Here is a 57,671-nt window from a genome sequence, read left to right as displayed (position 1 = left end):
CCCCGGCACAGGCCGGCTCATAGGCCAATACTGCATCTTCGCCATAGCAGAGGGGGTTAGTATCCGGTGGCAACAGAGCGAGGGCCCCATCGGGCGCATCTTCATTGTACAAACGGATGGTAGCGCTGCATTCCTGATCGCCACAGACACTGGAAATCACAGCCCGGTAGGTGAAATCTACAAAGCAGGCTGTACTGCCAGCGGGCAAACTGATCGGGCCTGGCTGATAGGTAGGCCCGGTCTCGCCCGGTATCGGCCCGTTGTTGTCGTACCATTGGATGGTATACGCACAATCCGTCGGAGGGAGACTGGCCGTCAGGAGGGAAGGCGTTATCGGCGTACCGGTGTAGCAGAATTCATCCCCAGGAAGGGTACACCCTACCCCTTCACAGAGGCTAATGACTACAGGCGCTGTGCGCAAAGTGGTACAGGCTCCCGCTGCGGGCCCCATGTCTACCTCTGCATATACACAGACATCGGTATCGTGATACTGCGGCAGCAAGGTCAGGTCTGAGCAGCTGTTCGTGACCAAGATAGGTGGGGTGCCAAAGGGCACTGCCGGGCAAGGCGCATCCGCTACATACCAACGCACTTGCTGTACGTCGTACAGGCTGCTGCAGCCGCCTAAGGGCACTTGCACAGCCCCTCCTGTTTTGCATACTTCGTCGGGGTCAATAAATATTTGCTTGCAACAGGGCACCGCAGTATTTAGCGGGAAAGTACACTCAGACACTTCGCCGCTATCGCAAACGCAGCTGACCACTACCTGCAGGGATACCACTTGTGGCACAGGCGGCCCGGCTATGTCGACCAATGCCGTGACCGTAAAGTTGGGGTAGGTGCCCGTTATGGTGACGCTGCCGCTGTTGATGATGACAGCAGGGTTGCCGCTTAACAGATCTATGGTACAATTTCCTGCGCCGGCATTGTTCAGCACATTGACCTGGGCCGTAAACAGGTACTGATTGTCTACATCCGTACATTCCAATATTTGTCCTCCTGCCTCTGCACAGCTGCAATCTACTTGTACAGGGAAAGAGCAGGCTGTCTCATTGCCTGCCATATCCGTTGCGGTATAGGTGACCGTAGTGGTGCCACAGGGGAAGAAGCCCCCGCTTTGGTGAGAAGATGAGATGGATGCCATTGGGCAGTTATCGCCAAATACGGGCTGCCCGAAACTGGCCACAGCCCCACCATCGCAAGCAGGCACCGTCACTACAGGCGGAGGCGCAGGGCAGGTAATGGTTGGCGGCTCGTTGTCCTCCACAGTGATGATGTACGTGCAGGTGCCAAGGTTCCCCTTATCGTCCTCTGTTGCACAATTAACGGTGGTCACTCCTTTGTTCAGGGCAGTGACTGGCGCAATGGGCGTTGTAGTAGCCCCGGTCAGGAAGCAGCTGACGGTCAGCTCCTCATCACAGTCATCTGTAGCTGTCAGTGGCGGAAAGGTATAGCTGGCGAAGCACGCTCCGGGGTCCGTAGGCAGGGTGATATCAGCTGGGCAATTGATGACCGGGGGCGTATCGTCGCCAGCTACTGTCACGGTTTGTTGGACGGTGGCCGTACATCCGGAGGCATCCGTAACGGCCAGGCAAAGCACATTGGGCCCTACAGGCAGGTTGGAAAGGGCAACCGTTGCACCGGTGGCGTCTATGGTGCCATCGCAAAGGAAGTCCCACTCATATAGATAGGGGCCAGTACCCGTTGCACTGCCAGCGAGCTGCAGCCCGCAACAGTCGGAAGACCAGGTGAAGTCAGCGGTACAGTTGGAGCATTCCACAGTTTCCGCCTGCTCACAAATGACATTGCCATTCACATCTTTCCACAGGTAGTTGAGCGTGGCCGCACTAGCCCCTGACAGGCAGAACCCTACTGCACCCGCGAGCGCCCCGGCTGGCAGTGCTGTAGTAGCGCTGCTGCGGATATTGATCTCCCGCCCGCTTGAGGCAAGGGAGGCAATAAGGCCCGGAACTGCAGAGACGTTCACAAAGGTAGCAGAAGAACCTCCGCCTATCCTTACACAGAGCTCATATACTGGCGCAGGCGAATTGTTCTGGTACTGTAAGCTATAGCAACAATTGCCAGAGGTATCCGCCAATTGCTGTGCTGTCAGCAGGAGGCTATCACATTCGACATCCCCGCCATTGCCAATAGCACAGGGCATCCTTTCCACAAAATAATCGCCAGATACCTGTGTGCCCGGCACAAAACTGTAGCTTGGCGTGATGGCCGTGGCCAGGAAGTCTTGTGGGAAAGGGGTAGGCGAAACCACTTGTGCGGCTAGCGGTTCTGTGCAGCCAGTATTGTAGATCAGCTCCCCATAACGGCTTGCACGGATAGTCAGCTCATCAAAACGGCGAGAATTGAAAGGGAATGGTGTGCCCCCAAATTCATTGACCCAGCAGGAGCCTGTCACGTTGATCTCGTCCAACAGTTGTGACAGATGCAGGTCAGTAGGCGCTGAGCCTTCGCTAAAAGCGACCTTTTTGCCCCACAGCTGATTGCCGAATTCGTCCAATGCCATAAGGAAGGTCTGTTGTGTCTCAGGGTTACCGCTCACCCCCAATGGGTCGGCAAAATCACAGACACCGGTCAGTATGAGCTCGCCCGAACTATTGAGCTCCATATCCACAACCTGCTCGCCTAGGCCTGGCAAATTGTACAGGTAGGCAGAGGCCTGAGGAATCCCCTGCTGCCCTTGGAAACGGAGCTTTAGCAAAAAAATCCGCTCGTCGGATGATCCGAGTATGCCCGTAAAATCAGCTCCATTCCCCACGATAAATAGGTCATCCCCATTCCGCCTGATCCGGACACCCCCTTCGCTCGTAGAAGGGTTGCTGTCCACATCGTAGGTCAATGCAGAGCCCACGGGGTTGAGGTTGGCACCTAAAAACAACAGGAACACTTCACGGCCAGCTTGCCCTGTTACCACATACTTGGCGTTGGGCTGGCCTGGCAAAGGGGCTATCAGCTCTATGACTGAAGCGGCTTCCGCTTGCTGTACGCCTGCAGCGGTCTGTATTTCGTACTCCCGGTGCTGAAAAGAAGGCCCATTGCAGTTGTCAAACTTAGAGACCATCACCCTGCGCCTTGCGCCACCTGCTTGGGGAGGGGTGATCTTATACCCTGCCCACATCAGCTCGCCAGAGGAAAGGCTGATGAAATCATTGACATGCTCCCGCTCAAAACCCGGAGTGCTCGTAACATCTACATAGGATAGCATGCTGCCATTGGGCGCAAACTCAGCATAAAAAACATCTGAATTGCTGGCATTCCGTACCGTGCCTACCGCTGCGAAACGGGACTGTGGGTTACAGAAAGAAGGTACATTGAGCACGTGCATATTGTCCACAAAATGCCCCCCAGGGTCTACATCAGTAAAATAATTGATCTTCCCTACAGGCTGTAGCGCCCCAGAGCCATTGTCCCAAGATTTGGATACAATCTTATCATTAGGGTTGGGGCCTGCCAAAAGGTTGGTGGTTGAAAAAGTCCGGACCGTATTGCTGCCAAAAAAGCCGCCATCGGTAGTAATGGCCAGCCCGCGCTCATCGTCATCATTATCGGGCTCGGGCTGTATACCGCCGAAGGTGCAGTCTAGCCATACCGTTGGGGTGTAGGGCAGGTTTAGAAAAGTGACGTGCTGTGCATCGTTGGCGCCCAAGTTGATGGTGTACGACTGCGCGAAAGACAGCCATCCCCATTGAACCTGTTCCCGCACGGTATAGTTTCCGGGAGGCAGGTTGCCGAACTCAAATTCGCCAAAAGCATCGCTTTGGGCTGTAGCGATCACCATACCTGTAGCTTGGTCTATCAGGTCGAAGAAAAAACCTGGCCCAGCTTGGTCTGTCCCCGGGTCAAAAACACCATTTGCATTTAGGTCCAGCAGCTTCTGCCCGGTTATGGCCGCTGCGGCACAGCAAGCGCTCTGCTCATCGTTGATCACAAGCCCATTGGCACTCGTCATCAGGCCTTCTACGGCAAACCCAGTGGCCACCCCATTCGTATTCAGCAGTTCAAACTCGAAGTAGTAGCCCCCCGCAGGTAGGAATAGCGCTTGCGCAAAAGATACCCCGGTATTAAAATTACTGGTATTTGGGGCAGGGGCAAGCGCAGCAGAAAACCCCATGGGTACTCCACTGCTGTTGTAGAGGGCCAGCCCGCCGGTGTCATCAGCTTTGATATCGCCTTCCAAGACCACCTCTGCGTCCTGGCATAAACAGAAGTAACGCCGAAAACGCCAGGGCTGGGCGGGGTTAAGGTTGTTGGGCCCAAAGTTGTTTTGATTGGTCATTGACAACACCCTGGAGCCAGACAGTACGTTCCAAAACCCGTTCAACGGTGGTATGGCATAGGCGTCTGGAGGAGTGGGCACTGCAGCACCAGGTGGCACTGCGCCGGATATAGGAGGTACGTTCATCAGCCGCCAATGCGGGTCTATCTGGCCCAGGCCAATGGTAGTGCTGGCTACCGGGTCCCAGCCTGTACTGAAATTCAGTGTTCCAGTGGGGCTACAGCTGGGGTCGCACTGCGCTAATGCGCAATCTGGCCTACTTAGCCAAAAGGCAAAAATGGCCAGGAGAATAAAATTTATATTTTTCATGGTTCCTTTTTTTGGGTTCTGGCAAGCTGAGCTGGCCATATTTAGTTTTGAACACAAGGCACTACCACCTGCTCTGCTATGCCCATACAGCCAGTAGCCGGGTCTGTCACCAACACTTTGTATGCAGTGCCAGTGAGCGCAGGGGTGTGTGTGAAGTCGCAGGCACTGCTTGCAGCTCCTTGGGATACCCCATCCACAAACCACTCAAAGAGCAGCCCCGACGTGCCAGAGCAGGTATTCTCCGAAGCGCAAGCCGTAACCGTGACCGGCTCGCCCGGCGTAGCACAGGCATTTGGCGGTAGCGGGCAGCTCAGGCGGGCAATAGTCTCGCAGACATCCACGCAATGCCGGGCGCTTTCCACTACCTGGCAGCCGTTACTAGCTTCTACCCAATAACAGCCGGCCAAATTGACCGGGAGCGATGTGGGGCCTGTGGCAATGGGCAGGCCATTGTGCAGCCAAGTGTAAATGACACCTGCTTCTATGTTCTGAATGGCCAAGATTGCCGGAAGGCCTTCCACACAGACTTCTGTAGGACCGGCTACTACTGGCAATATAGGGGCAGCTTTCAGCCTCACTTCAATGATATTCCCATAGCAGGGGGCGCAGCCTGATGGGGAGGAAAGCGGCTGGCATTCGATACGGTAAAAAATAGATGTAGCACCGGAAGGCCAGAGGTGGCTGGGCAAAATATTGGTATTCTGTAAGGTATTCGACAGCCCCATGCTCGACCAGGCAGGGGAAGCCACTACCGCCGGGTCATCAAATGTGTACTGCCACTGAGGGATACAGTCGTTAAATGGATTGGCGGGGTCTATGCCAAGTGTAGCATCGTTGCCAGGGCAGATTTCATAGGCTAAATTCGGCAGGGGCGAGGCCAATTCGAGGTTGGCTGGCATGCCAATAGGCCAGCCTTCAATAATACCGCACTCAGGCTCCGGGTCTATTGTAAAGCACTTTTCGTACGTTTCTGCCTTAGCGCCGTTTGCCACCTCCGCTTCAATGCAGACCGTCCGGGGGGACGCTACCTGAGGGGCTGTGTAGGAGAAGGTGAAGGAAGATTGGCCGCTGAACGGCAGCAAAGACCGGCCAGCAACAGGGTCATCGAGATACCAATCTATGCTCACATTAGGCCCTGGAGTGCTTACAAATGGGTCAGGCGAGTTGAGGTTGACCTGAAAACTGACCGCTTCGCCCTCGCAAAAAGGGCCGCCGGGCAAAATAGCTACCGACGCAGGGCTGAGCGGACAGGTAATGCGAAGGTCGTATGCACTGCTTTCGTATGCGCAAGACAAACCGGAAACCGGATCCATCGCAGTACTGACCGCCCGGTATTTCCGGTCGATGAAACCAGCCGTGCTGCTCGCACAGTCCAACGTGAGAATGCCCGGCGGCACAGGAAAACAATAATCTTGGAACACTGGCCCGGCAAGCGGCAGCCAAGTGGCCCCGCCATCATCCGAGTATTGCCAGGCTACTGTTACATTGCTGTATGGGCCAGGCACCGCCCCCTGATCGTCCAGGCAAAATTGGGCGGGGTCTCCGCTGCAGATATCAGATAACAGGCCAGCCTGATAGGGGTAGTCCCGGATTTCAAGGTCAAGCCCATGCAGTGCAGGGTAGGCCAAAGGGGCTGTAGAGCCAACAAAATTGCTGCTATTGCCCGTCAGCGAAATAGGGCTATCGCCACCTATATAAATAATCCCATCATTGCCGTTGGGGCTGCGGTCTGCTACTTGGGCAAGAGCCGTATTATTGCCACCGGGCGCTGTTTCGTTGAAATCCCAATAAGCAATAAGCCCTGCCTCCTGGCCAGATAGCGGGCAGTTGAGGCGGTTACAAAGATCAGCGGCAGATACGGCTGTGCCCCATAGACGCAGTTCATCCAGCTGCCCTTCCCATTCCTGTGGAGGGGTAGTGGCTCCGCCAGTCCAGGCCCCTAATCGGAATTCCTGCAGGTTTGGGTTGCCGGTAACCGGGATGGAACCGACCGAAACACAGTCCAAGAAGACTTCTATCTGCCCTCCACTACGGACAATTGCCAAGTGGTGCCAAGCGTTGGGGACAATGGTGGCCAGGTTGGATAATATACTGCTCTGAGCGGGGATGCCCAGGAAGTAGCGCAGATCCGTACCCCGCGTGCCAAACTCAATGCGGGTGCCTACGCTGCCCAAGCTGAACAACCGGTGGAAGTCATTGTCCGTCACATTGGCCTGAAACCAGGTTTCGACGGTAAACGCAGCGGGGTTGCCAGCCAGCGGCGTACTTCCAAGGGGCAAGCGGACCCAATCGTCGTTGCCATCGCAGTGCAAGGCAACATGCTGGGCTGCAGCGGGCCACGCCAACAGCCATAGCCCTGCCATCAGGGCGATCAATGCTTTCATAATGTTGAGGTTTTGGGGTTAAACAGCCTGGAGATGGCTGCCATTGGTTCAGAAACGGCCGTTGCTCCTGCAACAGCGTGTAGATGGTTCATCGTCTGGGGTGGTTTAACCTGGAAAAATGATATTATCACCTGCATATAGCAGTGAGGGCTGCATCCTTACCCTGAGCCGGGCTTTTTTCTGCCCTGCTCAAGCAGCCCTTTCATTTGGCTTGCTGCACCAGGCCAGTACAGTGGGGCAATGAGCTGTCCTCAGGGGCCTGCCCCTGCCGCAAGGATGTGCCCGCGGGCAGGTGCCGCTATGCTGCGGGGCTCGCTGCCCGCTCGGCCCTACCGGGCTTATACCCCTCCGCAGCGCTAGGCCGATGCCATCATGGAGCTAAAATTTTGATTGCCCACCGTTTAGGCCCTGTCTCATCAAGCTTATTCAACAATTAGCAGCTCTACGCCCCGCTTGCCTTCAGCATCGACCACTACCCAGTAAGCCCCTTTAAGGCCAGCAAGTTCAAAGCGAAGGCTTTCGCCCCCCTTACCATGCGCTTGAAAGACGACCCGGCCGGCCTCATCAGCCAGCGAGGCCACAAACGGCCCTACTGATTCCGGGACATCCACTACCAGCCAATCCGTAGCAGGATTGGGGTAAATGCTACAGTTCAAAAAGGTAGCGTGCTTTACGGCAGACACCGTGCTCCAGTTGAATACCTGAACAGCTTCCTCCTCAACGGCCAAAGCCGCAACGGTGCCATTGGCATCCATAGCTATGGCCTGCCCCGCTCTTGAGTTTATCATGGCCCCTACCACAGCAGTGCCACGGGCTTCCCAGCTGCTGCCGTTCCACTCAAATGCAGCTCCGGCGCCCCGGCTGCTGCTCTGCCGCGGTGCGCCTGCAAAAACAATATTGCCATCCCAGGAGATCTTCACATCGGTGCCAAACTCATCATAGGCGTCCAATCCATATATCGTGCCCCCTTTTTGCGACCAGCCGGCGCCGGGCACATATTCAAATACTTCAACGCCGCCGCGTATGCTATTGCTCTCGTCTCTTAGCTTAGGAGCCCCTACAGCTAAGGCATTGCCCAAGTAATTGAGGTCTACCGCAAGGCCATAATCCCGGTATTTCAGGCTATCCAATACCGGGCTGCCCATAGGGGCCCACGTGCTGCCGTTCCATTCATAAGCATAAACAGAGCCTACCTCTTCTGAAAGCCCCGCTTTATTTGGAGAGCCAAAGGCTATACGGTTGCCATCATCGCTGAGGGCAGTAGAATAAGGGTTGAAATCGCCTTGAGGGCTAAAGCCTGGCCCCAGCAATTGCCAATTTGTGCCATCCCACTCATACACCACATCTGTGCCAGACAAGCAGGTGGCTGATACCCGGCTGCCCGTAGCATTTAGCGCAATATCCCAGCCAAACTCAAAGCCGCCAAGTGTTTCAATGTCGGCCCCTCTTTGCTGCCAGGCACCGCCCTGCCATTCGAAAACCCGGATTTTGCCCCATTCCCCTGTGGGGTTATCGAAAAAAGGAAGGCTCGCCGCGATGACGCTTCCGTCATTGTTTACTGCCACAGCATAGCCCATTCGGTCGCTATCTACAGATCCAGACAGCTCTGCCCCAAACTGCTGCCACGCTTCTTCCCCCGGAGGCTTTCTGTACACAAAGACCGCTCCAGGGCGGTCGGTGCCCACTTGATGGAAAGGCGCGCCAACAACAAGGGTTTCTCCATCTGCGCTGAGCGCCAGATCGTAGCCAAAGCCATTACCGGGCTGCCCTGATTGGATCAGGGCGGTAAAGGGCTGCCAATCGGCTTGGGCCCAAAGCCCTGCGAAAGGCAATAAAAGTAAAAAAACAGCTAGTTTAATACGGTTCATCATTCTTGGTTTTGGTTTTCTAAAAAGCCGGGCACCTTACGGCCCTGCACTCCCGAAGCACCTGCCTGGAGCTCTTCTACTTTGAAAATCAATGTTTTATACCCACCTACTGTGCCAGCGGGGCCCTGCCGAAGCCGCCAAACTTGGGCCTAGCAGGCTAAAGGGAAATTTAGCGAGCAAGCCCTGTTCATAAAGCATTGATCTGCAATAGGAGCGAACTCCAAACATGCGCTCAGCCTGCTGTGGCAATAGCCCTGTTAAACAGTAGGCCTGCCACCAATCAGGATATTCGTAAGCGCAAAGCTTGGCATAAGGCGCGCCAATCTTATCTGTATTGCAGCCCGATAGGATTTCTTACCACTCCTACCTACGTTTTCTGTTCAGAACGATTATCTTTATACTACGATGAACCAACACCCCGACCACCAATACCTGCTCGCGTTCCGCGCTGGCGACTACTCCAAACTAGAGGAGCTATACGGCAGTCAAGCCCGTACTGTAGCCAGCTGGGTGGTGCAGAACAGTGGGAGCATAGCGGATGCAGAAGATGTTTTCCAAGAGGGGGTGATAGCGCTCTGCCAAAAAGCACAGGACGAAAGTTTTGTCCTGACCTGCCCTATCGGGGCACTGCTGTTCAGTATTTGCAGGAACAAATGGCTGAACCGCCTACGGAAAAATAACCGGGAGGCAGAGGTAAGAAAAGCGCAGGCCGTGCAATTGCCACATGAGAACATCGTTCAAAACGATTTGGAAGCTGTGGAAGAAGAAGCCATCCGGCAACAAAAGCTGGATAAGGCCTTCCAACAGCTCAGCCCATTATGCCAAAAGCTCCTCCGCTTGCTGAGCGCCGGAGCCACTTCTCAGGAAGTAGCCGAGGCCCTTGAGATGACTAACGCCAACACCGTGTACCGGAGGAAAAACGCCTGCATTGAACGATGGCGACATTTGTTCCAATCAGCAAAGATTTAGCCTATGCAAGCGGATGACTACCTACTTATCGAACAATACTTGGACGGCACCCTGGCAGAAAGGGAAAAAACAGCCTTCGCCGAACGGCTTGCTACAGAACCGGACCTTGCTGCAGCACTTAGGGAAAGGGAAGCCATGCAGCGCTACCTGAAATTTGAAAGCCAAAAGGATGCACTTGCCGCTCAAATGGGCCTGCTGGGAAAGCAATATTTCGGCGGTGATAGCCTAGAGCACGGCAATGCCCCCTCTGAGGCTAAAGTCCGCCCAATAGGGCAGCGGTGGTGGGTAGCCGCCCTTGCTGCAGCCGCCGTTATTGCATTGGTTTTGCTCGTTTTCAACCCATTCGCCCCCAAGTCCGGGCAGCAGCTTTACGCTGAATACGCCACGCACGAGCCCATTTCCTTAACCGAGCGCAGCAATGAAGCCCCTGCTCTGGCAGCAGCAGAAACGGCATTCAACCAGGGAGATTACGAACGGGCCTACGCTTTGTTGAAGGAGGTGCCCGGCTCGCCTCAGTCCCAATTTGCACAAGCCATTTGCGCGATGGAGACCGAGCGGACTGCAGAAGCCCGCAGCCTCTTCCAAGAGCTGGCCAACGGCTCTTCTGTTTACAAAAACTATGGGCATTGGTACTTGGCGCTCAGCTACCTGAAAACAGAGGGATATGAACAAGCGCGCGCTGCCCTTGCCGAAATCCCCAAAGAAGACGATTACCTCTTTACCCGTGCACAAGAGCTGCTGAAAGCGCTGCCTTAGCGCCAGTCAGCTGCTGCGCCTTCACCTTTTTTCTATACCCCTACGAGCGAACGGTTCGCTGCCCTAGTGCCTTAAGTCATAAATCTCTGATACTTAAGTTGAAGTTATTTTCCGGCTAATCAAGGCTAAGGTTCGCGACTTTAGCCCGAGCTAAAGGAGCGGTTCTTTAACGAAGAGTAGACGGAAAATAACGAAACTTGGGGTGTCAAGGATTTATGGCTTAAGGCACTAGGTGCTGCAACAAGCAGCCTGGACAGCCCCTTTCGTTCAAAAAACCAAAAACACCATGAAGCATCGCCTGATGTTATTCTTTGCCTTTTGCTGGGCAGCCACTGCCTGGGGGCAAGCCCCTTTGGCATCGTTTACCTTTGACAGCCAGTCTCAAGCCGACACCTGGCTGGATATCCCCAACAACAGCTGGTTCTTCACAGCAGACGGCACGGCCGAATCGCTAGACCCTACCCTCTGGAACGGCCGCCCCCCTATCGGTTCCGATTCTGGGGGCGGGGCCTTGGCTATAGGCCAAGGCTTTGACCGGGCGGCCTCCCCTGCCATCAACCTGTCGGGGCACAATACGGTCTACCTTAAGTTCAATCAGTACTACCGGCACCTCCAAGCCATTCTATTCGTGACTGTGACCAACCTCTCTACCGGGAGTGCTCAGTCTTTCAATATCAACCAAGGGCTACAGCCTCAGGTGGAGACCAGCCCGAACGATGTACAGGTCATCGATATCACAACTATAGCAGCCAATAGCAACATTCAGCTTGAATTTGTCTACGAGGGCAATGGCTACTTTTGGATTATTGATGATGTAGAGCTGCACGCATCTTTCCCCTATCCAGAAACCAACCCGATCCACTACGGGGATACGCTCGCTGCCTTGGGCTACCCTTTTCAGACGGATTCTCTGGACTGGCCCTATTTTACCCGGGAAGTCGTGGCACAATTCGTTCCTGGCACGCCCGATACCACTAAAATACGCCTGCGCAACCAATACGGAGCAGTGCTAAAGGACTCTTGCGTCTGCAACCAGCTAGAGCTCTGGACATTGGGCGACAGCCTTGCTTTTGACGCCAATGGCAACCCTGTGCCGAACGGGCCTAGCATCGGGATTCTTGAGCGGGTGAAAGGGGCTACGGCCGAAGTCCCGCTGCAAGGAGTTGACCCCAACTATGTCACCATCTCGCAGCTGCTCGATCAGGCCCCTGCCGAAAATATGCCCCTGACCGATCAAGACCTGAATGGCATCCCCCCTGCCCCCGCCGATGCCGTGCGTATCGCCGTTATCGATACCGGGGTAGACTATCAGCACGAAGGCCTGGGCGGTTACATCTTCCGCAAACCGGATGAGCTGAATGAAGGGGACGACGACGACAACTGCTACCCTGATGACCCTATTGGAGTGGACTTCTCTACTACCCTGCTCCCACGCAACAACCCCATGGACAACCACGGGCACGGCACCCATGTGGCCGGGATCATTGCCCGTACTTTGGATACCGCCTCCTGTGCCGGTTGCAACTTCCATATCCTGCCCTATAAATCTCACGATAGCCGTGGGGTATCTTCTCTTTTCCAAGTAGCCTGCGCCACCTATCAGGCACTGGAAGACGGCGCACAGGTCATCAACGACAGTTGGGGCTTCTACGGTAGCTCAAGCACAATCTTGCGCAATGCCGTAGACGACGCAGCAGCCCAACAAACGCTTATCGTATCTGCGGCAGGGAACGACAGCCTCAACCTCGACACTCTTGCCCTTTACCCTGCCTGTTTCGATGCGCCCAACCAAATCGCTGTAGGCGCTTGGGAATGGATGCCCGAAGGGGAGACAGACTCTGTTTGCACCCGCTCCATATTTTCTAACTTCAGCCCTGGATTGGTCGATATTGCTGCGCCAGGAAGGGATATCGACAGCTATCTGCCTATGGGCATGACCGGGCTGAAATCGGGCACCTCTATGAGCACCCCCCAAGTGGCTGCTGCGGCCGCGCTCATCTACTGCGCTATGGGCCCTGCCGCAGACGCCCAGGCTGTACGGGGTATTATCTTGGACAACGCTATGCCCGTCTCTGCCTTAGCCCCTTTTGCCGCCAACGGCCGAAAACTGGACATGCCCCAAATCTGCCTGGTCGGCCAGCAAGAAACGGACGTGCCGGAGCTTCAGCTCCGCGCTTATCCCAACCCGGCACAGGCCATGGTATACCTCGAGGCTGGGCCTGCAAAAGAAGCAGGAGAAATCTTCCTTTTTGACGCTTTCGGCCGGGTGGTGGCCCGCAGCCTGCTGCTGCCTGGCAATGCCACTACCACCGAGCAGTTTGACTTATCGGGCTTGCCCGCAGGGCTTTACGTGCTCAGCGTGCAGCTGCCCGGCCAGCGCTGGTCTGCCCGGATCATCAAAACACAATAAGCTTGATGCGCTGGGCCCGTGCCGTAGGGAAAAGGAGCTGTTCTCAATCACGCGCCGGCCCGGCGCATCAAGTCTATTGTCCACCACGCAGTAGACACGCAGAGAAATCTTGGTTTGCCAAGGTATAATTTAGCTATTTCCGGAGCTTCTGCTGTGCTCAGTGCGAGAAGCCCCGGCCCATGATTTGGCAAACCCATGGATTCGGAGTATTTTGATCAGGCACCTATTGGACGCTGTGGGCGTAAACCCAAATGCCGATTGCGTCTATTTATAGCCTAGCGTTGGCCTAGCGCTGCGGAGGGGTGGCTGAAGGCCAGACCCGACGCCTGCAGGGCGAGGGGCCGAGCGGGCAGCGAGCCCCGTAGCATAGCGGCACCTGCCCTCACGGCAGGGGCAGGCCCCATCACATTGTGCGGGGGCAGGAAAAAAACGACAATCTGGTTTGCGCCCGACGCTGTAGCGTTAGCCCCCTGTGCTGCTGCTCCGTTTTAGATAGCACCTAAGCCCAAAAAACGAGTACAGCATGGCCGCCCAGCTTTATGCCCGGCCCGTTGTCAACCAAAAGAAGCGTGCATGAAACGTCACCTAATCTGGGCTTTAGCCTGCCTGCCTGCCTTGGCACTTCCCGGCCCTGCATGGGCACAGCTTTGCCCCCGGTTAACCATTGCGCAGGCACTGGAGCGCCTCCCTATGGAAGCCCAGCTAAGCTATGCAGACTCTGTGGAGCAGTGCCCGAGTTTCAGCCCCGAAGAAAAAGGGCTGCTCATGCACGAGATGGGGAAAAAAGCTTATGGGGCAGGGGAAGCCGGCCAAGCGATCGAGTGGACCAAGCGGGCGATCGAATACCGCCGGGAAGCCAGCAAAGGCCAGGCTGATGAAGACCTGGGCAGCTCCCTTTTCAACTTGGGCTTCTTTTATGATAAAGCCGAAAACTATCCTGCCGCCATGGAAGCTTTAGAGGCTTCCGCCCAAATACAGGGCAAGCTGGGCAAGCGCAACAAGTACCGCAACACCCTGATCAAGCTCGCTGGGGTCTGCATCGATGCCGGCGACTATCAGCGGGCGGCTCGGCAATTGGAGTTTGTGATAGAAGATACACAGCCTGGGGAAGAAGGGTCCCAAGCAGCGGCAGCCATCAATTTGGGGCTTGCCTACAGTGAGCTGCAGTCGTATGAACAAGCCATCCCACCTTTGCAGATGGCGCGGGCCTATTATCAGGGCAGCGGAGGCATCAACGAAGCCAGCTCCCTGCTCAATCTCGGAAAGGCCTACTATGAGCAGGGCGGCTACAGCCAAGCTGCACAGGAAGCACGGCAGGCCCTGCAAAAGCTGGAAGCGCTTGAAGACTGGCCTGCAGCGGCCAAAGCAGGCAACTTGTGCGGGCTTGCCACAATACGGCAGGGCTCCGGCAAAGAAGCACTGCAGTACCTGAAACAGGCACTTGGCCATGCCACTCGCTCGGGCAAACCGGTAAGCATAGCACAGGCCTACAACACCCTTGGGGTCTGGGAAAAAAACTACGGTACGCCGCTTGGGGCCAATCAAGCCTTTGAAGCGGCAGTGGCCACCCTCGCCCCGCTTCTGCTGCACCATGCACAGCTTACGCCTGAGGTACAACAGCAGCTTGCTGCATCTGGAGCTCCCGTCGATCTGGCAGTCTATCTCTATGATTATGCGGAAGCCCTGAGCCAAGATCGGCAGCAACTGGAACGGGCCCTGTCTTTCTTGCTTGCCGCCGACTATCTTGCCGATGAAATGCGCTTCCGGGTATCTGATGAAACTACAAAACTCTTTTGGCGAAAGGAAGCCCTCAGGCTGTATGAGCTTGGCCTCAAAGTCTGCTTTGAACTGAATGACCCCGAGACGGGCTTCTACTTTATGGAGAAGAGCAAAGCGGCTGTCCTGCAAGATGCCTTGGCACGCTCGCGAGAAGCCCAAAGGCTCCCTGCAGGCCTGCTCAAACGGGAGCTGAAGCTAGAGCAAGGGATTGCCCAAAAACAGAAAGAGGCCAAATCCCTTTCCGGGCAGCAAAAGGCCGCCCTTCTACAGTCCGCATTACAACAAGAAACCGCCTTGCAACAGCTCAAGGACACCATCAGCCAACAGTACCCACAGTATGAACAATGGACAGACAGCCAACGGCCGCCCTCTTTGAGCGAGCTACAACAACAGTATCTCCGCCCGGAAGATGGTATCTTGGTCCACTTCCTATATGGCACAAAACGCCTTTATGCCCTTGCGGCCAGCCCCACTTCAGCGTCTATACACGACTTGGGCGAGCTCGGCACTATCCAACCGGCAATAGCTAACTTTTCCCGCTATTTTGCGCAAAGCAGCCAAATTGCCAATGACCCCGAAGGGTATCAGGAGGCTGCCTACCGCCTATTCCAAAAGCTGCTTGGCCCAGTACCCCTAAACGGGGAGCCCCTGATCACCATTATACCCTCTGGGCCACTCTCCTACCTGCCATTCGACGCACTGATCACAGCCCCCGGCAGCAGAGCGCTGCCCAATGCCCCCTACCTGGCCAAGACTCATATCATCAGGTACGGCTTTTCCGGCGCGCTATTGATGCGGAAGCCTACAATAATGCCCGAGGGCAAGTTTTATGTAGGCACCCCTTTTAGCCGAAAAGCAAAAGGGGAATGGGCAGCACTTCCTCATACCGCCGCCGAAGCAGAAGCCATTGCACGCCAATACCCCGCTCTGCGGGCAGACGGGCAGCAGGCCTGCTATCTATGGCTGAAGGAGGCCCTGCCGGATGCACAAATCCTCCATCTTGCGACGCATACAGCCTCTAGCCCTACCGGCGGAGAGCCCTACTTTGCCCTAGCAGACACCCTCGTCACCCTAAGCCAGCTTTACCAGCTGCGCACTTCCTCCAAGCTGGTTGTCCTGAGCGCCTGCCAAAGCCAGGTAGGCGCCCTTGCACAGGGAGAGGGCGTGCTCGGGCTAGGGCGCGGTTTCGTGTACGCAGGCGCTCACAGTGTCCTGGCCAGCCTTTGGAACCTGAACGACCAAAGCACTAGCCTCATTATCGCCCGCTTTTATAAGGAGCTGGCTCGGGGCCAGGATCTTGCCCGGGCGCTATCCTCTGCCAAGCGGGGCTACCTGGAAGACAACAGCATTCCTGGCTTCAAGAAATCGCCCTACTACTGGGCTGGCCTTACCCCTTACGGAAAAGCTGTAGCCCCGCCACCTGCAGGTTTGCCATGGCTGCCTATTGCGGGTGCAGGTGCGGCTTTATTCGGAGTGCTGGCTTTGAGCAGAAAACGATGGCTAAACACTAAAGATGAAGCAGAATAGGCCCGAGAGGTCAACCAATCTATGGCACATGGGTTTTAAGAAAGTGCAAAACGGCTGTGGAATGGCTTGAGCTTCCCGCTCAACCCCCTCCCCTACAGGCATTTCCTGCATGAAAAAATCTGGCTGCGCCCAAACCTTTCCGGAAGCGGTTTAATTTTGTGAAAGGATATTTTTCCTGAACCTGACTGAAGCGACCCACACGTGAAGCAACTCGCCTATCTGAATAAGTTCTTTTTCCGGTACAAGGGGCACCTTTTACTCGGGATCCTCTTTGTGTCCCTGTCCAACTACTTCCGGGTGCTGCAGCCCCAAATGATCCGGGAAGCCCTTGACCTTGTCGTTGAGAACATCGGTTTGTACGGTATGCTGAACGGATTTGACCTTCAGCCAGAGCTTTACAGCATCTTGGGGCAATCGCTGCTTTTCTTTGGGGTTTTGGTGCTGATCTTAGCACTGCTGATGGGCATTTTCATGTACTTTATGAGGCAGACGATCATCGTCATGTCCCGCTTGATCGAGTATGATATGCGCAAGGAGATTTTTGCGCAGTACGAAGCCCTCAGCCTTTCTTTCTACAAGCGGAACAATACCGGGGATATGATGTCCCGTATTACAGAAGATGTTTCCAAAGTGAGGATGTACCTCGGCCCGGCAGTGCTTTATGGCATCAACCTCGTGTCTCTTTTCATCCTGGTCATTTACTCTATGGTCAGTGTGAGCTTAGAGCTCACGCTGTACTCTCTGGCCCCTTTGCCCATACTGTCTGTGTCCATCTATTATGTCAGCAACCTCATCAACCGCAAAAGCGAGGTCATTCAGCGGCAGCTGGCCCGGCTCAACACCAATGCCCAGGAAATTTATTCTGGCATCCGGGTGGTCAAATCTTATGTACAGGAGAAGCCTATGCTCCGCTTTTTCAAAAAAGAGAGCGACATTTACCGGGACAAAGCCCTGGGCCTGGCCAGGGTAGATGCTTTTTTCTACCCCCTCATGATCCTGCTGATCGGGGCCAGCACGGTCATCACGGTATATGTGGGCGGGCTCAAGGTGGTCAGTGGAGCGATTACCCCAGGCAATATCGCAGAGTTCGTCATCTATGTGAATATGCTTACCTGGCCCGTAACGGCTATCGGATGGATCGCTTCGATCATCCAACAGGCAGCAGCTTCTCAGAAACGGATCAACGAATTCTTGCAACTCGAACCCGAAATCGCCAATCTGGGCACACCGGGCGAGCCTATCCGTGGCAGCATTGAGTTCGATCAGGTCTCCTTCACCTATCCGGATACCGGTACGCAAGCGCTCAAGGACGTTTCCTTCGCGCTGAAGCCAGGGCAGAAAATGGCCATTATTGGGAAAACAGGCTCCGGCAAGACCACTATCGCCGACCTCTTGGTGCGCATGTACGATGCAAGCTCGGGCAAAGTCCGAGTAGACGGCAAGGATATACGAGACCACGACCTGTATCAGCTGCGCCGGGCGGTGGGCTACGTACCTCAGGACGTTTTCCTCTTTTCTGATACCATCGCCAGCAATATCGCTTTTGGGCGGCGGGATGCTGAAGAGGAGGAAGTCAGGCAGTATGCCAGGTATGCTGCTGTATATGACGACATCATGGACTTGCCCAATGGGTTTGAGACTATGGTGGGCGAAAGAGGGGTCACGCTTTCCGGCGGACAAAAACAACGGGTCTCTATTGCTCGGGCTTTCCTCAAACAGCCAGATATTGTACTTCTGGACGACTGCCTCTCAGCTGTAGATACCAAAACAGAACAGCAGATTCTGGGCTATTTGTCTGGCGCTCTTGCGGATAAGACCGCCATCATCATTACACACCGGATCTATTCGCTATTGGAGTTTGACCAGATCCTGGTATTGGAAGATGGGCAGATTGCAGAAATGGGCACGCACGAAGAGCTCTTACAGAAAGGAGGATATTATGCAGATTTGGTTGAAAAGCAGCGCTTGGAAGAGGTCACTACTGAAGAATAAGCTGACCTACTTTCATTTGCCCCCTGCCAAGCCTGCTGTTTTTTAATTACTGTTTTGCGCAGCTTTTTGAAATAAGCTGTAAATCTTTACATTTGCAGGGTGAATTTTCTTTTGCAGAGCACCTGTCGCCATAGGATATGAGCTTTCACAGGCCAGCTTAGTCGGACATTGACCATAAAACCTTGTTTAGCGTGGAAAAAGGGCATAACCCAAGGAAGTTTGAAAGTGAGTACTCCCTGAAAATGAAAGCTGGAAAACGCCGGACTTATTTCTTTGATGTCAGGCGTACCAAGGGAGACGATTTCTACCTCACCCTTACGGAGAGCACCCGGAAATTCAACGGGGAAGGCCAAGAACGGCACAAGATTTTTATCTACAAAGAAGACTTCAATCGTTTCCTCGAACACTTGGAAGAAGCCATCAACCATGTGAAGGAGAACCTTATGCCCGACTACGATTACGACGAATATACCCGCAGGCACGAAGAGTACGAAGCCAACAGCTTCGCAGAGCCTGAAGAAGAGGAAGAAGAGTACAATTACAACCGCCCTGACACGCCTTCTGTCAACCCCCGTGCTTATGGCAAGGGGCCCAGGTCTGCCGATGATATGACTTGGTAGCTGCCTGTCATACTGACAATGCGTTGCAACGGCTCCCCTATCCCCTCTTTGCGGCCTCCCGGCAGGCAGATTGGTGCATCTATCTGCGTTTGGGGAGCTTGCCGATACGCATGCTCGCGCCCATAGTGAGCACAGATGCACCGAGCCCAAGCTCTAAATAGCCGCCAACCCTGGGATTGAAGTCATAACGCGCGCCTAAAAAGGCGGTATAAAGCGGGTTCACAGCCTGCTGATCTATACCGCGCTCTTCCCTCAGCTTTTCTACCTCCCCCTCTATCATGGCTATCCGTGTCATCGTCAGCCCAGCCAACATGCCGCCATAAACCTGCCAGCGCTCAGCTAGCATCCGGCTCTGCCCGCTGAACCGGAGCGCAACCACAGTGAAGTGGTTGTCCCATTGAGCCTGAAAGCCAGGACGGAACTGCTGCAGCCCCGACTCAGTCACAGAATGTGCTGCACTCAGCCCGAGGCTGAAGTGACGGGAAAGGTGGCAATCCACCCCTGCAGTGAGCGGGATGAATTTCATTTTGCTATGATCTTTGAGATAGGTGGGGAAAAGCCCCATGCCAGCATAGGCACGAACGTGCGGCTTGAAGGGCTGTGCGGAAACCGACGTAAAAACTGCCAGGCTTATCCAAAGCAAAAGGATATAAGTTTTCATACTAATGGGTTTTAGGTGGGGCATCCCTGTTAAGGGGCCTCGGGATTAGGTGTTGGGGCTGTTTGATTTCGCAGGCACCATACTTTTTGTCCGATGTGCTAGCAGTAAAACGATGATGACTTCCTGCTAACCCTTGGCTTTTGACAAAACTTCAACCAACACTGCAATTTTATAAGAATAGACGAACAAAATCCAGTACACGTTGGGCTCTTAAACAAAAAATAACATTTGGGCAATCTATATGACGAATAGCACGTGCACCATAGACTTGAGGCACCGGGCCAGTATCGTTGGGAAAATGTACCCTTTTCAACCACGCGCCGGCTTTTTCCAAGAGCTTATCCTAAGCGAAGTAGCTCGAAAAAGGCATAGCATGGGAAAGAGAGCGGCCTTTAACCCTACAATGCCCCACGCGCATGAAGTCTAATGTAAAAACAAACGCCCCTCCAGTCAAACCCAGAGTGGCGCATAAATCAGCTTCCTAATGTTGCAGCCCACTGTTTTTGGGCGCAAACCGAATTATTGCTCTTTTTGGCCTGCCCCCTCCGTAAGGATAGGGGCCTGCCCCTGCCAGCGGGCAGGTGCCGCTATGCTACGGGGCTCGCTCTTCGCTCGGCCCTACCGGGCTTCCCACCCCTTCGCAGCGCTAGGCCGATGCCTGTGCAAAGGCAAGAAGGCCCAAACGCCCCACTTTGGCGGGCAGCGCGCATCCCTTTCCTAGTAAGCCCCCTTGTAGCGGCGGATGGCCCATTCAGCCCCGAGCAGCAGCAGAATGAGCCCGAACAGCCACTTAAAGTTTAGGGCAGGATGGGTAAGAGCTGTCTCGTAAATCACCGGCTTTACGGTTTCCCGGGAACGGATTTTTTCAGGCAGCCCTGCTATCCCATCCGGGTACAAGAGCTCCCCTCCATACTTCTCGCTCAACAGAGCCAATGCGCCGTGGTCAGCAGTGGTCTCAAAGCTCTCCAGTTGTACCGGCTGAATACTGAAGCGGCCTTGGTATTCGAACCGCTCCCCGCCAAAGGAAGTTGTAGCCAGGAAATTATAATTGCCCACAGGGAGCACCCCCGCATTCAAGCGGTAAGTGCTGCCAGAGCGGTTGAAGGTGAAATCATAGGACTTCCCCCCTTCCTCTTCAACTGTCAGCGCTGCCTCCGGCTCGTTGATCAACTCGAAGCTGCGGTTGTACAACTCTGCATCAAAGGCTACCGGCTCGTTCTCATCAAAGATATTCTCCGGCAGGTTCACTCTGAACCGGCGCTTGTCATCTTTTACGCTCAGGTACTGCACCATTTTGCCGATCAGCTCGTCAAACAAATCATGGTTCTGGTGCTGCAGGTAGTCAAAAAGCCGCCATTTCCATACACCCTCTGCACAGAGCACCCCCTTTTTGACCCCATTTTCCTCCCCCATTGCCAGAAGCGGGTAGTCGGTATCGATTTTGCCGATGCGCTGCAGCAAGAGCGGGGCCCCCGCAGCACCTGGGGTAAACTCCCCGAAAACTGCTGTAAGGGGCGAAAACCCAGGGAGCGCACTGCGCAGCTCATCGCTGATCTTGAACAAGCCGAAGCCATCTGCCCAATAGCCCTGAACCTGATTGACCGATCCCCCCCGGTTGTTTATAGACACCAGGCCCTGCCGTTCGTTGAAGCGGCTGAAGTTGACTTGTGAGCCAGCCACGAACAAGTGGGGGATGCTCTTTTCCTGCAAACTTTGAAATATAGGCCCCAAGTCAAACCGGGCACTGGGCAGATTGTGCAAAACCACAAAATCAAAAGCTTCTATGCGTTCTGAAAAATCATTGGCATAAGCCGTCGTCACTTCGTAGTTTTTATTGCCCACCAAAGCCTGTTTAAAAGCGGTGACATCTGGGTGGGGCGCATTCGCCAGCACTAATATCTTCTGCCGGGCATCCAGCACGTCTATGAAAATCTCCTGCCGGTTGTTCACAGGGTTGGACTCCCCCTCTATCCGTGCCAGCTCAACCCGGTAGCGCTGCACCCCGGCGGCAGGGGCATCCAAAATAAACTCCCGGGTTTCAAAAAAGCGGTTGCTGTTTACAACCACAGCCTCTTCCTTAAGCAGGCGCTGCCCGCCCTCGCTCACCTGATAGACACGAAGCGTAGACCGTGCGCCATTAGCGTTTTCTGCAAGTACATCCACTTGTATGCTGAAGCGGTCGCCCAGATAAACAATGCGATTGTGAAAAACCCGCTTTACCAGCAAATCCCGTTGAGGGGTAGTATCTCCAAGGGCCACACTGTAGAGCGGAGCATTAAGCCCAGAAACCGCATACAATGGGTTGCTGCCTTTGTTGTAGATGCCATCGGAAGCCAAAACGACCGCGCCCAGGTTCTGCCCACTGTACAAGCTGTAAATGCCTGCGAGGGCCTCAGCTATGTCTGTCTCTTTATCGGAGAAAGCCGTATCCAAACCGGGCCTGACGCCCTCCCCAAAAGAATAAGGCTTGACCTCAAAGTCTTCCGACAAGCCTTCAGCAAGGCGCTCCCAACGCTCCAGAAAGCTGGATTTTTCATCGCCCAGTGCATTCCCTACCGATTCAGAAGCATCCCGGGCCAGCACGATGACCGGCTTTTGCACCTCAGTGGCTATACGCCGGAGCAAGGGCTCGAGCAAAAGCACCGCAATGAGGCTGACCGCCAAAAAGCGGAGTACGGCCAACCCCAGCCGCAGGCGCGCCGGCTGATCCTTCAACGCCCCCGGGCGGAGGTACAATAAGGCAGCATATAGGGCTCCGCACGCCAGGCACAGGAGCAAGTACCAAGCTGGATATTGAAAACTGATATTGTCCATTCAGGTATTTGATTTTGCAGGCCTGCCGGGCAGCAAAGGCCGCCCCCGGCAAAACACACAATAATAACGGATTTTTGCCCAAGCCTCCCCCTGCCTGTGTTAGTATTTTGTTAAAGCCATAGGCTTGCATCACAATCTGCAGGCATTTGGATTTAATTATAGGGCTTGGCGAAAGGCTGACGGGGCAGCTGTCTGCATTCCATACGGGTTTATACATCCAAAGGCCCTGAATTGTTGTTGTCCAACTATAGCAGGCTCCATTCCTGCCCAAAATTGAAACTGCAGAATATGATGAAGAAAGTCCTCCCTGTTTTAATCCTAATGGCCTGTGCCTTGCACTTGCAGGCTTCCTACATACTGCTCCCCATGGACCCCGAAGGCCAAAAAGACCACCTCAAGGCTTATGGGATCACCTACTGGGTGCTCAACAATGAAGTGGAAGCTTGGTGGCTGCTCAACTACCGGGGCGGCAGCTTTGCCTTCCCCTACTCCAGGGTTTTTGAAAAAGAGTGCCTCACCCGTGGAGTCTCATACGAAGTGCTGGCAGACGGCCAGTTCAACGCTATCCTCGATGAAATCGCCGACCCGGAAGTCAACATGGAAGCCATGAAATTGGAAAAGGCGCCCAAAATTGCCGTCTATACGCCTGACCAGAACGCCCGGGGCGAGAAAATACAGCCTTGGGACGATGCCGTCACCATGGTGCTCACTTATGCAGAAATACCTTACGAAACGGTGTACGATACAGAGGTGATCGGGGACGAGCTGGTGAAATACGATTGGCTGCACCTCCACCACGAGGATTTTACCGGGCAGTACGGCCGCTTTTACCGCAACTACCACAACCAGCCCTGGTACCGGGAAAACCAGCGGAAAATGGAAGAGCTTGCAGCTACCCTTGGGTTTGCCAAAGTGTCACAGCTCAAGCTATCCGTCGTCAAAAAAATTAAAGAATATGTGGTCGGGGGCGGTTTTATGTTCGCAATGTGCTCAGCTACTGACACTTATGATATTGCGCTGGCGGCAGAGGGCGTAGACATTTGTGCCGAAATGTACGATGGCGACCCCGTTGACCCCAATGCCCAGGAAAAGCTGGATTATTCAAAGACCTTTGCCTTTGAGGATTTTCAGCTGGAGCGCAACCCTCTGGAATACGAATATTCCAATATCGACCATTTCAGGGGCAGAGATGCTATGGTAAAGTCAGACCAAGACTATTTCACCCTCTTTGACTTTTCAGCCAAGTGGGACCCTGTGCCCACCATGCTGACCCAAAACCATACCCGTACCGTTAAAGGCTTTATGGGGCAGACCACCGCATTCCGCAACCCCGTCATCAAATCTAACGTCCTCATACTTGGAGAAACCAAGCCGGCCCGGGAAGCCCGCTACATCCACAGCGAATATGGGCAAGGGTTCTTTACTTTTTACGGTGGGCACGACCCCGAAGATTACCGCCACTATGTTCAAGACCCGGAGACCGACCTCAGCCTGCACCCCAATTCGCCTGGCTACCGCTTGATTTTGAACAACATCCTGTTCCCTGCTGCTAAAAAGAAAAAGCGCAAAACTTAGCGCTTACCTGGGGTGGCTTCGCCATGAAAATCAAGAATTTATGCCTACCTGCCGCGCCAGTATGGCCGGCAAGGCGCCTTGGCGAAGCCCCTAAATTTGATTTTAGCGGGCTAAATGACAAGACAGTGAGGAAGCTAAGTTCATAAAATATTGATTTGCAACAGGATCAAATTCCAAAAATGACCTTAAAACTGCATAAATATGCTAAACCTCCCATAATCATTCGACTCAATGAACCGGGCCGGTATAGTAGGAAAATGAGCCGTTTTCAACCACGCGCCGGCTTTTTTAGGAGCTTAGCCTAAGTTCAGTGGCTGGAAAAAGCATAGCGCAGGAAAAGAAAGAGCCATTTTAACCCTACAATGCCCCCAACGCATCGAGTCAATTCATCAGCTGCAAAACTGAATACCGAATATGGCGAACCAATTCCGAATCTTCCTATGGCTGGCCCTCTTGGGGGCTGGTTTTCTCGCGGGCGCTGCCTGGACCAACCGGGCGATGCCTTCACCAACAGCTGAACCCTCAATCCCTGAGCAACCTGCCCCTCAACCGGTAAGCCAACCGGGCAGCAGCCGGGAGCCTGAAGCGGGCGCTGGGCTAACCCCTCAGGAGCGTTCTAACATCCGGCTCTTTGAGGAAGCAGCACCTTCCGTCTGCTATATCACCACGACCAATGTCAGGCGCGACTACTTCAGCCGCAACATTACCGAAATCCCCCGGGGCAGTGGCTCCGGCTTCGTCTGGGATGCAAAAGGGCACATCATCACCAACTACCACGTGATACAAGGAGCAGACCGGGCCACTGTCACCCTTGCTGACCGCAGCACCTGGCAGGCTGTGCCCGTGGGCGTCGCCCCGGAGAAGGACTTGGCCGTGCTCAAGATCGAAGCCCCTGCTTCCGTCCTACAGCCCATACCTGTAGGCACTTCTGACGACCTCAGGGTCGGGCAGTCTGTTTATGCTATTGGCAACCCTTTTGGGCTCGACCAAACACTGACCACGGGTATTGTCAGTGCGCTGGGGCGCGAAATAGAATCGGTAGCCGGCATCCCTATCCGGGACGCTATACAAACTGATGCAGCCATCAACCCCGGCAATTCCGGCGGCCCCCTTCTCGATAGCTCCGGCCGGCTGATCGGCGTCAATACGGCCATCTACAGCCCTTCCGGGGCCTCCGCAGGCATTGGCTTCTCCATTCCTGTAGACGTGGTCCGGTGGGTCGTGCCTGAGCTGATCGACTATGGCGAGATCAAGCGCCCTTCCTTGGGGGTAGAACTGGCGCGCCCTCAGATTGTAGAACGCCTTGGCCTAAAAGGGGCGCTCGTCATTGACGTCATTGAAAATGGGGCTGCAGAACGGGCAGGCATACGCCCGACCTTGCGCGACCGCTCGGGCTCTATCATCTTGGGAGATATCATCACCCAACTAGGAGGCGAAGCCATTGAATCCAACAGTGACCTCATCCTGGCTTTAGAAAAATTCCAGCCCGGAGAGGAGGTTGAAGTCCGTGTACTTCGGGACGATCAAGAGCTGACCGCAAAAATCAGGCTGGACCAGCCCAGATAAAAAAGCATATCGCCCTTTGAGGGCTGTAAAACAGGCACCTCAGTACTTGGGGTGCCTGTTTTTTGTTGAGCTAAGGCAGCGGAGGGCCTGTATCAGGGTGCGGCCCAAATAGCCCTCAGCTCTTCTCCCTCATAAGAGAACACGGCCCGCTGATGCCCCTCAGGGTGAAGGTGCAGCAGGTCCCCCTTTTCAATCTGGCACTGCACCACCATAAAGTTTGCGAAAGCAGGCTCTGTCATTTCCAGGCTCATGCCCGCCGTCCAATATTCTGGAAGAGTGCTGCCTTGATGCAGCAACGGAGTGCCGGGCGGCTGCAGGCCAGCATAACTGCTCCGGCCTTGCACCGGCAACTTTTCCCAATATGCCCGGGCGTGCTCGTTTTGGAGGTTTAGTGCTACGGCTCCTGACATCCGCATCTGTATCTTTTTCCGGCTGTCCCAAAAAAGCCAGGAAAGCGCTCCTTGTTCTTGCAGCGCTTCCACTTTCGCAGAGCGGGCGTCTGTGAAAAAAGTAAGCCGCCTTTGCGCAATCGATACTTCTCTGAGCACGACCACACGCTGTTCAGCTGTGTGCGCGCCCAGTGTTGCGGCGACAGGAGTCTGGTACGGGCCCTTCCGGGTGGCTGCTGCCTTAAAAAGCAGGTGCCACGCTGCATGTACCATTTTTTGAGGGCTGCTAAATTTTTCCATCAGTGTTTAACCATTTTTTGTGGGGCCCAACTGAAAATTGTGATAAAAATCACAGGTTTTCTCCCAGCTAAATTATACTTTTGTACTACCGTTCAATGGAATGGTTGTGTTATTATGACAATTTGATTTGCAAGGCTGCCCATCCGTTTCAAAAAAAACTAACCGGGCATGTGACCACAGCAACTGTTCGCCGTCATAAAGACGAACATACGGGAAACCAAAAGCGGTTCAATTTCCGTATTATCTTACAAGGGGAATGGTAGTTGTGGCTAATCAGTTCAACATTTATTTGGCGTACTGATTGGCCCAACCTTTGTAAATCGTAACTTATCAACTGCGCGGCTTCAATTCCGCGTCAAGAATATGGGTTTTAGGTGTTTTTCTCGGGGAGCAATGATTTTGCTCCCCTTTTTTGTGCCCCGGTTTCAGCTTCGGCTGATTTATGTCGAAAAAATGCAAGCCTGAGGAACCTTTGAACAGCTGGCGATGTATTCTCCTTTTTATAGAGACAGAATCTTATTCTAAAACAGGCAAAAACAAACCCTGCTGACAGAATAATCAATTACCGAAAGTCAATTCCTCTAAAAGGCAAATACCATGTTCGAACTATCTCTGGCTGTATTGGCTTCCTTGTTCTCCTTGGTCAACCCGCTTGGCGCCGTACCAGTTTTTTTGGCGATGACGCCGCACTACACCAAAGGGGAGCGGCAGCAGACTGCCCTGCACACTAGCTTGTACTTCACTTTGATCCTGCTGGCCTTCTTTTTTGCGGGGTCCCTGATACTGACATTTTTTGGCATCAGCCTTAATGCCATGCGCATTGCGGGCGGGCTCGTCATCCTGACCTCAGGCTTTTCTCTGCTCAGCGGTAAATTTGCAGAAGGCCGAGCGGTAGATAAAAAAGTAAAGCAGGAAGCCCTGACCAAAGATGATATTTCTTTTTCCCCTCTGGCCATGCCGCTCCTCTCCGGCCCCGGTTCCATCTCTTACCTCATCAGCATACAGGCTGAGCAAGAAAGCTGGGAGCCTAAGCTGGCCATTGCAGGCGTTATAACCATCATGGGGCTGATCGTCTTCCTGATCCTCCGCTCGTCCCCTTATCTCCAAAAAGTACTCGGTGTAGCGGGGCTGCAAGCGCTAAGCCGCATCATGGGCTTTTTGGTTATGGCTATTGGCATCCAAAACATCATCACTGGAGTAGTCGCCTTGGTGAAAAACCTGGCATAAGCGGCTATGCCCAAACACACAAAGGGGACAGCACCTGCACCGTGCTGCCCCCTTTCTTTGTGCGATCAGCGCAGTAGTGTAATGCTGCCTGAATAAGGTAGCACCTCCCCACTCTTCAGGCGGATCTCAGCCTGCCAGACATATACGGCAGCATCCATTTCCTGGCCGTTAAAAGTACCATCCCACCCCATAGCGGGGTCATTGGCTTGGCCACCTGCAGCTTCATGCAGAAGATTTCCCCAACGATCATACACCCGGAACACTAGCACCTCTTCTACGAGCAGGCTGCCATATGGGAAGAACAAATCATTCTGCCCGTCTCCGTTTGGGGAAAAGACATTGGGGAAATAAACGCCATCCGCTTCTTGAATGCGCACCCAGACCTCATCAAAGGCTGTACAACCGCCCTCATCGGTGACTGTCACCCGGTAAAGCGTGCTAAGCGCAGGCGCTACCAGGTAAGACAAGCTGTCGCTACCGCCGTTTTCTTCAGGCCACCATGCTACCGCCACAATAGGCAGCCCGCTGCTAGCCGCAGCCTCAAGGGTTACCTCCTCCCCTTTTTCTATCGTCAGGTCATCACCGGCATCCACTTGCACTACATCGGGCATGGGCAACACCAAGGTCTGCTCAGAACGGCAGCCATTCGCATCTTCAAGCACCACCTCAAAGGTGCCCGAGGACAGCCCCTCATACACCGTGGCCAGGCGGAATGCCCCTCCATTCAAGGCTGAGAGGAAAGGTGGCGTACCCCCAAATACCGTATCCAATGCTATCCGCCCGCCCTCTGTACAGCCCGGCAGGCTAAAAGACCAAGCCACAGAATCGAGCAGCACCTCCGAAGCACTGACAAAAACACTGTCCACGTTAATGCAACCATTAGCAGTGTTGGCTACCGTCAGATAGTACCAGGCAGAAGCTCCTGCCTCCGCCTGAAGGCTTGCTGCCCCACTGATGACCTCCCCACCTTCACCGGCGGCCCAGTTGTAAGTGATGCCCGGCCCGATAGCAGACCCCGTTGCATCCATCAAAACCGTGGGCCGCCCACAAGTAAGGCTATCCGGCGGGAGAAGGTTGATTGCTGGAAGCTCACGGTTGTCAATAACCAGCACCTCCGCTTGCACATCACAGCCGTTCTGCAGGCTTGTCACTTCAAGCTGATATACCCCTGGCTGTTCAGCCGCCAAAAACAAAGGGGCCCCGGCAATGACGCCCCCCTCGGGGGCCGTCCACCTGTAGGTAAAGCTATCCGCTGGCAACCCCACTAGAGGCTGTAGGATTACCGAATCTTCCTGGCAGTTGATGGACAACGGGCCCGGCAAATCTACTGATGGCGGAGCAAAGTCACTGCCGACCGCCACCTGTGCAGTATCCCTGCAGCCTGATGCCACATCTGTGACCAACAATCGATATCCGCCCGGAGCAGCAATCAATTGAGCTGCGTTGTTCCCGACAACATCGAAAGCCCCCCTCCGCCATTCGAACAATAAGCCCTCGGGGCCTTCCGTAGTGGAAGCCTGGCCATCCGCAAGCAGTGTATCCGCAAAGCAGTTGAGCGTAAGCGATGGCAGGCTGATAGTTGCCTGAGGGAAAAACCGGCCATCGGCTACTGCTACGGTGTCTTCAGCAACACAGCCGCTCAACGGGTCCGTTACCCTGAAAATGTAAGTGCCCGGCCCATCAGCCAAGGGCGTTGCTGTGTTGCCGCCTTCCAAAATACTGCCCGGCATCGCTTCCCAGCTCAACGCTACCTGCCCACTTTCTGCCGACCAGCTACCAGACAGGCGGACGTTTGGGGAAGCGCAAGTGGATACGGTATCTGCCCCGGCATCCACGACAGGGACTCTGTCGTCTGCTGCAACATTAATAGTGTCTACTGAAGTGCAACCATTGTCCAAAGCGGTTGCGGATACCTGAAAGCCGCCCGGCCCAAAGACAACCGCTGCAGCACCTTGTGGAATAATATTGCCCCCCTCCAAGCTAGCCCAAACGAAGGAAGCAGGCACATCTGCCCCTGCCTCCAACAGCAAACTATCTGCTGAACAGGGGAACAAGGCTGCATCCGGAAGATGCACGTCGGGGGGGAGCAAATCCTCGCCTACTGTGAAGTTGACGCCATTGGTGCAGTCGGATGCAGTATCGGTCACTTCAAACCTGTATACACCTGGCAGCCCAACATCAATAAAAGGTGTGCCTACGCAAGGGCCAGTCGGCTGGCCACTGCTGTTGAGCCGGAACCAACAGGATACCTGGCCGGGCAGCAGCTCTACAGGCGCCTCAACCAGCAATACCGTATTGGCACAAGTGAGCACTGTATCAGAGATGAAGCCGGCCTCCGGCAAATCATCAGATACTTCTACCTGCACACTGTCTATGGCAAAACAGCCATTGTCTATATCTGTAACCCGGATAGTATACCAGCCCGGCGTATTGACGGAAGGATTGAAAGTTGTTGGCCCGACCACATTTGCGCCAGCAGGCCCAGCCCATTCGTATTGTATGTTGTTGCCAAATGCAGAACCACTGCCATCCAGGGCTACCGTTGAAGCGGCACAAGTAATGGTGGCCATGCTGCCCGCGCTGGCCACAGGCCTTAGGGTATCGGCCCGCACCAAAACCTCGTCTACCGAAGCGCAGCCAGTTAATGTATCCATTACTGTAAGGCGGAAGGTATCCGCAATGCTCACGGCCAACTCTGGGCTTACCCCTCCACCTTGTACAGCCCCGCTCAGCCGTTCCCACTGATACACCAAGTTGACACTGCCCTGGCCCTGGCCCGACAGGGTAACCTCAACCGTTTCGCAGGTCAGCACCTGATCAGGCCCTGCATTGGCCAAGGGCGGGTTATTATCTGCAATGACCTCCAAACTGGCGGTGGCCGAAAAACCCAACGTATCGGTAGCGGTTAGGGCGTACGTGCCAGGAGCCCCAATCCAAGCCTCAAGCTCATCCTCACCTGACAATATGACGCCATCTGGAGTCGACCAGCTAAGCGTACAGCCTTCGCAGGGCTCACAAAACTGCCCCCGCAGCACAATGCTATCTGCTATGCAAGTCAGGTTATCTGCGCCAAGCACTTCAATGCAGGGGCCACACTCTTGCTGCACAACGGCCAGATCGCGGTAACTAGAACAGTCCGTGTCTGTATTCGTCACAGTCAACCGGACCATACCTGCCGTGTCCAAAAGCACCGAGGCGCCGTCCGTACTGCCAATGATTTCATCACCTGCCCAGCTGAAGTCATAAGGCTGCCCTTGCGGGAGGACAAAAGCCGTAAGCTCAAAAGTGTCCACTAGGCATGGGATGATTGGCGAGCTGAAAGTAATGTCAGGCAAATCATCGCCGCGCTGTACGCTGACCAAGTCTTCAGCGAAACAGCCATTAGCGCTGTCGCGGACCGTGAGGAAATAGGTCGCTGCATCATTCACTAGTATACTGAAACTGTCGCGGACAAAGCTCTCGTCGTCTAGCTTGGTCCAGGTATAACCAATGCCAGCCCCCTGTTCCGAGCCACTAGCATCCAAAACAGCGACAGGGTTGTCACAAGTAAGCAGAACACCAGGGCCAGCCTCCGCTAAAGGGGCTAAAGAATCGACAGCTACAACCACAGAGGCCGTATCCGATAAGCCAAAAAGCGGGTTTTCTACGATTACCTGATACTCTCCAGGGCAGCGCACTTCCACATTGGCAGACCCTTGCCCAGATAAAAAACAGACCTCAGGGTTGGGCCCCGACCAAGCAAATGTATACATGGGCGCACTGTCTAAGGGGATAGCCTGCAAACTGACAGACAACACCTCACAGGTTATGGTATCCGCCGTGGCTATCACAACGTCAGGAATACAATCAATGACGACTTCGGCAATAGCCGTATCCGGGCAAGCCCCATTGCTGTCGTCTGCAATCAGCATATAGGGGCCAGGGGCACTGACTTCCCTTATCAGCTCGTTACCAGGCTGCAACGCCCCGCCAAAGAACCAGGCGAACTGCTCGCCCGCTGAGGTGCTCCCGTCTAATGTAGCCAGCCCGGTTGAGCAGGAAAGGGATACCGTATCCGGCAAAACAGCATTTGGGACTAGCGAATCGCGCGTTACCTGCACCGAATCTATCGCCTGACAGCCGCTTAGCGTATCGGTCACAGTCAAAATGTAAACACCTTCACAACCTGCAATGACCTGGCTCGCTGCCCCGACACCTGAAAGGCAAGGCCCAGTCCATTGAAAGGTATAGCCCTCCTGTGGCACACCTAGCGCCACTTCCGAAACCGAACAGGTGAGTTCTTGATCCGGGCCGGCCTCAACAGGGGGCGGGGCTGTACGATCGGCAATTTGGACTGAGTCTATAGCCTCGCAGCCGTTTGCGATATTGTAAACACGCAGTATGTACTGCCCTGCCGTCCCGACTTCTAAATTCAGCTGCCCGCCAAAGGCAAGCGTATCACCAGCACTGTTAGCCCAAAAGAACGAGAAGCCATCCCCCATTGAAGAAGCACCGCCCCCTAGGCTGAGCAATGGCTCATTACAGGTCAGGGTATCTGCTGGCCCGGCATCAGCTATCGGCGCGAGGGTATCCTGCAAAACATGGGCCTGAAGCTCTTGGGCACAGCCATTGATGGTGTCCGTGACCAAGACGCTGTACATCCCCGGCACCTCTACCTCGTATCCTGGCGTGCCGCTGCCCCCGCTCCCTTCCCAATCATAAATATACTGTGGCTGCCCACCCTGCAGCTCAAGAGCAACCGAGCGCGCTGTACAGGAAAGGGTATCCGGAAGAGGGAGCGTAGTTGCCGGGGATATCGTATCCTGGCCAACAGCTACAAAAGAAGTATCCTGACAGCCATTAGCCACATTAGTCACTAAAAGCAAATATTCCCCCGGGCTGTTGACCATAGCCTCCGGGCCAGCGGTAGAGACCAAGCCCGTACCTATTACTTCTATCCAATCGTAGTCCAATCCAGGCCCAATGGACGTGCCCGGGCCGGAAAGCGTGACCGAACTGACGGTGCAGGTCAACAATCGATCAGGCCCGGCGTCGGCTACCGGGGAAAGGGTGTCTTGAAAAACTTCCACAGCGGCAATAGCAAAACAGCCGTTGGTGGTATCGACGCCCATCAACTGATAGGCACCGGGCCGTGCTGCTTCTGCTTCCAGCATTGCAGCATCCCCAACAAGCCCTCCTGCAGGGCCTGTCCACGCATAAACAATATCGGTACTAGCGGTGGAGGCCGTACCTTGCAGCAACACCATTGCCCGGCTGCAAGTCAGGGTATCCGGGGGGGCTATGGACAGGTCCAGCACGGTAGTATCCTGAATAATATCGATGAGGGCGGTATCCCGGCAGCCATTGGCCGAATCTTCCAGTATAGCCTGGTAGCTCCCAGGAGCGGCAACCTCAATGAAAGAAAGCGTGTCCGCCCCAGAAATCGCACCGCCATTGAAGGCTTCCCAACTAAAAGCTGCAGGGCCGCCACTGCTGAGCACATTACCCTCCAACACTAGGGTGTCCTGCAAACAGGTCAATACTGTATCAGCATTGATGAGCAAGCGCGGGCTCAAGGTATCCAGCCCTACGGTCACTTCAGTGGAGTCGGCACATTGGGAAGCCGTATCCAATACCCGTAACTGATAAGTGCCAGGAAATGCCACCACTGGCATAAGGGATGCCGGCTGCTCAATAGGGTGCCCATCGGCAGAGGTCCAACTGTAAACGATATCGGCACCAGTTGTGCTCCCTGTCCCGTTCAAGGAAAGTACAGGGTCATCACAGGTTATAAAACCGCCAGGGCCTGCCACTGCCATTGGTATGCTTTGGTCTGCAGTTATGACAACGGTATCTGCTGCTTCACATCTGCTGTCTACATCAATGACACTCAACACATAAGTGCCCGCTTGGCTTACGGTAACCTGAGGCTCAAAAGGTGGGGTCTCGAATGCCCCGTCTGCACTGCCCCAAAGGTAAGCATAATCATTGCCCATACTTGTCCCTGTACCGCCCAGAAGCAGGCTGCCAGCAGCGCAAGTCAATATGCCGGACGGCCCCGCATCTGCCGATGGCTTTAGGGTATCCAATGGCACCTGTACGGTGTCGGCGAACAGGCAGGCCCGATCGCCCTCACTCACGGTGGCCGTCAAAACATACAAGCCGGCTGTATTGGCTTCCTGTTGGGGCGCACTCCCTAAGATGCCCTCTGGCCCAACCCATTGCAGCGCTACGGTACCTTCAGGTGCCAAAACTGTGCTATTCAGGGTGGCCACAGGAAAACCGCAAGTGAGCGTATCCGGAGCATCTACCTCAACCAAAGCGCCCAGCACGGTAAGGTTTACATGAATGATGCTATCACAGCCACTTGCCGCTATTAATGTATCGGTATAGGTGCCTGAAGCCGTCAGCAGGCTATCGCCTAAAAGGAAGCCCTCGCCGGCACAAAGGGCCAGGGCTGTGTCCATTTGGATGGGCTGCCTTACAACCAGGTTGAGCGACACTATGCTGTCGCAGCCTGAGGCCGCAGTCAGGGTATCGGTATAAAAACCTGTTTCAGTATAAAGGCTGTCCCCTACAGCAAAAGCGTCGCCAAAACAGATCACCGGGGCAAGCGCCCGCTCTATGGGCTCGAGCACAGCCAAGTCCAGTGCGACTAAGCTATCGCAACCTCCATAGCCCGTTAGCCTAACTTCATAGAACCCTGTTTCTGAAAAGAGGCTGTCCCCTACCGCATATTGCGCTCCACGGCAAATGGTGTCGGCAAGCGCAACCAGAGCAGGCGGCTCTGCTATTTCCACCTGACGGCACTGTGGGGTAATGGCCCCACAAAACGAAGGCGTCAGCCCTTCTGTATCGTTCCGGATGCTGTCTAAGGTAAGCGTGCCATCGGGCACCGGCAGCAAAAGGGAATCTGCAAGCAGATAGCTCAGCCCACAGACCTCATAGCGCCCCGGCGGATACGCGCTCATGTCCGGTAGAGCATCGACGGCCTGCAGCACCCCGTCCTGCCCGATAAGGAAGGTATAGCCATATTCGATTGTATCGGCAGGGGCGCCAGCAAACACGACCTCGGGCGCTCCGGATAGGATGCTGTCCCCTTCGCAAGCTAGGATATCCGGGCCTGACAGCTCTCCCGGAACGGCAAAACAGCAATCCAGGCCCCGCGGGTCGCAAAAGGCCAGCTGAAACCCAATAATGGCCCCTGCATAGGCTGAAGGGAGATTGCCCACTTGAATCGTCCACGTACCATTGACTGGGCCCGTATCAAAATCCTCCAAGCAGCCCTGATAGGGGTAGTAACTGCCATTGTACAGCCCTAAAGATGCGAAATTGCCGGTCTGCTCATTATCCCACTGCTGAAGGGAGCCTGCGTCGGGCGCTGCCAGCTCTCCACAAGGCACAAAACGGATGCGCCAAATGCTCCCGAAAGTAAATTCAAACTGCTGATCTGTGTTCGGCCCGATCAACTGAACACTCTGCCCTGAGGGGCTTACCAAAGTAAGCTCAAGGTTATCCACGTACTGATGGGCAAAGGCGATATCCACCCCACAAAGCCCCTGCCCTGCACCGGACAGATCGTCGTTGAAAATATCGTAAACCTCAAATGGAAAAGAAGGGCTTTGATTTTGCCCGATAAGAAGCGTATCCGTGAGCCCACATGGCTGGGCCCACATGGCCGGCAGGCTCAATAGCCCAACGCTGCAGATCCAAAAAATGCGCCTGATTAAGTTCATGTCCTTGGGATTATCGCCCGGCTTGTACCGCAATGCTGCGATCACTCACAATGGGCGAGCTTCCCAAAGATACAATAATCCACTGCAAAGCCTATCCTGGCCACAGCCCCTTTAACACACACTGACCGCATCCCCCTCCCTGAGCAGCCCTCCTCTCACAACCTGAGCAGTAAGCCCGCCGAGGCCTCTCATAGCACTATACCCGCCATCCCCAAGGTTCTCTTCCATCCTCGAGCAGGGGTGGCAGTCTCCTGTAATCTGCAGCTCCACCTCCTCTCCAATGCGGATCGCCCGCCCTTTGAGGGCCAGCAGGTTAATGCCGGAAACAACCAGGTTGCGCCGCGTAAGGGCCGGGTCTACAGGGCCTTGCCCCAACAGCTTCCCGATCGTGCTCAGATGCTCTGCCTGAATCAAGGTCACTTGGCGCTTGCCTCCCTTACGGCTGTAGTGATCCTCCTCCAGCCCGCCCTCTGCCGTTACTCGGACGGCCCCACGGGCTTCTACCTGTGCCCTTTTCCCCGGCCGTATGCCTATCCAGTCTACACGGCCAAGCTGAGGGATGCGCGACCGCAGCCCTTTCAAATCGTCCTTCACTTTTATTGAATTGTTTTCTTCACAATACCTTGCCAATAGCTTCCCGACAGGGCACCTCTGCCAATATGTCCAACAGGCATCCCCTCAACCGGTGCATCTCTGCACGCCCTAGCCTTTCCCCTGCCTTCGCAGAAAAAAACAACAGCAGCGCCAGAACGCCCGCTACCGGCAAAACCCATAGTACCGGCGCAGCTATGCCCAAACTCAGCTGAGAAAAACCTGTGATACTGACGAACAGGCTGATAGCGCCCAAGGTCGAGTATAAAAACACAAACATTAGCCAAACCGATGAGCGAGGGCCATAAAGGCCACGGATCAATGTTTGCTCCTCCTGCTGCTCAAAAGTCAGGCTCAGCTGTGGCGACCAATAGTGCTGCTCCCCAACAGGGATGCGAAGGACCACGTGATCTCCGAGCACCACCCCATCTACCCCCTCCGGAGGGGACTTTAGGTAGGTCCGAAAACGTTCGATCAGCTGCTCCGCAGAGCAGAGCACTTCCTGTTGGAAGCGGGGGCGGATAATATCTAGTGCAGACATATTTCAAAGGAGCAATTTCAATAAAGTTTATCAAGATAAGTTCTGTATGGGATATGGATGAGTATTTTTTGCCAGATCTAAAGAACGCCCGGAACCTCGACTTCAGAAAAGACCCCTTTAATTCCCTTTCTTCGTCTAGCTACGAAGGTGAGGACGAGATGCAGAGCTAGTGAAAAAGGCCATTCAGAAACATACAAAATTTACATTAATTAACCCTAACATTACAGCAAAATACAAAATAATACACACCTTAATCAGCATAAACCAAAATAAAAACCGCCCGCTTCAGCATATAGCATACCCTGCTCGTAAAAGCAAAAAACTCCCGCGACTTGCCAGTCCGGGAGTTCAACAAAAAACAGCAGGATATTAAAATTCTTATCAAAAGAAGGGGCAGGCAGTTATAACTTGCTCACCTGACTAAACCATCAAACAAAAGCTTGATGAACGTGAACCAAAATATCGTAGGCGTTTATCCTTTTCGAGCTTTAGGCTCGAACTGGCCTAGCGCTGCGGAAGGGTGCAAGCCCGTTAGGGCTGAGCGGATAGCGAGCTCCGCAGCATAGCGGCACCTGCCCAATGGCAGGGACAGACCCCATCTTTACGGAAGGAGCAGGCCCTCATCTTTGCAGCAGGGGCAGGCCCCAAAAAAAAACGATAATTTGGTTTGCGCCCTGCTTGACAGGCATAACCCAACGCTGCAAGACACCAACCGGCTCCATCAATATGTTTCAACAAAAAAACAAGCCCATTTACTCTAAGAAAGGCGCTGCCACAGCCTTTTAGCTGTACTGCTTACGCTTATTCAAGTGACAACTTAGGATTTCGCTCCGCGTCTACTGCGTGGTGTGAAAACCATGACGCTGCTATCCCTCCGGCTACCGAGCCGAAACCACAAAGCAGGACACACAACAAAATCTTGGGTCGCCAGACTATAAATCGCTTATGCGGCGGACCACCTCATACAGCCGGGTATATTCGCCCACCTCTTCTACAAAAGGATCATGCTCCAAGTGGTTAGCTGATATCAGTTTCAACTGATTGACCCGCCCCCGGCTATCGGCCACGCGCTGTACATACTTCACCCAAAGCTGCCCATTGTTTTTGACTGCATATATTTTATTGTCCCTGATCTCATGCACACCACTGATTTCCCGGCAAATGACCATATCCCCATCTAAGATCACCGGCTCCATACTGTTGCCGTTGATCGGGAAAGCCACTAAGCTAGCGCCATTCAGCCCAGGTATGCTAAAAAAAGTATTCTGCTCACTTGCGAAGCTGCTTGTGCCAAGCGTAGTCCCCGCAAAAGCCTCCGTTGTCGTAAAAAGGATATTGCCTTTCAAGGCAGGGGCATCTTCCATGACCTGATCATACTTAGGTATCTCCAGGCCAAAAGGCTCACCCTCCCCATCTAACATATAAGATTCGTTCACGCCATACTCATGACAAAGCGCACGAGCATGCCGGTAGTCGATGCAGCGTTTATCATCAGCATTGAGGAAGGCGCGGATAATGTGGCCATAGGCGCGGTTGCCCAAGATGCGCTCGGCAAAATCGCCCATCCCTTTGCCGTTGCGGTCATTCTTTACAATCTCTCCGCGGTCTTCCAAGATTTTAAAAACCTTGATAAACCGCTCATTCAACTCCCACCTGTCTTCTCGGATCATAATTCTCAGGGTTAAATTGGGCTACACAACCGCAGCCAATGCAAACAAAAACATGAATAACAGGTGCAATTTAAAACAAATTTTTGTTGCAAACAAAATCATTTAGGCTTTTTTCAAAAAAAATAATCCGATGTGGCAGCCCTACCCTTTTTCAATAAGCCCCTTCAATACCTCCAAAGCCCGATATAACTCTGCTTCCGTATTGTAATAATGAGGGGACAGGCGCAATGCCCACTCCACCCCTTTCCGTTCAAAATCGATGACCGCGCCTGAGCGGTAAGAGACAGAAGCATTGACGCCCTGCTGGTTCAGGCCCGGGATGATCTGCCCGGGCGCTACATTTGGCAGCGCCACCGTAACGATCGCGCAAGGTGAAGGCCCCTCGTCCAGGACCTTCACCCCCGGCCATGACGACAGCTCATGCCTTAAGCGGGAAGCCAGCTCCCCACAGCGCTGCTGAATAGCCTCCAGCCCCACCGCAAGCGCATACTCAGCTGCACAGGCAGCGGCGAGCACCAAGGCATGCGGCCGCTCCCACGTTTCAAACCTGGCCGCAGAAGAACGGGCCGCATACTCGTCAGCAGCTTCCCAGGACGCGCTGTGCAAATCCATGAACAGCGGCTCAAGCCCAGCCTCCAGTGCCCGGCCAGAAACACAAAGGAAGCCAGCTCCTCTCGGCCCACGGAGGAACTTCCGGAATGTAGCCGACAGAAAATCGCAGCCTATCTCCTCCGCATCAACCGGCATTTGCCCTACCGACTGGCAGGCATCTACCAAATACCAAACGCCCAACGCCCTGCACACCTGCCCCACCGCAACGACATCCTGCACCAGCCCGGAATTCGTAGGCACATGCGTCACTGCCACTGCCTTAGCCTTATGCTTACTTGCCAGTTCCTCCACCTGCGCGGGGTCTACCCCTCCCCCTGGCAACCGCCCCGCCCGCAACACCTTTACCCCATAACGGCGGCCTAGCTGTAGAAAGGCGATCTGATTGGACACATAATCATCCGCTGTGGTCACCAGCACATCCCCTTTTTCCCAAGGTAGGGCAGAGAGCGCCGTATTGTAGGCTTGGGTAGCACTGCCCGACCAGGCCACCCGCTGCGCGGGCACGTTCAGCAATTGGCCGACTGCGCCATAAAACCGCCTGGCTTCCGCTCGCTGTTGCGCTGCCGCTTCATACCCCCCTATCTCCGCTTCCAGCTGCAGATGGGCCTGCGCAGCAGCCAGCACAGGGGCCGGCATCAAAGCCGCGCCAGCATTGTTCAAGTGGATGCGGTGCCCAACACCGGGCGTCTCCGCCCGGTAACGTTCAATGTCTTCTGTTTTCATAACAATAGTTTTGAAAGGAAAAGCGCCAGGAACAACAGCAAAGCCGACAACAGCCCAAGGTTGGCTGCCCAGCCATTGCACAAAGGGCCCAGCCAGTCCTTCCGGTTGTTCATATACAGCAGCAGCGCCGCAAGGAATGGCATAAAAAAAGCACCTGTAACCGCATACACTACCCCGATCCATGCGGGTTTGCCGAACAGCAACAGCAGCAATGGCGGCAGTGCAAGGTAGAGCAAGGCCATTTTGTACTCCGGGGACCGCCGCAAGGCTACTGCTCTACGGGCTGGCCGCATCGCAGCCAGGAAATCTGCAAAAAGGTAGGGCACTCCATCCCACACCCCCAACATAGAGCTAAAAACCGCCCCCCAAAAGCCTAGCAGGAAAGCCCAGTACCCCCATTGGCCAGCCGCCTGCTCCAGCTGCCCAGCCAAGCTCACAATCATGCCATAGCCCTCCACTTCTGCCGCCTTCGCGCCAGCAGCGATGACGATAAGCGCTGCACCGAACACGCTCGTCAATAGATAGGCCGTGCCCAAATCTACCCGTGCCGTGCCCAAAGCCCCACTGCCCGACCAGCCCTTCTCCTTTAACCAGTAGGCATAGCTCAGCAAGGTCACGCTGCCCCCTACCCCGCCTATAAGCCCCAAAACCAGCCAGACGGCACCATCCCCTTCTGGCATGCGTGGCCAAAATATCCCTTCTGCCACAGCCCGCCAGCCCGGAGCCAGGACAACCGCACTGCCCACGACCACCACAAACATGAAAGCTATCAGCCCTTTCATGACCTGCTCGATCAGGGCATACCGCCCTGCCCAAACCAGCCCAGCCGCTGCAAACGATTGAATAGCGCCCCAAAACAATACCCCTAGCCGCTCGTCCTCCAACAAAGGGAGCACCGTATGCGCAGCCAGCCCGCAAGCAGCCATAAGGGCCCCAGCCACCACAAACGCCCAAAGCAATAGATACCCCCCAAAGTAATAAGCCACCCCTCGCGGCAAACGCCGGCACCAGCCCTCGAGCACCGTCTCCCCAGTAGCCAGCTGCCACCTTGCGACCCCTTCGTTCAGCGCAAGCTTGAGCAAGCCGCCCACTACCGCAGCCCACAGCACTATCGTGCCATAACGTGCGCCGGCTACAGAAGCCGCAATAAGATCTCCGGCCCCCACGCCTGTGGCAGCCACAACAATACCCGGCCCCAAATTGGCGCCCCAAGACTTGATTTTCCGGATGCTCATCCCACCAAGATACAGAAGAGGTTGCGCTTTTGGGCGTGCCCCCGCCTCATTATTGCCCGGCAGAGGGGGCCGCTATGCTACGGGGTTGACAGCCTGACGGCCAAGCCCCTCCGCAGCGCTCACGCAGCCAGGCAGTGCCCTAAGGCATAGGCTGTGCCCCCCCGTTCACTTGCAGCACTTTCATCGCAAGCACCGCAGTGTGCTCCTCTATGAATACCTCCCTGATCGCTCCCTGTATTGCAGGCATGACCTGGTCAAAAGCCCCAAAAACTTGCGTGCTCATCGTATTGACCTCCACCCTCAGCCCTTCCACGGCTTTCAGCCGGCCGATGAATTTCAAGATAGGGCCTTCGTAATCAGGCCGGAACGGGTACAACGAAACTTCGACTGCAATCTGCATACACACGTTTTTTGCTGAATAAACATGGGCGTGAACCAAAATATCGCAGGCGTTTGTGCTTTTCGGGCTTAAGGCACTAGCCTGGCATTGGCCTAGCGCTGCGCAGGGGTGTAAGCCCGACAGGGCCGAGCGAAGAGCGAGCCCCGGAGCATAGCGGCACCTGCCTTTTGGCAGGGGCAGGCCCCAATCCTTGCGAAGGGGGCAGGCCGAAAAATGACAATCTGGTTTGCGGCCATAAACATCAAGGCGTGGAGACCGACACCGGCAGCACTTTGCCATTAAAAAACTGATGCCCATGCAAAGTGAAATAGGACAAGAACCCGCCCATGTCCTCACTGCTCACCGGAGCCTGCATGCCAGGGAAAGCAGCCGCCAGCATCTCCGTCTGTACTGCGCCCAATGCTAAGCAGTTTACCGCCACCCCTTCCTGTTTCCACTCCTCTGCCAGGCACTCCGTCAAGACTGCCAGGGCCCCTTTGCTCACACTGTAAGCCAGCAGCCCCGGGAACTTCGAGCTGCCCTGATAACCGCCCATGCTGCCTATATTGACCACGTGCGCACGAGGCGCTGCCTGAAGGTACGGGCGCAGCATTTGCAACAGCCGGGCCGGGCCATAAAAATTGACCCCCATTATTTTTTCCCAGTCCGCACCGGTAGTCTCGTGAAACGGCTTATTGAGCAGGTAGCCCGCGTTGTTGACCACAGCATCTACATGCCCCCAGCTATCAGCCGCCGCCACCACTGCCCGGCAATCCGTGCTCGTCAGATCAAAAGGCAGGGCCTGCAGTTGCCCCCCGGCTTCTGCTTCCAAAGCACGCAGCGCCCCCTCATTCCTTGAGATGGCCAGCACCCGGTGCCCCTCCTTTGCCAGTTGCAGGGCGGTATCCCTGCCTATGCCACGGCTCGCACCTGTGATAATGATGTTTTTCATCGTTCTTATTTTAACACGGCAGGGCTGCCCGCCCTGCCGCTTCACAAATCGCCCAGTTGGGGGCGTATGACAATTTCTTCGATTACGGCATTGGGCGGCATCGCCCAAGCCTGCCAAATAGAGGCTGCCACCTCGCTCGCCTGCAGCAGCCGCTGCGCCGGCAGGTCTGCGCCCTCCCAAGAAGCCGACCAGGTAGGGCCGGGGAGCACAGCTGTCACCCTTACGCCCGCTTCTCGCAGCTCATGCCTGAGGGTGTTGGTCAATGACAACAGGGCCGCTTTGGATACCCCATAAGAACCTTTTCCAACATAACCCTCCCGGCCCGCTACGGAAGCGACGTTGAAGAGATGACTGCCCCGGCGCATCCGCGGCAGCAGCCCCCGCGAAAGATAATACGGCGCCAGCAAGTTGACCGCCAGCATCTGCTCCATAGCTTCCTCTGCCTCCCCGAGCACTTGGCCTGGCCGGAAAAGCCCGGCGTTGTTGACCAGCACATCAAGGTGGGGGAAGGCCGCGCTCACGGCTGCAGCGAGGGCAACAGCCTCTGCCTTTTGGCTGAGGTCTGCAGGGAAAAGGTGAACCTCCCCGGTTGCACCGCCCTTTAAAAGGCCCGCTTTCAAGGCTTCCAAGTCTTTGGGGGTGCGTGCGCTGAGCGCAAGGTGAGCCCCTTCAAGCGCAAAGCGCTGCGCCAAGGCCCGCCCGATCCCTTTCGTCGCCCCTGTAATGAATACGTAAGGTCTGTTTTTCATATCAGAGAAACGAATAGCCTAGGGGTTGAGTTTAGACAGCCCTAGAATGCCTATCGCCCATAGGCTTCAGCCCGCTATAAAATAATAAACCCGTTCTCCGGGCAGTTTGGCAGGGCTTGGCTACCTTTGCGGGGCACAGCCTGCCCGGAGAGGCGGGCGCGCAAGGTATTGCCGGCACATGCAAGGCCCGGCCACTGGCCTGCAAATCAGACTGAAGGAACAGAAACGCGTATGTTATTCAAGAACTTATTCCACCATTTTGGGCGCTACGTCATCATGCTCGGGTCCGCATTCTCCAAGCCAGAGCGGGCATCCATGTATTATAAGGAGACGATGCGGCAGATGAACGACATCGGGATCGGATCCCTATTTATCGTTTGCCTCATTGCGATTTTCATCGGGGCCGTGACCGCGGTACAATTCTCCTATCAACTAGACGGCACCCTGGTGCCGGTGTATTACATCGGCTACGTAGTGCGGGATATGACCATCATTGAGCTCGCCCCCACCTTCACCTGTTTGGTCCTGGCAGGCAAGGTCGGGTCAAATATTGCGGCCGAAATTGGCGGGATGCGCCAAAAGGAGCACATCGATGCGATGGAGATCATGGGCGTCAATACAGCCGCCTACCTCATCATGCCCAAAGTCATTGCGGCCCTGATTGTCATCCCTATGCTTGTAGCCGTAGGCGCCTTCATCAGCATCATTGGCGGCTATCTGGCCAGTGTGCCAACAGGGGTAATGGCCGACGCAGATTACATAAAGGGGCTGCGCTCTTTTTTCGACCCCTTCAATGTGACCATGATGTTTATCAAAGCCCTTGTCTTTTCCTTTATCCTGACTACAGTGCCCGCTTACCAAGGGTACCACGTGCGGGGGGGCAGCATTGAGCTCGGGCAGGCCAGCACCAATGCTGTCGTATTTAGTGACATCCTAATTTTGGTGGCCGATTACCTCCTGGCCGTCGTACTGACTAGCTAGCAATGATATGATCCGTACAGAAGACATTTTCAAATCATTTGATGAGACGGAAGTCCTAAAGGGGATTACCACTGAATTTTACAAAGGCAAGACCAACCTCATCATTGGGCGCAGTGGGGCCGGCAAGACGGTGCTGCTTAAGCTTTTGGTCGGCCTGCTAGAGCCTACTAGCGGCAAAGTGTGGTACGACGATACCGACTTCTTCGCGCTAGACCGCAAGCAAATGCGGAACATCCGGATGGAAGTGGGCATGCTCTTTCAGGCTTCTGCGCTTTTCGACTCCATGACGGTAGAAGAGAACATCCGTTTCCCTTTGGATATGTTCTCCACGTTGACCCTTAAAGAAAAACGGCAGCAAGTAGACAAATGCCTAGAGCGGGTCAACCTTGAAGGGGCAAACGCCAATTTCCCTTCCGAGATCAGCGGGGGCATGCAGAAGCGGGTAGGCATTGCCCGGGCCATAGTCTTGGACCCCAAATACCTGTTCTGCGATGAGCCCAACTCCGGGCTCGACCCCAAAACCTCTATTGTCATTGACGAGCTGATCCGCGATATCACTATAGAAAAGAACATCACAACCATTATCAATACCCACGATATGAACTCAGTGATGGAGATCGGAGACAATATTGTGCTCCTTTATCAGGGCAAGCTCGCCTGGCGGGGCACCAATGAAGATGTGCTGGAGAGCGACAACGCAACGCTACAGGATTTCATCTTCGCTTCCCCATTCCTTCAGCGCCTCCGGGATGCCGCTTTGAAACGAGGCTAGGATTTTTTCATCTTTTTGCTTGCTAAAGTCCTGGCAAATACCGTATCTTTGCCACGCTTTTGAAAGAAAGGCATAGGGCTTCGGCCTATTCTTACCTTGCCCAGATGGCGAAATTGGTAGACGCGCTACCTTGAGGGGGTAGTGTCCTTATGGATGTGCAGGTTCGAATCCTGTTCTGGGCACGAAAGCCCCACCGGAATACCAGTGGGGCTTTTTTCATGCTCCAAATCCACGCAGCAGCATTGAGGCATAAGAGCCTGACGAACACTGCTGGCCATAAGGCTGCCGGGCTGGCCAAGTTCCGCCCTGCCCGGCAAGCACACAATACAATTTGAAAACCACTGCCACCATTGCTGGAAAAAACCTATATTTGTGGAACTGAGGAGGGATATGCCGTTTTCCCCTTACGCCCCTCCTTGCTTACAAACGTACCCAGGCCAATTAAGCCAGCCTTTCAAACATAGCGCTCTGACGGCCCACAGCCCCTTGCCCGAAACAGGAACTGTGGGGCCCAAACTAGCGGATGCAGGGCTGGCAAGCTTGCCAGCCAGAACGTTTGAAGCTCCTAAGTATGGTGCTTTGCCTGCACTCCTAAGCTACTCAAACCTACAAATCGGGCACCCTCAAGTGCTCCAAACAAACATTAAAGCGCACCGGAATGATGCCCTCCCGCACAATAGGACATCCCAAAGTGCCTTTAGCTCCGTTTATCCATGACAGCTCATCATCATGCGCTGTTAATGCGTACTGTACTGGGAAAAACGTAGCACAGCCCAATTGCACAAATACAAAAAGTAGACAACTACACACACATACGCATGAAAAAAGTTCCGGAAACAAAGATTGGTACTTTGTCCATTCTGACAGAGGGTTCTGCCCCTAAGGCTATCCTCCACTGTTTTTGCGCCGAGGCAGCCCTGCTGAGCATTGACCTTCTGGACGAAAAAGGCCGCTCCTATCTTCACCAAAAGGCCCAGCTCACCCCGGGCCCTCATAAAGAATCGCTCAATATTTCACGCTTGAAGCCTGGGCGCTACAATGCATGGATCAGCCTTGGCCAGACGAGCGCCATCCGGCAATTGCACATCCCTGAGCCCACCGGGCTGTCGAGCCGTTTCAAAAAGTTCCTGAAAGGCAAAAAGTAAGCTAGGAAAAGTGTTATTTCCCTACTTACCCTGTAGAAAAATCAATTTTCCTACAACCTCTTGCGTTTTTTTACGTTTCCATGAACATATAATCATACTTTGCAAGTTATGGAAGCCAAAAGCGGAACCCTCTCCCAAGCCGATGCTGAAAAGCTAGAACGGATTGCCTTTATCTTAAAAACAGTGGCCCACCCCCTACGCCTGGGCATTGTCCACCTCTTGGAACAGTACCCAGAACTCTCGGTCTCTGACATTTGCGAAAAGCTGGGGAGCGAGCAGTCACTGACCTCCCACCACCTACAGAATATGCGCCTTAAAGGCATTCTTGCCGTAAAACGGGACGGCCGCAGCATGCTCTATTCCCTTAAGGAAAGGGATGTTTCTCTAATTATCGAATGCTTGGAGAACTGCCAGTGCAATATGTGACCCAGGCTGACGCCCCCCTAGCCCAGATAGCAATGGGCTATATTTTGGCTTGTACATATGAATAATTGACCCTATTTTTGATTTTCTTTAAAAATATTGTCCATGCTCCCCTACCGGGCCCTATCAGCAGATCTTTTCCTCGTGGAGCTGGCGCTCACGCAAGATGCGGTGCTGCTTGATGTGCGCACAGCCAAGGAGCTATCGGACGCCCCTCCCTTAGAAGGGGCTGAGCATCTGGATTATCTGGATGATGATTTTGATGTGGCCTTGGACAGCATGGACGTTATGCGCCCCTACTTCATCTATGACGATGGGGGCAGGAGGGCGCTACTCGCGGTTCAGAAAATGGCCCGCGCCGGTTTTCTTCAGCTCGCTTACCTCGTTGGGGGGCAAGCTGCATTAAAAAGGGAAGGGCTTATGGATTGAGCCTCAAGGCTTCGGCCTTTAGCAGACAGCTTCGCCAACAGGGGTTGCGGCTGTAAGAGCGTGTTGGGATTTTAGTAATCGGTGGTCTATCCCGCTAGACAACGGGACACTTTTTCGCTTATACTTCGCCCCGAAACCCCTTCCCGCTTTTGTGCATAAAAAGCGGGACTTGGCTAAACTCCGGTTTTCGGGCCTCGGCTAATCAAAAATTTGCTAGCTCTCGACTAGAAGGCCAAAATCCCAACACGCTCTAAAAAAGGAGGCCGGTATAGCCTTTGCAATGGCATCGGACTAGCGCTGTGGAGGGGTTGCAAGCCCGTTAGGGCCGAGCGGATAGCGAGCCCCGGAACATAGCGCCCCCTGCCTGCCGGCAGGGGGAGGCCCCATACCGAAAAACAGGCTGGGCAGGCCAAAAAACTGGCAGCCTGGATTGCGCCTGGCTTTTCAAAGGCAAAAAACAGGGTAACTGACCCAACTAAGACAATAATCTCCCAAGGCAGCTTAAAGGCCTTGGGGCGCAAAAGCTACCAATTCATGAAACAATTTTGGGACGAAAGGTACCAGGAGCCTGAGTACATATACGGCAAAGCGCCAAATGCTTTTTTGGCAGAACAACTGCCACAACTGGGCGCCGGGAAAGCCCTATTCCCCGCCGAAGGCGAGGGCCGCAACTCTGCCTATGCAGCTTCCTTGGGGTGGCGGGTCAGGGCATTTGACTATAGCAGAGCGGCGAAAGCCAAAGCCGAGCAGCTCTACGGAGAGCTGGGCGTCAACGTAGATTATGAGGTGAGCGCTGCCGAAGCTTTTGACTTCGGCGAAAACCAGTACGACCTGATCGGGCTGCTTTACGTCCACCTCCCACCTGAGGTCCGGGCCACCTTCCATCAAACCTGTATGCAGGCACTGAAGCCGGGCGGCTACATCCTGCTCGAAGCCTTCGACCTCAAACAACTGCCTTTATCTTCAGGGGGGCCAAAAAAACTGGATATGCTGTACTCCCTCCAAACTATTGAACAGGACTTTGCGGGCCTTGTGCCCCACGTCTTGGCACAAGAAAAGACCTTGCTGAGCGAAGGAGCCTATCACAAGGGCGAGGCAGAGGTCGTGCGCCTCCTTGCGCAAAAACCAGCTTAGGGGGCATGTTTGGAGCTCTGGATCAAACTGCCCTCGCCATCACATCACATCAAAAAACGATACCACATGGAAAGCCTGAAAGTCGAAAAAGCCACCTTTGATGCCATCGCTAAAGAGATACATAGCGACAGCAGCCCAGTGGGGATTGACGCCAAGAAGACCCATATCATCATACTAGAAAAGCTGCTCCAACTGGAAGAACGCTTAAAGCGGATAGAGGGGCAGCTATCGCCAAACAGCCAATAAACCTGGACTATGATTACGGACAATGCCAAAAGTGAAGTACTGGCGCTCATCAGGCAGCACTACCCTCAGATAGCGGAGCGCAAGCTACAGGAAGAGATTGCAGAGGTAGGCAATATCATGCAGTTCAACGCAGGCGAGCTGATCATGGACTTCGGCTCCTACGTCAAGATTGTGCCGTTGATCATCAGCGGCAGCATCAAGGTGTCCCGGGAAGACGATGAGGGCAATGAGCTCTTCCTCTATTACCTTCAGCCTGGGGAGACCTGCTCGATGTCCTTTACCTGCTGTATGATGGACAAGCGGAGCGAAATCCGCACGGTGGCAGAAGAAGATACGACCCTTATCGGCATCCCTACCCGTTATATGGACGAGTGGATGGGGCGCTACCCGAGTTGGAAAAACTTCGTCATGACCTCCTACGATAAAAGGATGCTGGAGCTGGTGCGCACCATTGACAGCATCGCCTTTAAGAAAATGGATGAGCGCCTGATGGACTACCTGGAGAAAAAGGCAGAGGCCAACAACAGCCGGACCCTTCACGCCACCCACCAGGAAATTGCATACGACCTCAATGCCTCCCGGGAAGCGATCTCCCGCCTGCTCAAGAAGCTGGAAAACGATGGGGAGCTGGAGCTGGGCCGCAACCGGATAGAATTGTTCTAGGGGCACTGCGCTCATATTGTGATGTTCGTCACTGCCGGGGCATACAAATAGCCCCACCTTTGTAGCGTTGATTGAAAGCCCGGAAATGCCGATATTCCACCTGCCGGCGTTTCCGGGCCCAGCAACCCCCAAACCTTCATCACTACAAAGATTCGAACCATGCAAATAAAGAACTACCTGCCTGTCTTGGAGTGGCTCCCTAACTACAAACGGTCAAACCTTCAGGGAGATTTGTCTGCAGGGCTGACCGTAGGCGTCATGCTGATCCCACAGGGCATGGCCTATGCAATGATCGCCGGGCTCCCTCCTATCTATGGGCTTTACGCATCGACCATCCCCCTATTGATTTATGCCTTGCTGGGCACTTCCCGTCAGCTGGCAGTTGGGCCGGTGGCCATGGTCTCCCTGCTGACGGCAGCAGGCATCGGCACCTTGGCAGAAGGAGGTACAGAGACTTACATCATGCTGGCCATAACGCTAGCGCTCTTTGTTGGCGCCATACAATTTTTGCTTGGCGCTTTCCGGCTCGGCTTCCTCGTCAACTTCCTCTCCCACCCTGTCATTAGCGGCTTCACTTCAGCAGCGGCGCTGATCATCGGGCTTTCACAGCTCAAACACCTTTTGGGGGTAGACATAGCCCGCAGCCACCATGTGCACGAGATTCTGCTGCAGGCCATCGAAAAAGCCTCGGATATCAACTGGGCGACTTTTGCTGTAGGCATAGGCGGCATTTTGCTCATCAAGGGGGTAAAGAAAATCAACAAAGCGATCCCTGGGCCGCTGCTTGCGGTTGTTTTCGGCATCTTGGCCGTGTATGGCCTTGGCCTCACAGAGCAGGGCGTGAAAATTGTAGGCACGGTGCCCGACGGGCTGCCTTCTTTTGTCATCCCTTCTTTTAGCGGAGCAGATTTCTCTGCCTTGCTGCCTATTGCGCTGACCATCGCACTGGTCAGTTTTATGGAGAGCATTGCTGTGGCGAAAGCCATTCAGGCCAAGCACAAAGACTACAAAGTTTCGGCCAATCAAGAGCTCATCGGGCTGGGGGCGGCCAATATCGTAGGCTCATTTTTCCAATCCTACCCTACTACCGGTGGGTTCAGCCGTACAGCGGTCAATGATCAGGCCGGCGCTAAAACAGGGCTGGCAGCTATCATCAGTGCGCTACTGATCGGGCTCACCCTGCTCTTCCTCACGCCACTGTTCTACTACCTTCCTAAGGCGATCCTGGCCTCTGTGATCATGGTTGCCGTTTTTGGCCTGATCGACATCAAGGAAGCCCGCCACCTTTGGGCAACAGACCGGGCAGACTTTTGGATGCTGATCGCTACTTTCATCGGCACACTGTCGCTTGGTATCGAGCAGGGCATCCTTATCGGCGTAGCCCTTTCCCTTGGCGTGGTCATTTTCCGTACCACATTGCCCCACTTTGCAGTGCTCGGGAAAATCCCTGGGGAAGCCCATTTCAAGAACATCAACCGCTTCGACAATTTGGAACAGCGGGACGATGTCCTGATCATGCGGTTCGACGCCCGCCTTTACTTCGCCAACGTCAACTTCTTCAAGGAGGCCATCGAAGCAGAAGTAGAAAAGCGCAAAGACAGCCTCAAACTGTTCATACTCGATGCCAACAGCATCAACAGCATTGACAGCAGCGGAGTACATGCCCTTGAGGAGCTTGCCGATGAGCTGAAAGCGCAAGGCATTGAATTTTACATGACCAGCGTTAAAGGCCCGCTGCGCGATACCCTCCGCAAAGCACACTTCAGTGAAAAACTGGGAGAAGGCAACTTCTTCATGCACATACAGACGGCGATCGATAAATTTGACCAAAAAGACCCGCAGCGGTTTGAGAAGTACGTACTACAGACCAACCACGCTTAAGCTTCGCCTAAACCTTTGAGCTCATCGAGGCGGCTAAGGTCGAGCACAGTATAGCCCTCTTCGGGCCAGTACATGCGCTCGAATTGTTGCCCCCATACGACATCACGGCTCAGGTAGCTACTGTTGGCGTGGACATCTTGGGCGAAAGTTTCATCAAAACCCTGCAAGAGGGCCAGGAATTCCGGCTCCATCTCTTGCAGGGTTTCTTTGTCTTTGCCCCAAAGCGGGCTCTCCTCATCAATGATATGCACAATGACCCAATTGAGCGGGAAAAGGAAGACCTCGTCCCGCTCAAGGGGCAGGAAGGCAAAACGCCGGGCCTTGTGCCCTTCAGGCCCCTTTTCCACCCAGGACATCGTCACTTTGGCGGAAAGGTTGATCACTTTGTTGTTGCGCTCATTGACAATCTGGAATTGGAAGCTTTGGTAGCCCGTATCCTTGTAAGGGCGGATGGTCGCCTTTTCGCTGAAGCGGATATTGGCTTTGGGCTTGGCAAAGCGGGAGAAGAACAGCCCGGTAGCCAAGGCAAACCCCATCAGCCCGACCAACGCCCCTGCTGCCGCCAAAATATTAGCTGCTGTGCCGGCAGGGCTCACTGCACCATAGCCGACCGTGGTGAAGGTCTGCACGCTAAAGAAAAAGGCTGCAGCAAAATCACCGGCCCAAGTGCCATCGGTCTGTGCGCCATTGAGGTGCTCAAGCCCGATGAGCATGAACAAGCCTGCGAAAACCGCATTTACCAGAATGTAAAAGCTGATGATAACCGCAAAGAAACGGGGCCAGCTCATCTCCACCAATGCCTGATAAGGCCGGAAAGAAGATGCCCCCTTGCGCAAGATATTGTAAGAGCCATCTGGGTTGATCAGCCGGCTTTGGCCGGAAGTCAGTTCAGAACCGAAACCAAGGTCATTTTCTGATGGGCCCCGGCCTCGGCGCAAAGAAGAGGCAAAGTCTCGAAGGTTCATATCATTTGATTCATAGCACAGGGCTTTCAAAAACGAAAAAACACCACCTATGGCATTCCGGGATATAGACCACCTGCTGAAGTCGCTGGAAGCGGACGCTGCTGACGAGCTCTCCGAATTGGAAGCTGTAGGCCCTGAGCTTTATTCCACGGCACAACTGCTTCGCCTGCGCGGGCAATGGGAAGTTAAAAATACGCTTTTTCACCAGGTGCAGCGCTTTTTCGTCCGCCTCATCGCCTTATCCCCTTTGTGGCTGCTAGCTTGGCTTGGGCTGCGGCTTTTGGGGCTGCCCTATCTCAGCCTTATCGCGCTGGCATTTTTCCCGTTCTCTTTTCTGGCATTTTTTGGAGGGCTATACTTTGTGCACCGGTTTTTCAAAGGGCAGGGCCACCTCGACCGAGTTGGGGAAGCTATTGCAGCAGAACTGCAGCAGCGCAGCCAAGCGCCTCCTGCCCCCTAAAGGCAACCCACATGTAAAAAGTACCATAATCCATGCAAAAAGCCCTAACGCTCAGCAGCCTGCTTCTGGTACCTTTGTAAGGCAAAAGCAATAGGACAAAATTGTCCAGGGCTGCAAGCCCGAGCAATAGCCAATTTCCTGTACCAGGGGGAGCCACGAGCCGCGGCTCCCCCTGTACGGGGCAACACATGCCTTATATGCAAAGCCTGCGAACTTTAAATATCGAAGAGCTCCGTTGCAACGCTTTTGCGCAAGACGGGCAGCAGTTCGATATGTGCAGGCTTGAAGATTTTTTGCAAGAAAGCGCAATGGGCAGCCATGTGCACCGGCACAACTATTACATGCTTATGTACGTGTGCCGGGGGCAAGGGCAGCAGCTGATCGATTTTGCGCATCACGATGTACTGCCGGGCCGCTTTTTCCTGATGTACCCTGGGCAGGTGCACGCTTGGGGTTCGCATGATGGGCTGGAAGGGCACCTGATTTTCTTCACTCCTGCCTTCTTCACCGAGCGGTACAATAACAACAACCTCCGGGAATTCCCTTTTTTCAATACCAGCCACTTCCTGCCTTATATTGACCTCTCTGCTCCGCAAGCAGCTTCCTTTGGCTATTTGCTGGAAGCTATGCTGAAAGAATACCATGCCAAAGAGGAGGATTACCTGAAGACACTCCGTTCTTTTTTAAATATCTTGCTCTACCAGTGCAAGCGGTTTTATTTTGAGCGTGCACAAGCCAGCCTACCAGCTAACGACCGGACGGCGGTGCTGATCGTAAGGCGCTTTGAGCAGCTGATAGAGGAGCAGTTCCGGGAGAAACGACTGGTGCGCGATTATGCGCAGCTGCTGCTGCTGACCCCCAACTACCTCAACGCGATCTGCAGCAGGGTCGTGGGCAAATCAGCTGGCGAGCTCATCCGCGAGCGGGTCATGCTGGAAGCCAAGCGCCTGCTGTTGCACGATGGGCGGACAGTAGCGGAGATTGGCGCCTCCCTCAATTTTGACGACAACTCCTACTTCGGCCGGTTCTTCAAAAAGTACGAAGGGCTCAGCCCAGAACAATTTCGCAAAAGCATTCATCAAAACCACAGCGGCTAAACAACTATAGCTGCATAAAATCTGACATCATGGACGTCGAAATCCTAGCCAGAATACAATTTGCCTTCACGGTCGCTTTCCACTACATCTACCCGCCCCTGAGCATTGGGCTGGGCTTGATCATGGTCATTTTGGAGGGCCTTTACCTGCGTACCAAAAATGAATCCTACCACCGCCTTGCCCGGTTTTGGACGAAGATATTCGCGCTCACATTCGGGATTGGCGTGGCGACAGGCATTGTCATGGAGTTTGAATTTGGCACCAACTGGGCGACGTACTCCCGCTATGTCGGCGACGTGTTCGGCAGTGCGCTTGCCGCTGAGGGCATTTTTGCTTTTGCACTGGAGAGCGGCTTCTTGGGCGTACTGTTGTTTGGGTGGAACCGCGTGAGCCCACGCGTACACTTTATCGCTACGCTAGGCGTATGGCTGGGCTCTATGTTTAGTGCCGTATGGATTGTAGTGGCCAACTCCTGGCAACAGACCCCGGCTGGCTACCACATCGTGGGGGAAGGCATGGATGCACGTGCCGAGATTATAGATTTCTGGGCCATGGTATTCAACCCCTCAAGCATTGACCGGCTCACGCACGTCTGGCTAGGGGCTTTTCTGGCAGGGGCTTTTCTGGTCTTGAGCGTACACGCCTATTACCTGTTGCGCAACCGCCACGTAGAGGTCTCCAAACAAGCTTTTAAAATTGCGCTGGTGGTCGCTGCGGTCTTCTCCCTTGGCCAGCTTTTCACGGGGCACCACTCTGCAGAAGGGGTAGCTGAAAATCAGCCTGCAAAACTGGCAGCCCTGGAGGGCCACTTCGACTCCCTCGCTGTAGCCGACATGTACCTCATGGGCTGGGTAGACAAAAACACTCAGGAAGTAACGGGCATTGGCATTCCTGGCGGGCTCACCTTCCTGCTGAACTACGACTTTGAAACACCGGTCAGAGGGCTGAATTCCTTTCCTGAAGACGAACGCCCGACAGCACTGAACGCAATCTTCCAGTTTTACCATTTCATGGTGGCTTTTGGCATGGCCATGATCGGGCTCAGCCTGCTCGGGTTGTACTTTTGGTGGAAAGGCACCTTATTCGAACAGCGATGGCTGCTATGGATTTTCGTCTTCGCAGTGCTCATGCCCAACCTCGCCAATCAGTTCGGCTGGTTTGCAGCAGAAATGGGGCGGCAGCCATGGGTCGTTTATGGCCTGCTGCGCACGAGCGATGCGCTGTCCAAGGCGGTGACCGCCAACCAAGTCTTGTTTTCTTTGATCTTGTTCTTTGCCATCTACGCCTTGCTATTTGCCCTCTTTGTCTACCTGCTGAACAAGAAGATCAAGCATGGGCCAGACGACAGCCCTATGGAAGACCACCGTTCGCGTCAGGAAGGGATGGCCGCCGCCGCCGGGCAGTGGACGTAGGCCGTCAGAACGGGTTGGACAGGATGGGGCAATGCCAGCCTGCTGAGCGCCCATTCAATTTGAAAACGAAAAAAGCAAAATCAATATGGCCACTTTTTTAGGTATAGACTACCCTACCCTTTGGTTCCTCGTGATCGGGGCGCTGTTCAGCGGCTACGCCATACTAGATGGGTTTGACCTGGGCGCAGGAGCGCTTCACTTATTTTTCAAAAAAGAGCAAAGCCGGCGTATCGCACTCAATGCCATCGGCCCGGTATGGGACGGCAACGAGGTCTGGCTCGTCATTGCCGGGGGCGCGCTTTTTGCTGGCTTCCCTAATGTATACGCGACCCTCTTTTCCGCTATGTATATCCCATTTATGCTGTTCCTGGCCTTCCTCATTTTCCGGGCTGTCTCCATTGAGTTCCGGAGCAAAGAGAAAATGAAATGGTGGCGGCAGATGTGGGATGTCAACTACTCGATCGCCAGTACCATGCTGGCATTCCTCTTGGGCGTTGTCCTGGGCAATGTGCTCTTGGGGATCGAGCTCGGCCCGAGCGGTGAGTTCGAGGGCAGCTGGCTGACTTTCCTCAACCCCTATGCTTTGCTCGTTGGCCTTACCACGCTTGCGCTTTTCACTATGCACGGGGCGCTCTACCTGCTCATGAAAACGGAAGGGCGGCTGTACGCCAAGCTCTCCATACTCGCCAAGCGGAGCATGATCTTCTTCATTGTCACTTTCGCGCTGGCCACGCTTTACACCCTTATTTACATCCCCCACCTCACAGACCGGTTCAAGGAGCTGCCCTGGCTTTTTGTCATCCCTGTCCTGGCTTTTTTGAGCATTGCCAATATCCCAAGGCTGATCTCCAAGCGCAGCTACAGGGGGGGCTTCATTTTTTCTGCCCTTACTATGAGCCTCCTCCTTATTGTGGTAGCCATTGAGCTTTACCCAGATATGCTGCTCTCTACCGTTGATGAGGCCTACAACCTGACTGTGTACAACGCTGCCTCCAGCGAAAAATCATTGGGCATTATGCTCACATTCGCAGCGGTGGGCACCCCTCTGGTGCTCTCCTACACAGCCTTTGTGTTCTGGACCTTCCGGGGCAAAGTACAACTGGATGAGAACAGCTATTAGGCTGTGGAGAAAGACGGGCACAAAACAGATTGCCGTTTTTTTGAGGGGGCCTGCCCCTGCCAAAAGGCAGGTGCCGCTATGCTACGGGGCTCGCTGCCCGCTCGGCCCTATCGGGCTTACACCCCTGCGCAGCGCTAGGCCAAAGCCAGGTTAGAGCCCGAAAAGCCTTAGCACCTGCGGCATTTTGGCTTACGCCCAGAAAGGCTTGGCCCCTAGAGGAATGAAAAAAAGTTTGGTTTACGGTTTCAATATGCAGACGAAACCTCTTCTGGCAGGAGCAGCAACGCTCCTGCCTTTTTTATTGAGCAGGGGGAGGGAGCTTTCCCTGAAGGAAAGCCGCAGTGTCTTTTGCCCAAAGGCGGTAAGTGAGGGCAGATGGGTGTACGCCATCGCTGAAAAAGCGGGAGGTGCCGCCCTCCAGCCCGTAACGGGCTGACCAGGCCTGCAAGGTGATCGGCTCCGATATAAAAAAGACGCGTTGCCAGCCTTTGACCGTGCGCTGCAAAGCTGTGCTCAGGCGGTCGGCCTGCAAGCCAGCATACCATTTGATCAGGCGGGGGAAAGCTGGGAAAAAACGGACCGGTGGCATTTGAATAAACACGATAAAGGCTTCAGGAGAGTGCTGACGAAGCCCTTGTATGAGCTGCCTGCAGCCTGCCCGCCATTGCCACGGAGGGGTAAATTCAAAAATATCATTACCGCCCAATCCAATGACGATAAGCTCAAAAGTGCCCTTGGGCAGGCCAGGCAGCAGGCGATCGTTCACCTCCCGCACCGTATACCCGCTTTTCGCAACGACCTCCCAGTGCACTTCCTGCCCGTATATTTGTGCAACTTGCTCAGCCAGGCCGCCTGCAAACCCATCCTGATGCCATTCCACACCAAGGCCGGCCATTGTGCTCTCTCCCAAAACAAGGAGCCTAAGCTTGCCTAGAGCGCCTGGGCTTAGCCCGGAAAACCCCTTGGCCGCCGCAAGCTTAGGCACACTGGATTTGACCTGCTTGCCTTGCCAAGCCATTACAGGAAGCAAAGGCAATGCCCCCGCCATGGAGAGGATGTACTGCAAATCCTCCGGCTTCATAGGGGCGCCTCTTCCGGTTTGGGGTTATTTTCCTCAGCATAAGCCTTGCACCGGGCCCAGTCTCCTTCAAAATAAGCCCTGACCTTGTCCAATTCTTCTTGTGGGATCAGGGGCTCATCGGGCAACCAAGATGCTGGTATCAGTTTGGCAGGATAGAGTATGGCATAGCTTTTCAACATCTGCCCCCGGCGCTGCAGCCAGCCCCAAAGGGTACGAGTATTTGGCTTGGCGTTCCGGGGGTCGAAAAGGCGGGGCGCGATTTTGCGGATGGCCTTGAGCTGCTTCTCGTTGTAGGAAGTATGCACCTTAGCCAAAGAAACATCATTGCGGTCGTATCCCGATCCTGCGTACTGCGCTATCTTATCGAAAAACGCCCAGGGGTCCGCTCTGAGCTCATCATAAAACAGCACCAACGGTTTCCCCTCGAAGTAGTGCTCCAAATGCTCCAGGTTGCGATAAAAAGTCACATGCTCCCGTTTCCATAGCCCGGTATCTTCTTCAACATCAAAAAACTCACGGAACGACAGGTATCCGCCATTCTTCACATACCTGCGGTATTGTGAGGCAATCCAGCTGTCGTGACGGCGGAAAATGATGATAGGGCGAGCCTGTGGGTAACGGCTGGAAAACCAGCGTACCTCCTCCTCCAGCTGCTGATCAAACTCCCTAGACACAAAGTACCGCCCGTATTTACCCTTCCCGATGATGTCCAAAGATTTCCGGTATCGGTTAGTCGGTATGTAATATATGTGCTTCAACTTGGGGAAGAATCGGTGCTGCAGGTAGGTCGAAGCTACTTTTCCCAAGCCTACATGAAAGTATATTTCCGGTTGGTTCATCGCTGATGGTCTGATAATAATTGCCAATACGGCCCCGCCCCTAAAGCAGAAAAAAGCGCTATAGGCCGCGTAAGCCAGCCTTCCGGCTAAATATTGAAAGTGCTCCTTGCCGCTAGGATTTGCAAAAGTAAACAATTGACCGCTGAGCCCGAAATCCCGATGAAGGGCTTCAATCAGCAAAGGCTTATAATTTTTTTAGGTTCCTCAGTATTGAACCAACACAGAAAAAAAACACTAACCCTCTACTAAGGTGATTTTTATAATTAACAAAAATAAATATACAAATCTCGCATTGAGCCACAGCCCGCTTTCCGCCTCAAAAGCTCCTTGGCTGTATATATTTTTTTTCTAACTTTGAGGTATAGTCATGAGATAATAAGACGACCTTTTACGACCTACTTTTTTACAGCCTACAC

Annotated in this window: 39 protein-coding genes, 1 tRNA gene and 1 pseudogene; 23 read left to right on the top strand and 18 right to left on the bottom strand. The window is 54.4% G+C overall.

The window, feature by feature from the left end; all coding sequences use genetic code 11:
• Nucleotides 1-1,033 precede the first annotated feature (1,033 nt).
• The 3 genes and pseudogenes from FRY97_RS23325 to FRY97_RS13035 form a co-directional block, all read right to left on the bottom strand.
• Nucleotides 1,034-2,164, bottom strand: a pseudogene (locus FRY97_RS23325) (HYR domain-containing protein); the annotation flags it as partial.
• 2,480 nt (nt 2,165-4,644) lie between these two features.
• Nucleotides 4,645-6,987 carry a LamG-like jellyroll fold domain-containing protein gene (locus tag FRY97_RS13040; RefSeq protein ID WP_147167984.1) on the bottom strand — a complete coding sequence of 781 codons (2,343 nt, stop codon included), beginning with the start codon at nt 6,985-6,987 and terminating at the stop codon, nt 4,645-4,647.
• A gap of 422 nt (nt 6,988-7,409) precedes the next feature.
• The gene (locus FRY97_RS13035) at nt 7,410-8,858 is read right to left on the bottom strand and encodes a T9SS type A sorting domain-containing protein (RefSeq protein WP_147167983.1); all 1,449 of its coding nucleotides are present in this window, start codon (nt 8,856-8,858) and stop codon (nt 7,410-7,412) included.
• A gap of 402 nt (nt 8,859-9,260) precedes the next feature.
• Here FRY97_RS13035 and FRY97_RS13030 point away from each other — a divergent pair, with 402 nt between their 5' ends.
• From FRY97_RS13030 to FRY97_RS13005, 6 genes are all read left to right on the top strand, one after another.
• Complete coding sequence (locus FRY97_RS13030) at nt 9,261-9,824, top strand: RNA polymerase sigma factor (protein WP_147167982.1); 564 nt, start codon at nt 9,261-9,263, stop codon at nt 9,822-9,824.
• Nucleotides 9,825-9,827: 3 nt separating this feature from the next.
• Nucleotides 9,828-10,580, top strand: a complete 753-nt coding sequence (locus FRY97_RS13025) for a tetratricopeptide repeat protein (RefSeq protein ID WP_147167981.1) — start codon at nt 9,828-9,830, stop codon at nt 10,578-10,580.
• 286 nt (nt 10,581-10,866) lie between these two features.
• The gene (locus FRY97_RS13020) at nt 10,867-12,990 is read left to right on the top strand and encodes a S8 family peptidase (protein ID WP_147167980.1); all 2,124 of its coding nucleotides are present in this window, start codon (nt 10,867-10,869) and stop codon (nt 12,988-12,990) included.
• A gap of 573 nt (nt 12,991-13,563) precedes the next feature.
• A complete protein-coding gene (locus tag FRY97_RS13015) occupies nt 13,564-16,296 on the top strand; it encodes a CHAT domain-containing protein (protein ID WP_147167979.1) in 2,733 nt (910 codons plus the stop codon).
• A gap of 201 nt (nt 16,297-16,497) precedes the next feature.
• Nucleotides 16,498-18,288 carry an ABC transporter ATP-binding protein gene (locus FRY97_RS13010; protein WP_147167978.1) on the top strand — a complete coding sequence of 597 codons (1,791 nt, stop codon included), beginning with the start codon at nt 16,498-16,500 and terminating at the stop codon, nt 18,286-18,288.
• 191 nt (nt 18,289-18,479) lie between these two features.
• On the top strand, nt 18,480-18,908 hold the full coding sequence (locus FRY97_RS13005; RefSeq protein WP_147167977.1) for a DUF3276 family protein: 429 nt from the start codon (nt 18,480-18,482) through the stop codon (nt 18,906-18,908).
• Between the two features lie 79 nt (nt 18,909-18,987).
• Here the strand turns inward: FRY97_RS13005 and FRY97_RS13000 are convergent, their stop codons facing one another.
• Both FRY97_RS13000 and FRY97_RS12995 read right to left on the bottom strand, forming a co-directional pair.
• Nucleotides 18,988-19,569 (bottom strand): hypothetical protein, encoded by a 582-nt coding sequence (locus FRY97_RS13000; RefSeq protein ID WP_147167976.1) that lies wholly within the window; start codon nt 19,567-19,569, stop codon nt 18,988-18,990.
• A 717-nt stretch (nt 19,570-20,286) separates the two neighbouring features.
• Entirely contained in the window at nt 20,287-22,383 is a 2,097-nt protein-coding gene (locus FRY97_RS12995; RefSeq protein ID WP_147167975.1) for a hypothetical protein, read from the bottom strand.
• A 288-nt stretch (nt 22,384-22,671) separates the two neighbouring features.
• On the opposite strand from FRY97_RS12995, the gene FRY97_RS12990 reads away from it, so the two are divergent.
• Together FRY97_RS12990 and FRY97_RS12985 are read left to right on the top strand one after the other, a co-directional pair.
• Nucleotides 22,672-23,958: an asparagine synthetase B gene (locus FRY97_RS12990; RefSeq protein WP_211356865.1), complete on the top strand. Its 1,287-nt coding sequence runs from the start codon at nt 22,672-22,674 to the stop codon at nt 23,956-23,958.
• Between the two features lie 414 nt (nt 23,959-24,372).
• Nucleotides 24,373-25,524, top strand: a complete 1,152-nt coding sequence (locus FRY97_RS12985) for a S1C family serine protease (RefSeq protein WP_147167974.1) — start codon at nt 24,373-24,375, stop codon at nt 25,522-25,524.
• A gap of 92 nt (nt 25,525-25,616) precedes the next feature.
• Here the strand turns inward: FRY97_RS12985 and FRY97_RS12980 are convergent, their stop codons facing one another.
• Nucleotides 25,617-26,213 (bottom strand): PNPOx family protein, encoded by a 597-nt coding sequence (locus FRY97_RS12980; protein WP_147167973.1) that lies wholly within the window; start codon nt 26,211-26,213, stop codon nt 25,617-25,619.
• Between the two features lie 597 nt (nt 26,214-26,810).
• On the opposite strand from FRY97_RS12980, the gene FRY97_RS12975 reads away from it, so the two are divergent.
• A complete protein-coding gene (locus FRY97_RS12975; RefSeq protein WP_147167972.1) occupies nt 26,811-27,440 on the top strand; it encodes a MarC family NAAT transporter in 630 nt (209 codons plus the stop codon).
• A gap of 65 nt (nt 27,441-27,505) precedes the next feature.
• Here the strand turns inward: FRY97_RS12975 and FRY97_RS12970 are convergent, their stop codons facing one another.
• The 9 genes from FRY97_RS12970 to FRY97_RS12930 form a co-directional block, all read right to left on the bottom strand.
• Nucleotides 27,506-35,155 carry a gliding motility-associated C-terminal domain-containing protein gene (locus tag FRY97_RS12970; RefSeq protein WP_147167971.1) on the bottom strand — a complete coding sequence of 2,550 codons (7,650 nt, stop codon included), beginning with the start codon at nt 35,153-35,155 and terminating at the stop codon, nt 27,506-27,508.
• Between the two features lie 111 nt (nt 35,156-35,266).
• Entirely contained in the window at nt 35,267-35,749 is a 483-nt protein-coding gene (locus FRY97_RS12965; RefSeq protein ID WP_147167970.1) for an MOSC domain-containing protein, read from the bottom strand.
• 19 nt (nt 35,750-35,768) lie between these two features.
• Complete coding sequence (locus FRY97_RS12960) at nt 35,769-36,287, bottom strand: hypothetical protein (protein ID WP_147167969.1); 519 nt, start codon at nt 36,285-36,287, stop codon at nt 35,769-35,771.
• 932 nt (nt 36,288-37,219) lie between these two features.
• Nucleotides 37,220-37,957, bottom strand: a complete 738-nt coding sequence (locus FRY97_RS12955) for a S24 family peptidase (protein WP_147167968.1) — start codon at nt 37,955-37,957, stop codon at nt 37,220-37,222.
• Between the two features lie 141 nt (nt 37,958-38,098).
• Complete coding sequence (locus FRY97_RS12950) at nt 38,099-39,292, bottom strand: aminotransferase class V-fold PLP-dependent enzyme (RefSeq protein WP_147167967.1); 1,194 nt, start codon at nt 39,290-39,292, stop codon at nt 38,099-38,101.
• The gene (locus tag FRY97_RS12945; protein WP_211356864.1) at nt 39,289-40,527 is read right to left on the bottom strand and encodes an Nramp family divalent metal transporter; all 1,239 of its coding nucleotides are present in this window, start codon (nt 40,525-40,527) and stop codon (nt 39,289-39,291) included. The genes FRY97_RS12950 and FRY97_RS12945 overlap by 4 nt, the downstream gene beginning before the upstream one ends.
• Nucleotides 40,528-40,666: 139 nt before the next feature.
• Nucleotides 40,667-40,927 (bottom strand): hypothetical protein, encoded by a 261-nt coding sequence (locus tag FRY97_RS22385; protein WP_170254633.1) that lies wholly within the window; start codon nt 40,925-40,927, stop codon nt 40,667-40,669.
• A 241-nt stretch (nt 40,928-41,168) separates the two neighbouring features.
• Nucleotides 41,169-41,858, bottom strand: a complete 690-nt coding sequence (locus FRY97_RS12935) for an SDR family NAD(P)-dependent oxidoreductase (protein WP_147167965.1) — start codon at nt 41,856-41,858, stop codon at nt 41,169-41,171.
• 41 nt (nt 41,859-41,899) lie between these two features.
• Nucleotides 41,900-42,607, bottom strand: coding sequence for an SDR family oxidoreductase (locus FRY97_RS12930; protein WP_147167964.1), 708 nt, complete (start codon nt 42,605-42,607; stop codon nt 41,900-41,902).
• A gap of 231 nt (nt 42,608-42,838) precedes the next feature.
• Between FRY97_RS12930 and FRY97_RS12925 the strand changes: the two genes are divergently transcribed.
• From FRY97_RS12925 to FRY97_RS12880, 10 genes are all read left to right on the top strand, one after another.
• Nucleotides 42,839-43,588: an MlaE family ABC transporter permease gene (locus FRY97_RS12925; protein ID WP_147167963.1), complete on the top strand. Its 750-nt coding sequence runs from the start codon at nt 42,839-42,841 to the stop codon at nt 43,586-43,588.
• 7 nt (nt 43,589-43,595) lie between these two features.
• Complete coding sequence (locus tag FRY97_RS12920) at nt 43,596-44,360, top strand: ABC transporter ATP-binding protein (protein WP_147167962.1); 765 nt, start codon at nt 43,596-43,598, stop codon at nt 44,358-44,360.
• A gap of 98 nt (nt 44,361-44,458) precedes the next feature.
• A tRNA-Leu gene (locus FRY97_RS12915) sits at nt 44,459-44,542 on the top strand.
• Between the two features lie 636 nt (nt 44,543-45,178).
• On the top strand, nt 45,179-45,505 hold the full coding sequence (locus FRY97_RS12910; RefSeq protein WP_147167961.1) for a hypothetical protein: 327 nt from the start codon (nt 45,179-45,181) through the stop codon (nt 45,503-45,505).
• 108 nt (nt 45,506-45,613) lie between these two features.
• Complete coding sequence (locus FRY97_RS12905; protein WP_147167960.1) at nt 45,614-45,931, top strand: ArsR/SmtB family transcription factor; 318 nt, start codon at nt 45,614-45,616, stop codon at nt 45,929-45,931.
• 102 nt (nt 45,932-46,033) lie between these two features.
• Nucleotides 46,034-46,357: a rhodanese-like domain-containing protein gene (locus tag FRY97_RS12900; RefSeq protein WP_147167959.1), complete on the top strand. Its 324-nt coding sequence runs from the start codon at nt 46,034-46,036 to the stop codon at nt 46,355-46,357.
• Nucleotides 46,358-46,891: 534 nt separating this feature from the next.
• Nucleotides 46,892-47,491, top strand: a complete 600-nt coding sequence (locus tag FRY97_RS12895) for a class I SAM-dependent methyltransferase (protein ID WP_147167958.1) — start codon at nt 46,892-46,894, stop codon at nt 47,489-47,491.
• Between the two features lie 66 nt (nt 47,492-47,557).
• Entirely contained in the window at nt 47,558-47,737 is a 180-nt protein-coding gene (locus FRY97_RS12890; protein ID WP_147167957.1) for a hypothetical protein, read from the top strand.
• Nucleotides 47,738-47,746: 9 nt separating this feature from the next.
• Complete coding sequence (locus FRY97_RS12885; protein ID WP_147167956.1) at nt 47,747-48,400, top strand: Crp/Fnr family transcriptional regulator; 654 nt, start codon at nt 47,747-47,749, stop codon at nt 48,398-48,400.
• Nucleotides 48,401-48,559: 159 nt separating this feature from the next.
• Entirely contained in the window at nt 48,560-50,281 is a 1,722-nt protein-coding gene (locus tag FRY97_RS12880; RefSeq protein WP_147167955.1) for a SulP family inorganic anion transporter, read from the top strand.
• On the opposite strand, the gene FRY97_RS12875 is transcribed toward FRY97_RS12880, so the two are convergent.
• Entirely contained in the window at nt 50,278-51,246 is a 969-nt protein-coding gene (locus FRY97_RS12875) for an ion channel (protein WP_147167954.1), read from the bottom strand. The genes FRY97_RS12880 and FRY97_RS12875 overlap by 4 nt on opposite strands.
• Before the next feature lie 49 nt (nt 51,247-51,295).
• Here FRY97_RS12875 and FRY97_RS12870 point away from each other — a divergent pair, with 49 nt between their 5' ends.
• The 4 genes from FRY97_RS12870 to cydB all read left to right on the top strand — a co-directional run bounded on the left by FRY97_RS12870 (nt 51,296) and on the right by cydB (nt 55,335).
• Complete coding sequence (locus FRY97_RS12870) at nt 51,296-51,706, top strand: hypothetical protein (protein ID WP_147167953.1); 411 nt, start codon at nt 51,296-51,298, stop codon at nt 51,704-51,706.
• A 197-nt stretch (nt 51,707-51,903) separates the two neighbouring features.
• Nucleotides 51,904-52,803: a helix-turn-helix domain-containing protein gene (locus tag FRY97_RS12865; protein ID WP_170254632.1), complete on the top strand. Its 900-nt coding sequence runs from the start codon at nt 51,904-51,906 to the stop codon at nt 52,801-52,803.
• A 29-nt stretch (nt 52,804-52,832) separates the two neighbouring features.
• On the top strand, nt 52,833-54,215 hold the full coding sequence (locus FRY97_RS12860; protein ID WP_147167951.1) for a cytochrome ubiquinol oxidase subunit I: 1,383 nt from the start codon (nt 52,833-52,835) through the stop codon (nt 54,213-54,215).
• Nucleotides 54,216-54,300: 85 nt separating this feature from the next.
• A complete protein-coding gene (gene cydB, locus FRY97_RS12855) occupies nt 54,301-55,335 on the top strand; it encodes a cytochrome d ubiquinol oxidase subunit II (protein WP_147167950.1) in 1,035 nt (344 codons plus the stop codon).
• A gap of 298 nt (nt 55,336-55,633) precedes the next feature.
• Here the strand turns inward: cydB and FRY97_RS12850 are convergent, their stop codons facing one another.
• Nucleotides 55,634-56,416: an SGNH/GDSL hydrolase family protein gene (locus tag FRY97_RS12850; RefSeq protein ID WP_147167949.1), complete on the bottom strand. Its 783-nt coding sequence runs from the start codon at nt 56,414-56,416 to the stop codon at nt 55,634-55,636.
• Nucleotides 56,413-57,255 carry a sulfotransferase family protein gene (locus FRY97_RS12845; RefSeq protein WP_147167948.1) on the bottom strand — a complete coding sequence of 281 codons (843 nt, stop codon included), beginning with the start codon at nt 57,253-57,255 and terminating at the stop codon, nt 56,413-56,415. Before FRY97_RS12845 ends, FRY97_RS12850 begins: the two co-directional genes overlap by 4 nt.
• Nucleotides 57,256-57,671 lie beyond the last annotated feature (416 nt).

This window comes from Phaeodactylibacter luteus (assembly GCF_007993045.1).
In the GTDB taxonomy this organism is placed as follows: Bacteria; Bacteroidota; Bacteroidia; order Chitinophagales; family Saprospiraceae; genus Phaeodactylibacter; species Phaeodactylibacter luteus.
This window is presented reverse-complemented; position numbering and strand designations above follow the sequence as displayed.

Bases quoted from the DNA above. Each gene is read 5' to 3' on its own strand.
- FRY97_RS13030 (WP_147167982.1), top strand. From the start codon at position 9,261: ATGAACCAACACCCCGACCACCAATACCTGCTCGCGTTCCGCGCTGGC.
- FRY97_RS13000 (WP_147167976.1), bottom strand. From the start codon at position 19,569: ATGAAAACTTATATCCTTTTGCTTTGGATAAGCCTGGCAGTTTTTACG.
- FRY97_RS12900 (WP_147167959.1), top strand. From the start codon at position 46,034: ATGCTCCCCTACCGGGCCCTATCAGCAGATCTTTTCCTCGTGGAGCTG.
- FRY97_RS12905 (WP_147167960.1), top strand. From the start codon at position 45,614: ATGGAAGCCAAAAGCGGAACCCTCTCCCAAGCCGATGCTGAAAAGCTA.
- FRY97_RS12980 (WP_147167973.1), bottom strand. From the start codon at position 26,213: ATGGAAAAATTTAGCAGCCCTCAAAAAATGGTACATGCAGCGTGGCAC.
- FRY97_RS12990 (WP_211356865.1), top strand. From the start codon at position 22,672: ATGATGAAGAAAGTCCTCCCTGTTTTAATCCTAATGGCCTGTGCCTTG.
- FRY97_RS13040 (WP_147167984.1), bottom strand. From the start codon at position 6,987: ATGAAAGCATTGATCGCCCTGATGGCAGGGCTATGGCTGTTGGCGTGG.
- FRY97_RS12865 (WP_170254632.1), top strand. From the start codon at position 51,904: ATGCAAAGCCTGCGAACTTTAAATATCGAAGAGCTCCGTTGCAACGCT.
- FRY97_RS12890 (WP_147167957.1), top strand. From the start codon at position 47,558: ATGGAAAGCCTGAAAGTCGAAAAAGCCACCTTTGATGCCATCGCTAAA.
- FRY97_RS12945 (WP_211356864.1), bottom strand. From the start codon at position 40,527: ATGAGCATCCGGAAAATCAAGTCTTGGGGCGCCAATTTGGGGCCGGGT.
- FRY97_RS12870 (WP_147167953.1), top strand. From the start codon at position 51,296: ATGGCATTCCGGGATATAGACCACCTGCTGAAGTCGCTGGAAGCGGAC.
- FRY97_RS12845 (WP_147167948.1), bottom strand. From the start codon at position 57,255: ATGAACCAACCGGAAATATACTTTCATGTAGGCTTGGGAAAAGTAGCT.
- FRY97_RS12910 (WP_147167961.1), top strand. From the start codon at position 45,179: ATGAAAAAAGTTCCGGAAACAAAGATTGGTACTTTGTCCATTCTGACA.
- FRY97_RS13015 (WP_147167979.1), top strand. From the start codon at position 13,564: ATGAAACGTCACCTAATCTGGGCTTTAGCCTGCCTGCCTGCCTTGGCA.
- FRY97_RS12925 (WP_147167963.1), top strand. From the start codon at position 42,839: ATGTTATTCAAGAACTTATTCCACCATTTTGGGCGCTACGTCATCATG.
- FRY97_RS13035 (WP_147167983.1), bottom strand. From the start codon at position 8,858: ATGATGAACCGTATTAAACTAGCTGTTTTTTTACTTTTATTGCCTTTC.
- FRY97_RS12920 (WP_147167962.1), top strand. From the start codon at position 43,596: ATGATCCGTACAGAAGACATTTTCAAATCATTTGATGAGACGGAAGTC.
- cydB (WP_147167950.1), top strand. From the start codon at position 54,301: ATGGCCACTTTTTTAGGTATAGACTACCCTACCCTTTGGTTCCTCGTG.
- FRY97_RS12935 (WP_147167965.1), bottom strand. From the start codon at position 41,858: ATGAAAAACATCATTATCACAGGTGCGAGCCGTGGCATAGGCAGGGAT.
- FRY97_RS13020 (WP_147167980.1), top strand. From the start codon at position 10,867: ATGAAGCATCGCCTGATGTTATTCTTTGCCTTTTGCTGGGCAGCCACT.
- FRY97_RS12985 (WP_147167974.1), top strand. From the start codon at position 24,373: ATGGCGAACCAATTCCGAATCTTCCTATGGCTGGCCCTCTTGGGGGCT.
- FRY97_RS12970 (WP_147167971.1), bottom strand. From the start codon at position 35,155: ATGAACTTAATCAGGCGCATTTTTTGGATCTGCAGCGTTGGGCTATTG.
- FRY97_RS12995 (WP_147167975.1), bottom strand. From the start codon at position 22,383: ATGGACAATATCAGTTTTCAATATCCAGCTTGGTACTTGCTCCTGTGC.
- FRY97_RS22385 (WP_170254633.1), bottom strand. From the start codon at position 40,927: ATGCAGATTGCAGTCGAAGTTTCGTTGTACCCGTTCCGGCCTGATTAC.
- FRY97_RS12860 (WP_147167951.1), top strand. From the start codon at position 52,833: ATGGACGTCGAAATCCTAGCCAGAATACAATTTGCCTTCACGGTCGCT.
- FRY97_RS13025 (WP_147167981.1), top strand. From the start codon at position 9,828: ATGCAAGCGGATGACTACCTACTTATCGAACAATACTTGGACGGCACC.
- FRY97_RS12930 (WP_147167964.1), bottom strand. From the start codon at position 42,607: ATGAAAAACAGACCTTACGTATTCATTACAGGGGCGACGAAAGGGATC.
- FRY97_RS12885 (WP_147167956.1), top strand. From the start codon at position 47,747: ATGATTACGGACAATGCCAAAAGTGAAGTACTGGCGCTCATCAGGCAG.
- FRY97_RS12955 (WP_147167968.1), bottom strand. From the start codon at position 37,957: ATGATCCGAGAAGACAGGTGGGAGTTGAATGAGCGGTTTATCAAGGTT.
- FRY97_RS12850 (WP_147167949.1), bottom strand. From the start codon at position 56,416: ATGAAGCCGGAGGATTTGCAGTACATCCTCTCCATGGCGGGGGCATTG.
- FRY97_RS12875 (WP_147167954.1), bottom strand. From the start codon at position 51,246: ATGAACCTTCGAGACTTTGCCTCTTCTTTGCGCCGAGGCCGGGGCCCA.
- FRY97_RS12950 (WP_147167967.1), bottom strand. From the start codon at position 39,292: ATGAAAACAGAAGACATTGAACGTTACCGGGCGGAGACGCCCGGTGTT.
- FRY97_RS12960 (WP_147167969.1), bottom strand. From the start codon at position 36,287: ATGTCTGCACTAGATATTATCCGCCCCCGCTTCCAACAGGAAGTGCTC.
- FRY97_RS12975 (WP_147167972.1), top strand. From the start codon at position 26,811: ATGTTCGAACTATCTCTGGCTGTATTGGCTTCCTTGTTCTCCTTGGTC.
- FRY97_RS12895 (WP_147167958.1), top strand. From the start codon at position 46,892: ATGAAACAATTTTGGGACGAAAGGTACCAGGAGCCTGAGTACATATAC.
- FRY97_RS12880 (WP_147167955.1), top strand. From the start codon at position 48,560: ATGCAAATAAAGAACTACCTGCCTGTCTTGGAGTGGCTCCCTAACTAC.